This is a genomic window from Caenispirillum bisanense (assembly GCF_039523075.1).
Classification (GTDB): domain Bacteria; phylum Pseudomonadota; class Alphaproteobacteria; order Rhodospirillales; family Rhodospirillaceae; genus Caenispirillum; species Caenispirillum bisanense.
The window spans coordinates 1-53,857 of the sequence record NZ_BAAAEP010000030.1 but is presented as its reverse complement, the minus strand read 5'-3'; the positions used below and the strand labels follow the sequence as shown (position 1 = coordinate 53,857).

The 53,857-nt window shown below is 70.7% G+C and carries 51 protein-coding genes and 1 riboswitch; of the genes, 25 read left to right on the top strand and 26 right to left on the bottom strand.

The window, feature by feature from the left end; translation table 11 throughout:
* Positions 1-967: divergent polysaccharide deacetylase family protein (locus ABD056_RS14185; RefSeq protein ID WP_343867604.1), on the top strand; the 967-nt coding region annotated here is incomplete at its 5' end.
* A 26-nt stretch (positions 968-993) separates the two neighbouring features.
* A complete protein-coding gene (locus ABD056_RS14180) occupies positions 994-1,485 on the top strand; it encodes an RNA pyrophosphohydrolase (RefSeq protein ID WP_343867603.1) in 492 nt (163 codons plus the stop codon).
* On the opposite strand, the gene ABD056_RS14175 is transcribed toward ABD056_RS14180, so the two are convergent.
* The 10 genes from ABD056_RS14175 to ABD056_RS14130 form a co-directional block, all read right to left on the bottom strand.
* The gene (locus ABD056_RS14175; protein ID WP_343867602.1) at positions 1,458-1,964 is read right to left on the bottom strand and encodes a GNAT family N-acetyltransferase; all 507 of its coding nucleotides are present in this window, start codon (positions 1,962-1,964) and stop codon (positions 1,458-1,460) included. The two genes, ABD056_RS14180 and ABD056_RS14175, sit on opposite strands and share 28 nt — an antisense overlap.
* On the bottom strand, positions 1,961-2,956 hold the full coding sequence (locus ABD056_RS14170; RefSeq protein ID WP_343867601.1) for a BMP family ABC transporter substrate-binding protein: 996 nt from the start codon (positions 2,954-2,956) through the stop codon (positions 1,961-1,963). The genes ABD056_RS14175 and ABD056_RS14170 overlap by 4 nt, the downstream gene beginning before the upstream one ends.
* Positions 2,953-5,421, bottom strand: a complete 2,469-nt coding sequence (locus tag ABD056_RS14165; protein ID WP_343867599.1) for a putative bifunctional diguanylate cyclase/phosphodiesterase — start codon at positions 5,419-5,421, stop codon at positions 2,953-2,955. Before ABD056_RS14165 ends, ABD056_RS14170 begins: the two co-directional genes overlap by 4 nt.
* 194 nt (positions 5,422-5,615) lie before the next feature.
* Positions 5,616-6,428: a ferritin-like domain-containing protein gene (locus tag ABD056_RS14160; protein WP_343867597.1), complete on the bottom strand. Its 813-nt coding sequence runs from the start codon at positions 6,426-6,428 to the stop codon at positions 5,616-5,618.
* A gap of 324 nt (positions 6,429-6,752) precedes the next feature.
* Positions 6,753-7,154 (bottom strand): F0F1 ATP synthase subunit epsilon, encoded by a 402-nt coding sequence (locus tag ABD056_RS14155; protein WP_343867595.1) that lies wholly within the window; start codon positions 7,152-7,154, stop codon positions 6,753-6,755.
* A gap of 113 nt (positions 7,155-7,267) precedes the next feature.
* Positions 7,268-8,692 carry a F0F1 ATP synthase subunit beta gene (atpD, locus tag ABD056_RS14150; RefSeq protein ID WP_343867593.1) on the bottom strand — a complete coding sequence of 475 codons (1,425 nt, stop codon included), beginning with the start codon at positions 8,690-8,692 and terminating at the stop codon, positions 7,268-7,270.
* A gap of 79 nt (positions 8,693-8,771) precedes the next feature.
* Positions 8,772-9,662: a F0F1 ATP synthase subunit gamma gene (locus ABD056_RS14145; RefSeq protein ID WP_343867592.1), complete on the bottom strand. Its 891-nt coding sequence runs from the start codon at positions 9,660-9,662 to the stop codon at positions 8,772-8,774.
* 41 nt (positions 9,663-9,703) lie between these two features.
* Positions 9,704-11,239 carry a F0F1 ATP synthase subunit alpha gene (atpA, locus tag ABD056_RS14140; protein WP_343867590.1) on the bottom strand — a complete coding sequence of 512 codons (1,536 nt, stop codon included), beginning with the start codon at positions 11,237-11,239 and terminating at the stop codon, positions 9,704-9,706.
* Positions 11,239-11,796, bottom strand: a complete 558-nt coding sequence (locus ABD056_RS14135; protein WP_343867588.1) for a F0F1 ATP synthase subunit delta — start codon at positions 11,794-11,796, stop codon at positions 11,239-11,241. The genes atpA and ABD056_RS14135 overlap by 1 nt, the downstream gene beginning before the upstream one ends.
* Before the next feature lie 223 nt (positions 11,797-12,019).
* On the bottom strand, positions 12,020-14,296 hold the full coding sequence (locus ABD056_RS14130) for a primosomal protein N' (protein WP_343867586.1): 2,277 nt from the start codon (positions 14,294-14,296) through the stop codon (positions 12,020-12,022).
* Between the two features lie 108 nt (positions 14,297-14,404).
* Here ABD056_RS14130 and fsa point away from each other — a divergent pair, with 108 nt between their 5' ends.
* From fsa to ABD056_RS14105, 5 genes are all read left to right on the top strand, one after another.
* The gene (gene fsa, locus ABD056_RS14125) at positions 14,405-15,067 is read left to right on the top strand and encodes a fructose-6-phosphate aldolase (RefSeq protein WP_343867584.1); all 663 of its coding nucleotides are present in this window, start codon (positions 14,405-14,407) and stop codon (positions 15,065-15,067) included.
* A gap of 2 nt (positions 15,068-15,069) precedes the next feature.
* The gene (locus ABD056_RS14120; protein ID WP_343867582.1) at positions 15,070-15,777 is read left to right on the top strand and encodes a DUF484 family protein; all 708 of its coding nucleotides are present in this window, start codon (positions 15,070-15,072) and stop codon (positions 15,775-15,777) included.
* Complete coding sequence (locus ABD056_RS14115) at positions 15,756-16,766, top strand: tyrosine recombinase XerC (protein ID WP_343867580.1); 1,011 nt, start codon at positions 15,756-15,758, stop codon at positions 16,764-16,766. The genes ABD056_RS14120 and ABD056_RS14115 overlap by 22 nt, the downstream gene beginning before the upstream one ends.
* A 117-nt stretch (positions 16,767-16,883) precedes the next feature.
* Positions 16,884-17,063, top strand: coding sequence for an entericidin A/B family lipoprotein (locus tag ABD056_RS14110; RefSeq protein ID WP_343867579.1), 180 nt, complete (start codon positions 16,884-16,886; stop codon positions 17,061-17,063).
* Between the two features lie 57 nt (positions 17,064-17,120).
* On the top strand, positions 17,121-17,435 hold the full coding sequence (locus ABD056_RS14105; protein WP_343867577.1) for a sll1863 family stress response protein: 315 nt from the start codon (positions 17,121-17,123) through the stop codon (positions 17,433-17,435).
* A 41-nt stretch (positions 17,436-17,476) separates the two neighbouring features.
* On the opposite strand, the gene ABD056_RS14100 is transcribed toward ABD056_RS14105, so the two are convergent.
* From ABD056_RS14100 to mdh, 8 genes are all read right to left on the bottom strand, one after another.
* Positions 17,477-17,821, bottom strand: a complete 345-nt coding sequence (locus ABD056_RS14100) for a hypothetical protein (RefSeq protein ID WP_343867576.1) — start codon at positions 17,819-17,821, stop codon at positions 17,477-17,479.
* Between the two features lie 58 nt (positions 17,822-17,879).
* Positions 17,880-19,109 carry an MFS transporter gene (locus ABD056_RS14095; RefSeq protein ID WP_343867574.1) on the bottom strand — a complete coding sequence of 410 codons (1,230 nt, stop codon included), beginning with the start codon at positions 19,107-19,109 and terminating at the stop codon, positions 17,880-17,882.
* A 178-nt stretch (positions 19,110-19,287) separates the two neighbouring features.
* Positions 19,288-20,691 (bottom strand): dihydrolipoyl dehydrogenase, encoded by a 1,404-nt coding sequence (gene lpdA, locus ABD056_RS14090; RefSeq protein WP_343867572.1) that lies wholly within the window; start codon positions 20,689-20,691, stop codon positions 19,288-19,290.
* Positions 20,692-20,816: 125 nt separating this feature from the next.
* On the bottom strand, positions 20,817-22,094 hold the full coding sequence (odhB, locus tag ABD056_RS14085; RefSeq protein ID WP_343867571.1) for a 2-oxoglutarate dehydrogenase complex dihydrolipoyllysine-residue succinyltransferase: 1,278 nt from the start codon (positions 22,092-22,094) through the stop codon (positions 20,817-20,819).
* Between the two features lie 40 nt (positions 22,095-22,134).
* Positions 22,135-25,077 (bottom strand): 2-oxoglutarate dehydrogenase E1 component, encoded by a 2,943-nt coding sequence (locus ABD056_RS14080; protein WP_343867569.1) that lies wholly within the window; start codon positions 25,075-25,077, stop codon positions 22,135-22,137.
* A gap of 157 nt (positions 25,078-25,234) precedes the next feature.
* Positions 25,235-26,110: a succinate--CoA ligase subunit alpha gene (gene sucD / locus ABD056_RS14075; protein ID WP_343867567.1), complete on the bottom strand. Its 876-nt coding sequence runs from the start codon at positions 26,108-26,110 to the stop codon at positions 25,235-25,237.
* A gap of 2 nt (positions 26,111-26,112) precedes the next feature.
* Complete coding sequence (gene sucC, locus ABD056_RS14070; RefSeq protein ID WP_343867566.1) at positions 26,113-27,312, bottom strand: ADP-forming succinate--CoA ligase subunit beta; 1,200 nt, start codon at positions 27,310-27,312, stop codon at positions 26,113-26,115.
* Between the two features lie 23 nt (positions 27,313-27,335).
* Positions 27,336-28,295 carry a malate dehydrogenase gene (mdh, locus tag ABD056_RS14065; RefSeq protein ID WP_343867564.1) on the bottom strand — a complete coding sequence of 320 codons (960 nt, stop codon included), beginning with the start codon at positions 28,293-28,295 and terminating at the stop codon, positions 27,336-27,338.
* A gap of 329 nt (positions 28,296-28,624) precedes the next feature.
* Between mdh and chrA the strand changes: the two genes are divergently transcribed.
* From chrA to ABD056_RS13995, 14 genes are all read left to right on the top strand, one after another.
* Entirely contained in the window at positions 28,625-29,857 is a 1,233-nt protein-coding gene (chrA, locus tag ABD056_RS14060; protein ID WP_343867562.1) for a chromate efflux transporter, read from the top strand.
* Between the two features lie 74 nt (positions 29,858-29,931).
* On the top strand, positions 29,932-30,348 hold the full coding sequence (locus ABD056_RS14055; protein ID WP_343867560.1) for a c-type cytochrome: 417 nt from the start codon (positions 29,932-29,934) through the stop codon (positions 30,346-30,348).
* A gap of 91 nt (positions 30,349-30,439) precedes the next feature.
* Positions 30,440-30,817 carry a winged helix-turn-helix domain-containing protein gene (locus tag ABD056_RS14050; RefSeq protein ID WP_343867558.1) on the top strand — a complete coding sequence of 126 codons (378 nt, stop codon included), beginning with the start codon at positions 30,440-30,442 and terminating at the stop codon, positions 30,815-30,817.
* A 283-nt stretch (positions 30,818-31,100) separates the two neighbouring features.
* Positions 31,101-31,892, top strand: a complete 792-nt coding sequence (gene modA, locus ABD056_RS14045; RefSeq protein ID WP_343867556.1) for a molybdate ABC transporter substrate-binding protein — start codon at positions 31,101-31,103, stop codon at positions 31,890-31,892.
* Positions 31,893-31,904: 12 nt separating this feature from the next.
* Positions 31,905-32,603 carry a molybdate ABC transporter permease subunit gene (gene modB, locus ABD056_RS14040; protein ID WP_343867554.1) on the top strand — a complete coding sequence of 233 codons (699 nt, stop codon included), beginning with the start codon at positions 31,905-31,907 and terminating at the stop codon, positions 32,601-32,603.
* A gap of 6 nt (positions 32,604-32,609) precedes the next feature.
* Complete coding sequence (modC, locus tag ABD056_RS14035; protein ID WP_343867552.1) at positions 32,610-33,737, top strand: molybdenum ABC transporter ATP-binding protein; 1,128 nt, start codon at positions 32,610-32,612, stop codon at positions 33,735-33,737.
* Positions 33,734-34,153 (top strand): NifB/NifX family molybdenum-iron cluster-binding protein, encoded by a 420-nt coding sequence (locus tag ABD056_RS14030; protein ID WP_343867550.1) that lies wholly within the window; start codon positions 33,734-33,736, stop codon positions 34,151-34,153. The genes modC and ABD056_RS14030 overlap by 4 nt, the downstream gene beginning before the upstream one ends.
* A complete protein-coding gene (modD, locus tag ABD056_RS14025; RefSeq protein WP_343867548.1) occupies positions 34,150-35,007 on the top strand; it encodes a ModD protein in 858 nt (285 codons plus the stop codon). The genes ABD056_RS14030 and modD overlap by 4 nt, the downstream gene beginning before the upstream one ends.
* Before the next feature lie 118 nt (positions 35,008-35,125).
* Positions 35,126-35,893: a sulfite exporter TauE/SafE family protein gene (locus tag ABD056_RS14020; RefSeq protein ID WP_343867546.1), complete on the top strand. Its 768-nt coding sequence runs from the start codon at positions 35,126-35,128 to the stop codon at positions 35,891-35,893.
* 42 nt (positions 35,894-35,935) lie between these two features.
* Positions 35,936-36,571, top strand: coding sequence for an SCO family protein (locus ABD056_RS14015; RefSeq protein ID WP_343867544.1), 636 nt, complete (start codon positions 35,936-35,938; stop codon positions 36,569-36,571).
* Between the two features lie 49 nt (positions 36,572-36,620).
* Positions 36,621-37,982, top strand: a complete 1,362-nt coding sequence (locus ABD056_RS14010) for a cobyrinic acid a,c-diamide synthase CobB (protein WP_343867542.1) — start codon at positions 36,621-36,623, stop codon at positions 37,980-37,982.
* A 305-nt stretch (positions 37,983-38,287) separates the two neighbouring features.
* Complete coding sequence (locus ABD056_RS14005; protein WP_343867540.1) at positions 38,288-39,535, top strand: polyhydroxyalkanoate depolymerase; 1,248 nt, start codon at positions 38,288-38,290, stop codon at positions 39,533-39,535.
* 4 nt (positions 39,536-39,539) lie between these two features.
* Positions 39,540-39,950, top strand: a complete 411-nt coding sequence (locus tag ABD056_RS14000) for a YcgN family cysteine cluster protein (protein ID WP_425545040.1) — start codon at positions 39,540-39,542, stop codon at positions 39,948-39,950.
* 17 nt (positions 39,951-39,967) lie between these two features.
* Complete coding sequence (locus tag ABD056_RS13995) at positions 39,968-40,648, top strand: M48 family metallopeptidase (RefSeq protein ID WP_343867537.1); 681 nt, start codon at positions 39,968-39,970, stop codon at positions 40,646-40,648.
* Positions 40,649-40,680: 32 nt separating this feature from the next.
* Here the strand turns inward: ABD056_RS13995 and ABD056_RS13990 are convergent, their stop codons facing one another.
* The 5 genes from ABD056_RS13990 to hisH form a co-directional block, all read right to left on the bottom strand.
* The gene (locus tag ABD056_RS13990) at positions 40,681-41,043 is read right to left on the bottom strand and encodes a histidine triad nucleotide-binding protein (protein ID WP_343867535.1); all 363 of its coding nucleotides are present in this window, start codon (positions 41,041-41,043) and stop codon (positions 40,681-40,683) included.
* A gap of 54 nt (positions 41,044-41,097) precedes the next feature.
* On the bottom strand, positions 41,098-41,433 hold the full coding sequence (locus ABD056_RS13985; RefSeq protein WP_343867533.1) for a phosphoribosyl-ATP diphosphatase: 336 nt from the start codon (positions 41,431-41,433) through the stop codon (positions 41,098-41,100).
* Between the two features lie 37 nt (positions 41,434-41,470).
* Positions 41,471-42,229 carry an imidazole glycerol phosphate synthase subunit HisF gene (hisF, locus tag ABD056_RS13980; protein WP_343867531.1) on the bottom strand — a complete coding sequence of 253 codons (759 nt, stop codon included), beginning with the start codon at positions 42,227-42,229 and terminating at the stop codon, positions 41,471-41,473.
* Positions 42,230-42,400: 171 nt separating this feature from the next.
* Positions 42,401-43,132 carry a 1-(5-phosphoribosyl)-5-[(5-phosphoribosylamino)methylideneamino]imidazole-4-carboxamide isomerase gene (gene hisA, locus ABD056_RS13975; RefSeq protein ID WP_343867529.1) on the bottom strand — a complete coding sequence of 244 codons (732 nt, stop codon included), beginning with the start codon at positions 43,130-43,132 and terminating at the stop codon, positions 42,401-42,403.
* Positions 43,129-43,773, bottom strand: a complete 645-nt coding sequence (hisH, locus tag ABD056_RS13970; RefSeq protein ID WP_343867527.1) for an imidazole glycerol phosphate synthase subunit HisH — start codon at positions 43,771-43,773, stop codon at positions 43,129-43,131. Before hisH ends, hisA begins: the two co-directional genes overlap by 4 nt.
* Before the next feature lie 185 nt (positions 43,774-43,958).
* Here hisH and ABD056_RS13965 point away from each other — a divergent pair, with 185 nt between their 5' ends.
* Positions 43,959-45,359, top strand: coding sequence for a S1C family serine protease (locus ABD056_RS13965; RefSeq protein WP_343867525.1), 1,401 nt, complete (start codon positions 43,959-43,961; stop codon positions 45,357-45,359).
* On the opposite strand, the gene ABD056_RS13960 is transcribed toward ABD056_RS13965, so the two are convergent.
* From ABD056_RS13960 to cbiM, 3 genes are read right to left on the bottom strand one after another with little or no spacing between them, the layout of a single operon-like run.
* Positions 45,349-46,005: an energy-coupling factor ABC transporter ATP-binding protein gene (locus ABD056_RS13960; protein ID WP_343867523.1), complete on the bottom strand. Its 657-nt coding sequence runs from the start codon at positions 46,003-46,005 to the stop codon at positions 45,349-45,351. The genes ABD056_RS13965 and ABD056_RS13960 overlap by 11 nt on opposite strands.
* Positions 46,002-46,781: a cobalt ECF transporter T component CbiQ gene (gene cbiQ, locus ABD056_RS13955; RefSeq protein ID WP_343867521.1), complete on the bottom strand. Its 780-nt coding sequence runs from the start codon at positions 46,779-46,781 to the stop codon at positions 46,002-46,004. The genes ABD056_RS13960 and cbiQ overlap by 4 nt, the downstream gene beginning before the upstream one ends.
* A gap of 24 nt (positions 46,782-46,805) precedes the next feature.
* A complete protein-coding gene (gene cbiM, locus ABD056_RS13950; RefSeq protein WP_343867519.1) occupies positions 46,806-47,426 on the bottom strand; it encodes a cobalt transporter CbiM in 621 nt (206 codons plus the stop codon).
* Between the two features lie 235 nt (positions 47,427-47,661).
* A riboswitch (cobalamin riboswitch) is annotated at positions 47,662-47,891 on the bottom strand.
* Between the two features lie 171 nt (positions 47,892-48,062).
* Between cbiM and ABD056_RS13945 the strand changes: the two genes are divergently transcribed.
* The 3 genes from ABD056_RS13945 to ABD056_RS13935 form a co-directional block, all read left to right on the top strand.
* Positions 48,063-50,084 (top strand): ATP-binding protein, encoded by a 2,022-nt coding sequence (locus ABD056_RS13945; RefSeq protein ID WP_343867517.1) that lies wholly within the window; start codon positions 48,063-48,065, stop codon positions 50,082-50,084.
* A 46-nt stretch (positions 50,085-50,130) separates the two neighbouring features.
* Positions 50,131-51,912: an SLC13 family permease gene (locus ABD056_RS13940; protein ID WP_343867515.1), complete on the top strand. Its 1,782-nt coding sequence runs from the start codon at positions 50,131-50,133 to the stop codon at positions 51,910-51,912.
* A gap of 117 nt (positions 51,913-52,029) precedes the next feature.
* A partial coding sequence (locus ABD056_RS13935; protein ID WP_343867513.1) for a potassium/proton antiporter occupies positions 52,030-53,857 on the top strand: 1,828 nt, incomplete at its 3' end.

Genomic DNA, 53,857 nt, shown 5'->3' with positions numbered 1-53,857 from the left:
CCCTGCGCCCGCCCCCGCCGCCGCGCCGGCGGAGGCGCAGACGGCCGCCGTCCCTCCGCCGCCGCCGGCTGCCGCACCGCCCGCCGCGACGGTGGAGGAGCCGGACAAGCCGGATGTCCGCACCGCCGGCAATCCGGCCCCCAGCTTCGACCGCCTGTCCGCCCCGCCGGGCAAGCCGGAACCGCTGAAGGCGGCGCCGGTGTCCGATCTGGTGCGCAACACGCCGGCCGGGCCGCTGCCCATCGCCGCGCCCGACGGCCGCAAGGCCTGGAACACCTACGCCAAGCCCTTCAACGCCCCTGCCGGCACGCCGCGGGTGGCGGTGGTGGTGGCCGACCTCGGCCTGATGCCGGCGGCCACCGACGCCGCTATCACCAAGCTGCCGGCCGGCGTGACGCTCGCCTTCAGCCCCTACGGCTTCGACATTCCGCAGGCCATGCAGCGGGCGCGCGAGGCCGGGCACGAGGTGATGATGGCGCTGCCCATGGAAGACCGCGGCTTCCCGGCCCACGATCCCGGTCCGCTCGGCCTCAACTCGTTGCTGCCGGCCAACGACAACCTGATCCGCCTCAACACCATCCTCACCAAGGGGGTCGGTTATGTCGGCCTGCTCGGCCGTGGCGGCGCCACCTTCACCGCCAAGCCGGAACTGATGAAGCCGGTGCTCGACACCATCGCCCGCTCCGGCCTGCTGTACCTGCAGCCGAGCAGCGGCGTGCAGCTGGCGTCCTACGGCCAGATCGCCACGCCGACGGCGGTGGTCGACCTGACGCTGGACGAACGCCCCTTCCGCGCCGCCATCGACGCCCGCCTGCGGGCGCTGGAGGCGCTGGCCAAGGAACGCGGCAGCGCCGTCGCCGTCATCTCGCCGACGCCGCTCGCCTTCGATGCCGTCTCCAGCTGGCTGGCCGAGGCCCAGGCGCGCGGCATCGCGCTGGCGCCGGTGTCGGCCGTCGTGCGTCCCTGATCCCCTGCCGGAGTGACCGCCCCGCCATGACCGCCGTCGATCCCGCCGCCCTCCCCTACCGCAAGTGCGCCGGCCTGATGCTGGTGAATGCCGACGGGCTGGTGTTCGTCGCCCGCCGCAAGGACACGCCGGACGCCTGGCAGATGCCCCAGGGCGGCATCGACAAGGGCGAGACGCCCCGCGACGCCGCCCTGCGCGAGCTGGAGGAGGAAATCGGCACCAGCAAGGCGGAGATCATCGCCGAAAGCGCCGACTGGCTGCGCTACGACCTGCCGGCGGAGCTGGTGGGCAAGGTGTGGAAGGGCAAGTACCGCGGCCAGGAGCAGAAGTGGTTCCTGCTGCGCTTCACCGGCCGCGACGAGGACATCGACATCAACACCCGCCACCCCGAGTTCGACGCCTGGAAGTGGGCGCCGGTGGACGACCTGCCGGCCATGATCGTCCCCTTCAAGCGCCCCATCTACGACGCCCTGGTGGCCGAGTTCGGGCCTCAGGTGAAGGCGCTGGCGGCCGGCTGAACCGGCCCCCGGCGCATGTGCAGCAGCGGGTAGGGGCGGCCCGTGGGGTCGAGCGGCGAGCGCCCCGTCACCACGAAGCCGAGACGGTGATAGAACGCGACGCCGCCGGCGTTCTGCTCGTTCACGTCCACCGTCAGGGCGGCGCCGCCGGCCTGCACCGCCGCATCCAGGATCAGCCGCCGGCCGATGCCGCGGTCATGGCTGTCCGGCGCCACGAACAGCGCGTCCACATGGCTGCCGGTCAGGCCGAGGAAGCCGGCCGGGCGGCCGTCCGCCTCCGCCACCGTCAGGGCCGCCGCCGGCAGGTACTCCCGCCGCACCAGCCCGGCATAGAACGACAGGTCGGCCGGGGCGAGGAAGGCATGGGTCGCCTGCACCGCCGTCAGCCAGATGTCGAACAGGGCGTCGAGGTCGGCCGCCGTCGCCGGCCGCAGCAGCACCGGCAGCAGCGCCGCGGGCCCCCCTCCGCCGCCGCTCATTCGCTTGCCACCGTCAGGTCGCCGACGGTGATGCGGTGGCGCAGCTGCTCGATCTCGGCCCGCATGGCGGCGGTGAGGGCGGCGTTGTGCTCGTCGAAGGCGACGCCGACGCCGTCGTCGCGCAGGCCCAGCACCGTCTGGCCGGGCTTCCAGGCATCGCGGCCGAGCATGGCGGCGGCCACCATCACCGCCCGGTCCACCCGCTTCACGGCGCTGGTCAGCATGGTGCCGGGGTGCAGGTAGTTCTGGTTGGCGTCCACCCCGATGGCGAGGCAGCCGGCATCGCGCGCCGCCTGATAGACGCCGAGGCCGCTCGCCCCGGCGGCGGCGAACAGCACGTCGGCGCCGGCCTCGATCTGCTGGCGGGCCAGCAGCAGGCCGCTGAACGGATCGTCCCAGGCCGCCGACTCGGTGCCCAGCACCGCCGCCAGCACCCGCCCCTGCGGCCGGGTGAACTGGAACCCCTGGCGGAAGCCGGCGCGGAAGCGGCGGATGGGCGGCACCTCCACCCCGCCGATGAAGCCGGCGATGCCGCTGCGGCTGGCGAGCCCGGCCATGGCGCCGGCGAGGAAGGCCGCCTCGTGGTCGGCGAAGCTGATGGCGGCGACGTTGGGCAGGTCGGCCTCGCCGTCGATGACGACGAAGCGGCGGTTGGGCTGCTCGCGCGCCACCTGCTCCACCACCGGCACGATGCCGGCGCCGACGGTGATGACGAAGGTGTGCTGCGCCGCCGCCGCCAGCACCACCTCCAGCCGCGCCGCCGGTTCCGGCACCTCGTATTCCACCAGCGCCGCCGCCTCCCGGCGGCGGACCTCCTGCACCCCCTGATAGGCCAGTTGCAGGAAGCCCTTGTCCATCTTGCCGCCGACGTCATAGACGATGGCGGCGGTGGGCGGCGCGGCGGTTGCCGCCGTCGTCAGCACCACCGCCAGCACGGCCGTCAGCGCCGGGGCCAGCAGGACGAGCAGCAGCCGCGCGACGGCGCCCCTCATGCGCAGGCCGCCTGCCGGCTGTCGGCGATGAAGCGCTGGAAGTCGCCCGACTCCATGGGCTTGCCCCAGTAGTAGCCCTGCCCCAGGTGACAGCCTTCGGAGCGGAAGAAGGCCACGTGGTCGGCGGTCTCGATGCCCTCCGCCACCACCTCCAGCCCGAAGTCGCGGGCGATGTTCATGATGGCGCGGGTGATGCGGACGTCGTCCTCGTTGCGCAGCATCTCGCGCACGAAGGACTGGTCGATCTTCAGGCAGGTGACGCGCAGCCGCTTCAGGTAGGACAGCGACGAGTAGCCGGTGCCGAAATCGTCGATGGCGAGGCTCACCCCCAGGCTGCGCAGCCCGTCGAGCATGCGCAGCACCTTGGCGCCGTCGGTCATGATGACGCTTTCGGTGATCTCCACCTCCAGGCTCTCGGGGCCGAGGCCGGCGCCGTGCAGCGCCCGTTCCACCATCTCCACCACGTCCTGGCAGAGGAACTGCACCGCCGAGACGTTCACCGCCACCTTCAGCGGCGGCAGGCCGGCCTCGCGCCAGGCGCGGTTCTGGCGGCAGGCCTCGTGCATCACCCACTCGCCCAAGGGCACGATGAGGCCGGAGCGTTCCGCCACCGGGATGAACTGGGCCGGGTTGATGCGGCCGCGCTGCGGGTGCTCCCACCGCACCAGCGCCTCCATGCCGACGCAGGCGCCGGAGGAGATGTCGATCTTCGGCTGGTAGAGCAGGCGGAACTGGCCGTCGTCGATGGCCCGCCGCAGCTCGCCGCGGATGGCCTTGCGCTCCTGCTGCTGCTCGCCGAGGCGCGGGGTGTAGACCCGCACCCGCCCCACCGGCTCGGCCTTGGCGCTGTTCATGGCCAGTTCGGCGCGGCTCAGCAGGTCGGCGGGGCGGCGGCCGTCGCGCGGGAAGTAGCTGATGCCGAAGGCGCCGCGCACCTCGATGCTCAGGCCCTCCACGTCCACCGGCTGGGCCAGCACCTGGGCGAACTGGTCGACATAGGCGGCGAGGTTGCCGTCGCTGTCGTTCAGGGCCGCCGCCACCACGGCGAAGTCGTCGCCGCCCAGCCGCGCCACCACGTCGCCCGGCCGCACCCGGCGGCGCAGCCGTTCCGCCACCGCCACCAGCACGCGGTCGCCGGTGGAATGGCCGAAGGTGTCGTTGATGTCCTTGAAGCCGTCCAGGTTGAGGAAGATGACGGCGCCGCTTTCCTCGACCGCCAGCCGCTCGGTCACCGCCGCCTCGAAGGCCATGCGATTGCCGAGGCCGGTGAGCGGATCATGCCGCGCCAGATGCGCCGCCCGCCCCATGGCATCGCGGAAGGTGGCCAGCGCCTGCCCCATGGCCGTCACCTCGTCGCTGCCGTCCACCGGCACCGGGTGATCGAGGTCGCCGGCGGCGATGGCGCGCATGCTGTGGTCCAGCCGCGACAGCCGCCGCACCACGCTGCGCCCGACATATAGCCAGGCGATGAGCAGCGCTCCGGCCAGGGCGGCGGCCGACACCACCGCCAGCACCACCTTGCTGCGGGTCAGCATGGTGGAGGCGGCGGCGCGTTCCAGCCCGGCGGCCTGCTGCGCTTCCGACGTCAGGGCGGTGATGAGGGTGGCCAGTTCGCCGGCCTGGCGCTGCAGGTCGGCAAAGCGGGCGGCGGCCACTTCGGTCGCCGCCAGTTCGCGGCCGCGCAGGGCGGGCAGACCGTCGCTGCCCGCCGCCAGCCCGCGCAGGCGCTGCAGGAAGGAGGCCATGGCCGAGGCCATCTGCGGCGTCATGGCCGGCAGGTGTTCGTCCTTCAGGGTCTCCACCGACCGCAGCACCGTATCGATGGTCCGCAACTGGCGGCTGACGTCGGCGGCGGTCTCGGCATCGCGCACGCCGGCCAGCAGCACCAGCAGGCGGTTGATCTCGGTCAGGAAGGCCCAGCGCAGGCCGCCCGATTCGCCGGGACCGGCCACCAGCAGGCGGTATTCCTGATGCAGCACGTCCAGCTGCTCCAGCAGCGCCGCCTGCTGCGCCGCCAGATCCCGGCGGTGGCGCATGGCGGAGCGCAGCAGCTGCAGGTTGGCGCTGGCGCGCGCCGCCGCCTCGCCCACCCGCCGCAGCTCGACGGTTTCACCCAGGGCCTGGGCGACCTGGCGATGGGCGGCCAGGAAGGCTTCCTCCGCCTGCGCCACCTTGGCCGATTCCGCCGCCAGCTGCAGGTCCGTTTCGGCGAAGATGATGGAGGGCGCGCCCCCCACCAGGGCATTGGCCCGCTGCGCCAGTTGCGACAGCGCCACCACGCCGGGAATGCGCTCGGCCGTGAAGCCGTCCAGCACCGTGGCGGTGCGGGCGAAGGTGGCCCACGCCAGTCCGGTCACCAGCACCGACATGCCGGCAATGGCGACGAAGGCGAGCCACAGCTTGGCCCGAATTCCGAATCGCGCCGGCGGAGGGGTCGGGGTCGGCGGCGTGGCGGCTCCGGCCATGGGGTCTTCCCGGAGTCAGGGTGGAGACGGAGGTATAATACCCGCGGATTATGTCGATCGACCGGAGAGCGGCCAGTTACAGTTTTTGAACATCGCTGCCGGCAAGGGTCCGACACCTACAGGTACCAGCAATGCGCGCGGCAGGGAAGCGCGGCCATGGGCGCAGTGGGGGCTTTGCCGGCGGCGGACCGGCCTCAGGCGGCGGCCTTCAGTTCCTCGCTCATGCGGCGGGAGCGGCTGGCGATGTAGCGCCACATCATGGCGCCGAAGAAGCGGCCGAATCGACCCTGCGGGCTGATGCCGGCCGCCTTCAGCACCATGTTGGAGGCCCGTTCCACATGCGGCGGCCGGTACAGGCTGAAGGCGCGCGCCGCATAGGCCAGGTTGGCGGTCTTGCGGTCGTAGGGGGTGCCTTCGGGGAAGTTGCCGCAGTGGTAGGCGTAGGAGAGTTCGTCGTCCTCCGACTCCTTGATGCGCGACAGGGCGACCAGGATGCGCTTCCAGGTCGGCACGTTCTCGCGCTCCAGGTACTTCTGCATGTGGGTGTAGAACATCTTGAAGTGCCGGAACTCGTCGCCGGCGATGCGGTGGCAGATGTCCTTCAGCACCGGCTCGTCGGTGGCGTCGCGCAGGGCGGAGTAGAACGAGCTGGTGCCGGTCTCGACGATGCAGCGGGCGATCAGCTCGCCGGTGCGCGAACCGCGGATCGACTCGGTGGCGTCCAGCTGGATCTGGTAGCCCTCGCGGAACCGGCGGAAGGCATCGCGATAGTCGAACGACGGATCGGCCATCTCCGCCCAGCGGCCGAGGGCGTCGCCGTGCTGCACCTCCTCGTCCTCCCAGTGGGCGGCCATGTCGCTGAAATAGGCGTCGTCGGTGAAGACGTTGCGGAGGTAGGCGGTATAGTCGGCGGCGTTGCGCTCCACCATGGCGGCGGCCTTGATCACCCGCAGGATGTCCGGGTCGACCCGCGACCGGTCGAAGCGGTCCCAGGGAATGTCGTCCATCGTCCAATGTTTCATGGTGACTTGCCCGTCGGTTGCCGTTACGCCCGTTTCCCCACCCCCAGGTTGGTGGCAAAGGAAGCGGATTCAAGCCGGTAGGATGCGAGTGCGTCGCACAAGGGGCCTTGTTTACACCCTGCGGCGCGGCTTGCAAAGGCCGGCGCCGTGCGCCATCGCCGATCAGGGGAGACAGGGACACGCCGACCGGACGCCCCCTGCCCGTCCGCCGGGCGCCTCCCTGCCCCCAAGCGCAAGGGGCCGGCCACCCGACGGTGACCGGCCCCTTGCGGTATCGCTGCGGCAGCCGGGTGCGGCTGCCCGCATGCCTCAGGCGAGCGCCGCCCGCATGGCCTCGGCGACCGCCAGCTGGCGCTGCGCCTGGGCCTTCTCGGCGGGGGTATCGGCTTCCTGCGCGGCGTCGCGGGCGGCCTGCAGCCGCTTCTCGACCGTCTCGCGGGACAGATCCTCAAGGCGCACGGCCTCTTCCGCCAGCACCGTGCAGCGCTCTTCGGTCACTTCGGCGAAGCCGCCGGCGACGAAGATGCGGTTGGCGACGGCGCCGTTCTTGTAGATGTCGAGCACGCCGGGGCGCACGGTCGACAGCAGGGGGGAGTGGCGCGGCAGGGCACCGAAGTTGCCCTCGGCGCCCGGCACCACCACCATCTCGACCGGCTCGGAGACCAGCAGCTTCTCCGGCGAGACCAGTTCGAATTCAAGCGTTTCCGCCATGGTACCTCCGACGGCCCGTATGTGCCGCAACGGCGCGTGGGCCCAACCTTACGCGAAGACGGGGAGCGACCGAACCGTGGCCGGCCGCTCCCGACCTCTGTGATACCGACCGCTTACGCGGCTTCGGCAGCCATCTTCTTGGCCTTCTCGACGGCTTCCTCGATGGTGCCGACCATGTAGAAGGCCTGCTCCGGCAGGTGGTCGTAGGAGCCTTCGACGATGCCCTTGAAGCCGCGGATGGTGTCGTCCAGCTGGACGAACACGCCCGGGGTGCCGGTGAACACTTCGGCGACGTGGAAGGGCTGCGACAGGTAGCGCTGGATCTTGCGGGCGCGGGCGACGGTCAGCTTGTCTTCTTCCGACAGTTCGTCCATGCCCAGGATCGCGATGATGTCCTGCAGCGACTTGTAGGCCTGCAGCACGCGCTGCACTTCACGGGCGGTCTTGTAGTGCTCCTCGCCGACCACCTTCGGGTCCAGCGCACGCGAGGTCGAGTCCAGCGGGTCGACGGCCGGGTAGATGCCCAGCTCGGCGATCTGGCGCGACAGCACGGTGGTGGCGTCCAGGTGGGCGAAGGAGGTGGCGGGCGCCGGGTCGGTCAGGTCGTCGGCGGGCACGTAAATGGCCTGCACCGAGGTGATCGAACCCTTGTTGGTCGACGTGATGCGCTCCTGCAGGGCACCCATGTCGGTCGACAGGGTCGGCTGGTAACCCACCGCGGACGGAATGCGGCCGAGCAGCGCCGACACTTCCGAGCCCGCCTGGGTGAAGCGGAAGATGTTGTCGACGAAGAACAGCACGTCCTGGCCTTCCTCGTCGCGGAAGTATTCCGCCTGGGTCAGACCGGACAGGGCGACGCGGGCGCGGGCACCCGGCGGCTCGTTCATCTGGCCGTAGACCAGAGCGGCCTTGGAGTTGCCGCCTTCGAGGTCGATAACGCCCGACTCGATCATTTCGTGGTAGAGGTCGTTGCCCTCACGGGTACGCTCACCGACGCCGGCGAACACGGAGTAACCGCCGTGGCCCTTCGCGACGTTGTTGATGAGTTCCATGATGAGCACGGTCTTGCCCACGCCGGCGCCGCCGAACAGGCCGACCTTGCCGCCCTTGGTGTACGGGGCGAGCAGGTCGATGACCTTGATGCCGGTGACGAGAATTTCGGTCTCGGTCGACTGCTCGGCGAAGGTCGGGGCGGAACGGTGGATCGGCCACTTGGCCTTGCTGACCACCGGGCCGCGCTCGTCCACCGGCTCGCCGATGACGTTCATGATGCGGCCGAGGGTCTCGGGGCCGACCGGCACCAGGATCGGGGCGCCGGTGGCGGTCGCCTTGGCGCCGCGGGTCAGGCCGTCGGTCGAGTCCATGGCGATGGTACGGACCGTCGACTCACCGAGATGCTGCGCGACTTCGAGAACCAGCCGGTTGCCGTTGTTGTCGACCTCAAGGGCCGACAGGATGTTCGGCAGCTCGCCTTCGAACTTGACGTCCACGACGGCGCCCAGGATCTGGGTGATCGTACCGACGTTGTTCTGCGCCATGGAATGAACTCCTATCGTACCACTGACGTGGAATTTGAATTGCGTGTCGGCTGAACGGAGACGGGAAACCGGGGCGCCCTTAAAGGGCCTCGGCACCGGAGATGATTTCGATCAGTTCCTTCGTAATCATCGCCTGGCGCGTGCGGTTGTAGGTCAGCGTCAGCTTGTTGATCATCTCGCCGGCATTGCGGGTGGCGTTGTCCATCGCGGCCATCCGCGCCCCCTGCTCGGAAGCGGCGTTCTCGAGCAGAGCCGAGAAGATCTGCATGGCGACGTTGCGCGGCAGCAGCTCGGCCAGGATGCCTTCTTCCGAAGGCTCGTACTCGTACATCGCCTTCGGACCGGCCGGCGCCTCGTTGGCGTTGGCGGCCTGCGGCAGGGCGAACGGGATCAGCTGCTGGCGGGTGACCACCTGGCTGATCGCCGACTTGAACTTGTTGTAAATGATCGTGCAGACGTCGAACTCGCCGGCCTCGAACATGGTCAGCACGCGGCTGGCGATGGCGTCGGCTTCGGCGAAGGCGAGGCCGCGACGGCCCACGCCTTCATAACCGTCGATGATGAGCCTGGCATAGTCGCGCTTCAGTGCGTCGCGGCCCTTGCGGCCGACGCACAGAACCTTGACCTGCTTGCCCTCGGCCAGCAGCTCGGCAATCGTGTTGCGGGCGGCACGCACGATGGAGCCGTTGAAGCCGCCGCACAGGCCGCGATCCGCCGTCATGACGACCACCAGGTGGACGTCGGACTTGCCGGTGCCGGACAGCAGCTTCGGCGCGCCGGGGAGGCCGGCCATGGAGCCGGCCAGATTCCCCAGCATACGACCCATCCGCTCGGCGTAGGGACGGCCAGCTTCGGCGGCTTCCTGGGCGCGACGCAGCTTGGACGCCGCCACCATCTTCATGGCGGAGGTGATCTTCTGCGTCGACTTCACCGAGGCGATACGCCCGCGAAGGTCCTTCAAGCTAGGCATGGAGTAGAGACCCTTCCTTCAGCCGTTGCGGATGCCGTCGATTACGCCGCGAAGGACTTCGCGAAGCCGTCCAGGAAGGACTTCAGCTTGTCCTGGGTGTCGTCCGACAGTTTCTGCTCGGAACGGATGGCCTGCAGGATGCCCGGCGCCTTGGCCTTCATCTCGTGCAGCATTTCGCGCTCGAAGCGGTTGACGGCGTTGACCGGCAGCTTGTCGAGGTAGCCCTTGGTGCCGGCGAAGATCGACACCACCTGCTCTTCGACCGGCAGCGGCGAGAACTGCGCCTGCTTCAGCAGCTCGGTCAGACGCTCGCCGCGGGCCAGCAGGCGCTGGGTGGCCGGGTCGAGGTCGGAGGCGAACTGGGCGAAGGCCGCCATTTCGCGGTACTGCGCGAGTTCCAGCTTGATCGTGCCGGCAACCTGCTTCATCGCCTTGATCTGGGCGGCGGAGCCGACGCGCGACACCGACAGACCGACGTTCACGGCCGGGCGGATGCCCTTGAAGAACAGGCCCGTCTCCAGGAAGATCTGGCCGTCGGTGATGGAGATCACGTTGGTCGGAATGTACGCCGACACGTCACCGGCCTGGGTTTCGATGACCGGCAGGGCGGTCAGCGAGCCGGCGCCGTTCTCGTCGTTCAGCTTCGCGGCGCGTTCCAGCAGGCGGGAGTGCAGGTAGAACACGTCGCCCGGGTAGGCTTCGCGTCCCGGCGGACGACGCAGCAGCAGCGACATCTGACGGTAGGCGACGGCCTGCTTGGAGAGGTCGTCGTAGAAGATGACGGCGTGCATGCCGTTGTCGCGGAAGAACTCGCCCATGGCGCAGCCGGTGTACGGCGCCAGGAACTGCATCGGGGCGGGGTCGGAGGCGGTGGCGGCGACGACGATGGTGTAGTCGAGCGCACCGTTCTCGGCCAGGGTCTTCACGACCTGGGCGACGGTGGAACGCTTCTGACCGACGGCGACGTAGATGCAGAAGAGCTTTTCCTTGTCGCTCTTCGCGGCGTCGTTGATCGTCTTCTGGTTGATGATGGTGTCCAGAATGACGGCGGTCTTGCCGGTCTGACGGTCACCGATGATCAGCTCGCGCTGGCCGCGGCCGACCGGGATCAGGGCGTCGATGGCCTTGAGGCCGGTCTGCACCGGCTCGTGCACCGACTTGCGCGGGATGATGCCCGGGGCCTTCACTTCGGCGCGCTTGCGCTCGGCGCCGACGAGGTCGCCCTTGCCGTCGATGACCTGACCGAGACCGTCGACCACGCGACCCAGCAGCGACATGCCGACCGGCACGTCCACGATGGCGCCGGTACGCTTGACGACGTCGCCTTCCTTGATGCTGGTGTCGTCGCCGAAGATCACGACGCCGACGTTGTCGGTTTCGAGGTTCAGGGCCATGCCCTTGATGCCGCCCGGGAACTCGACCATTTCGCCGGCCTGGACGTTGTCGAGACCGTAGATGCGGGCAATACCGTCGCCGACCGACAGGACGCGACCGACCTCGGCGACATCAGCCTCGGTGCCGAACGTGGCGATCTGTTCCTTCAGGATAGCGGAGATTTCCGCGGCGCGGATTTCCATCACCCAACCCCTTTCATGGCGAGCTGAAGTCTTTGCAGCTTCGTGCGGAGAGAATTGTCGATCATGCGCGACCCGACGCGGACGACGAGGCCGCCGATCAGCGAAGGATCGACGGCCGTCGAGAGCGCAACGTCCTTGCCGGTCGCCTGCTTGAGAGAGGCGGCCAGGGCGTCGCGCTGCGCATCGGTCAGCGGCTTGGCGGAGACGACTTCGGCGGTGACCTCGCCGCGCTTGGCGGCAAGCTTCGCCAGGAAGGCGTCGATGATGCCGGGCAGCGCGAACAGCCGGCGATTGGTGGCCGCAAGGCCGAGGAAGTTACGGGTGAGGTCCTGCATGCCGGCCTTTTCGGCCAGCGCGGTCACGCCCTTGACCTGCTCCTCGCGCGACAGCACAGGGCTCTCGACGAAGCGACGGAAGTCGGCGCTCTCGGCGATCATGGCCTTGAGATCGCGCAGGTCGCCGGCCACCTGGTCCAGGACGCCCTTTTCCTCGGTCAGCTCGAAGAGCGCCGAGGCGTAGCGGTCGGCCAGGCCGGTAGTTGCTGTTTCGGATGCCACGTGCGACTAGCCCCAGTGTAGTGCGTTGAAGACGCTGGAAGAAACCGCTTAACGATTTGGATTTGCTCGCAAAAGCGAACGCGCGCCAAGCCAGTCCCCCGCAAGCGCGTGAGGTAGTTAGCATAACCGGCATGGCGTTGCAAGCGCTCGGGGCGACCCGTTCGGGCAGGTTTTGGCCCTTTTCCCGGCCTTCCGAAGCCCCTGCGGCGGCGCTTACGGAACGCTAGAGAAAGCTGTAGGGGTCGATGTCCACCTGCACCCGCACCGCGTGGGGAACCCGCACTTTGGTGAGCCACCCCCGCATGACCGGCTGAATCCTCATGCCGCGCGGCGTTTTTACCAGGAATCGACGGCGATGGCGACCACGCAACAGCGCCAGCGGCGCCGGCGCCGGGCCGAGCACCTCCACCGCCGGGTCGCGCGGCGCATGCTGGGCCAGCGCCCGGCACACCGCATCCACCGCCGCCTCGTCCTCGCCGGACACGATCACCGCCGCCAGCCGGCCGAAGGGCGGCATGCTGGCCGCCCGGCGGCCTTCCGTCTCCGCCGCCAGGAACGAGTCGGCGTCGCCGGTGGCCAGGGCCTGCAGCACCGGGTGCTCCGGCTGGTAGGTCTGCAGCATCACCCGCCCCGGCTTCTCGCCGCGGCCGGCGCGGCCGGCCACCTGGGTCAGCAGCTGCCAGGTGCGTTCCGCCGCCCGCAGGTCGCCGCCCGACAGGCCGAGATCCGAATCGACCACGCCCACCAGGGTCAGCTGCGGGAAATGGTGCCCCTTGGCCAGCACCTGGGTGCCGATCAGCAGGTCCACTTCATGATCGGCGATTCGCTGCATCATCGCCGCCACCGCACTCGGCCCGCCCAGGGTGTCGGAGGCCACCACCACCGACCGCGCCTGCGGCCAGCGGCCTTCCACCTCCTCGGCCAGCCGCTCGACCCCCGGACCGCAGGCGGCCAGACTGTCCTCGGCGCCGCAGCCGGGGCATTCGGCGGGCAGCGGGGCGCTGTGGCCGCAGTGATGGCAGACGAGTCGCTTCGCCAGTCGGTGCTCCACCAGCCAGGCGGTGCAGTTGGGGCACTGGATGCGATAGCCGCAGGTGCGGCAGAGGGTGAGCGGGGCATAGCCGCGGCGGTTGAGGAACAGCAGCACCTGCTCGCCCTTGGCCAGGGTCTCGGTCACCGCCTCCACCACCGGCGGCGCCAGCCACGATCGGCCCCAGTCGCCCTTCTCGGGCGGGTAGCGGCGCATGTCCACCACCGTCACCGCCGGCATCTCGGCGCCGGCGTGGCGGTCGGGCAGGTGCAGGCGGTCGTAGCGGCCGGCCTCGGCGTTGATGGCGGTTTCCAGCGACGGCGTGGCGGAGGCCAGCACCACCGGAATGGCCCCCAGCTGCGCCCGCACCACCGCCATGTCGCGGGCGTGGTAGGGCACGCCCTCCTCCTGCTTGAAGGCCTGCTCGTGCTCTTCGTCGACGACGATCAGGCCGAGGTCGGGATAGGGCAGGAACAGCGCCGAGCGCGCCCCCACCACCACCGCCGCCCGGCCATCGGCCACCGCCCGCCAGGTGTCACGGCGGCGGGCGGCCGTCAGTTCCGAGTGCCACTCCAGCGGGCTCGCCCCGAAGCGGCGGCGGAAGCGGGCCAGCCACTGGCCGGTGAGGCTGATTTCCGGCACCAGCACCAGCACCTGCCGGCCGGCGCGCAGGGCCTCGGCCACCGCCTCGAAATAGACCTCGGTCTTGCCGGAGCCGGTCACCCCCTCCAGCAGCGCCACCGAGAAGGCCGGCTGCCGCACCCGCCGGCAGAGGTCGTCGGCGATCTCCCGCTGGCCGGGGGAAAGCTGCGGGCCGGGGTGGTCGGGGTCGGGCCGGTCGGGCGCCAGCAGCGGCTGCACCTGCGACGGCACCAGCACGCCCGCCTCCGCCAACCCGCGCACCACGCCGTCGGAGACGCCGGCCTCGCGCGCCAGTTCGGCGGCCGGCAGCGGCGGCAACTCCGCCCCCGCCTGCAGCACCGCCAGCCGGGCGCGGGTGGCCTTGATGCCCATGGCCTCCAGGTCGGGCGGACGGGCGGGATCGCGCAGGCCGTAGACGGTCAGCGGCCGCGCCTCCTCCAGCGCCTGCGGCACGCTCACCGCCATGCGCAGCACCGCGCCGGGGGCGCTGAGGGTATAGGCCGCCACCCAGTCGACGAACCGCCGCGTCACCGCCGGCAGCGGCGGCGCCGGGAAGGCCCGCAGCACGTCCTTCACCTTGGCGTCGGGCACCTCGCCGGTGCCGGGGCCCCACACCACGCCGATCTCCCGCCGCTTGCCCAGCGGCACCTCCACCGCCTGCCCCTCGACGACCGGCCCGTCGGTGCCCACCAGCGGCACGCGGTAGTCATAGACGCCCCCCAGCGGCAGCGGCAGCAGCACGCCGACGCGGCTGCCGGCGGCAAAGCGGGCGGGGGCGCCGTCTTCCGCCGGGGCGGCGGGCGCAGGAGTGGCGGGCGGCCGTGTCATGGGCTACACTCTATCCGACGCGGCTTAAAGGCGCCACGGCAAGTCCTTGAGCCGTAATCAAATTCCCCCACCGACGCTGTCCTCAACCGCAAACGGCATGACCCACTCATGAAGTTCTTCATCGACACGGCCAACCTGGACGACATCCGCGATCTGGCCGAAACCGGCCTCGTCGACGGCGTCACCACCAACCCATCGCTGGCGGCCAAGGCCGGCATGAAGTTCACCGATCTGGTGAAGGAAATCTGCGCCGTCGTCCCCGGCCCGGTCAGCGCCGAGGTCACTGCCCCCGACCACGCCACCATGATGCGCGAGGCGGACGTGCTGCGGAAGATCGCCGACAACGTCTGCATCAAGGTGCCGCTGACCCCCGACGGCCTGAAGACCTGCCGCAAGCTGTCCGACGACGGCACGCTGGTCAACGTCACCCTGTGCTTCAGCGCCGCCCAGGCCATCCTGGCGGCCAAGGCCGGCGCCGCCTTCGTGTCGCCCTTCGTCGGCCGCCTGGACGACATCGGCCACGACGGCATGGCGCTGATTGCCGAGATCGTCGAGATCTACTCCAACTACCTCGACATCGGCACCGAGGTGCTGGTCGCCTCCGTCCGCAACCCGACCCATGTGGTGGATGCCGCCCGCATCGGCGCCCATGTGGCCACCCTGCCGCCGTCGGTGCTGCGCCAGCTCTACGCCCATCCGCTGACCGACAAGGGCCTTGCCGCCTTCGACGCCGACTGGAAGAAGTCCGGCCTCAAGATCCTGGAGGACTGACCTTGGCCGATCAGGACACCGCCGCCGCCGAGGCGCCGCGCATCACCGCCCGGCAGGTGAAGGAGTACCTGCGGGCCCATCCGCAGTTCCTGGCCGACAACATGCCGCTGGTGGCGGAGCTGCTGCCCGGCCTGTCGGCGCGCGACGACGGCAACGTGGTCGACCTGCGCGATTACGTGGTGGAGCGGCTGCGCCGCGAGGTGGAGGAGCTGAAGGCCTCCGCCAAGGCGCTCATCACCACCACCCGCAGCAACATGTCGACGCAGGAACGCACCCTGCAGGCGGCGCTGGCGGTGCTGGCGGCCGGCGGCATGGACGCGCTGGCCCGCGTCATCACCGACGAGCTGCCGGTGGTGCTGCAGGTGGACGTGGTCACCTTCGCCTTCGAAGCCGGCCTGCCCAAGCCTGCCGCCCTGTTCGTGCAGGAACTGCCGGCCGGCAGCATCGACGCCCTGATGGGCGACCGCGTCACCGCCCGCCTGCGCGAAAGCGTCGGCGGCGAGCAGCCGCTCTACGGCGCCGCCGCCGCCCTGGTGGCCTCCGACGCCCTGGTGCGGCTGGAGCCCGGCGCCGGCCTGCCGCAGGGCGTGCTGGCGCTCGGCACCCGCACCGAAGGCTCGTTCCACCCGCAGCAAGGCACCGAACTGCTCGGCTTCCTCGCCCGCGTGGTGGAACATGCGGTGGAGCGATGGGCGCAGCCGGCGGCGTGATCCCGGCCTCCGAACGGGCGGCCCTGGCGGCGGGGGCTGACGCCCTGCCGCCGGGCCTGCCGTCCGACCCGGCCCTGCGCGACGCCATCGCCCGCTGGCGGCGCTGGCTGGTGGCGGAGAAAGCGGCCAGCCCGCACACCCTGTCCAACTACCAGCGCGACCTCGCCACCTTCCTGCGCTTCCTCACCGGCTTCCTGGGGCAGGAGCCGACCCTGGCCGACCTGGCGCAGCTGACCGCCGGCGATTTCCGCAGCTTCCTCGCCCATCGCACCGGCGAGGGGCTGGCCCGCACCTCGCTGGGCCGCTGCATGAGCACCCTGCGCGGCTTCTACCGCCTGTGCGCGCGCCTGGGGCTGATGGAGAACCCGGCCATAGACCTGGTGCGCAACCCCAAGCCGCCGCGCAGCCTGCCCAAGCCGCTGGCCGAGGACGAGGCGCTGGAGGTGCTGCCGACCGCCGCCGAGCTGCACGACGAGCCGTGGATCGCCGCCCGCGACGTCGCCATCCTCACCCTGCTCTACGGCTGCGGCCTGCGCCTGGGCGAGGCGCTGGGCATGACCGTCGCCGACCGCCCGGCCGGCGAGGCCATGACCATCCTCGGCAAGGGCCGCAAGCAGCGGGTGGTGCCGGTGCTGCCGCTGGTGCGTCAGGCCATCGACCACTACCTGTCCCTCTGCCCCTATCCGCCGACGCCGGACCGCGCCCTGTTCGTCGGCGCCCGCGGCGGGCCACTGAACCCGCGTCTGGTGCAGCGGGCGATGGAGAAGACGCGGCAGCTGCTCGGCCTGCCCGACAGCGCCACGCCGCACGCCCTGCGCCACTCCTTCGCCACCCACCTGCTGGGCCGCGGCGGCGACCTGCGCACCATCCAGGAGCTGCTGGGCCACGCAAACCTGTCCACCACCCAGCGCTACACCGAAGTGGACGCCGCCCGCCTCACCGCCATCTACGAGTCGTCCCACCCCCGCGCCCGCCGGCGGCCTGGCTGAACGCCCCACCGCACGGTGGTACGCCGAGGGGTGGCGGCAACCGAGTGGTGCAGGTCCTCGTTCCTTCGACATCTCGCCGGGCCATTGTCCCGGCATCATCGAACGAGGACCGACACCATGAAGACCCAGGGGACCGAAACCACCCGCAAGCGCTCGCCGCTCAATGCCCTGCTGCTGTCGCTGGCGCTCAGCGTCGGCACCATCGGGCTTGCCGCCTGCAACACCGTCGAAGGCTTCGGCGAGGACATGCAGGCCGCCGGCGAAGGCATCGAGAACGAGGCCCAGGAAGCCCAGTAAGCCCGGCACCCACCCCGCAGCACCAACAACCGCAGCACCGGCGAGGCCCCCGCAGCCATGAGCGACCCCCGCGACACCTACTGCCGTCAGCTGGAGACCCGGCTGGCGACACTCGATGCGCAGATGGACGACCTGGCGCGGGCCGAGGAAGCGGAGCGGGTGGCCACGCCCGGCCATCCGCCCTCGCCGGAGCTGGCGGAGCTGCGGGCGCGGCGGGACGACGTCAGCCGTCACCTCGCCCGCTGCCAGTTCGTCGAGCAGGACGACTGGCACAGCGCCCATGCCGCCGCCGAGGAGTCGTGGACGGCCGTCGCCGATGCCTTCGAAAGGGCGCTGGTGCGGTTCCGCGGCCGTGGCAGCGGCGGCAGCTGACCACCTCCTGCCCGCCGCCTCCCGTCTGCCGCCTGCCGCCGTCAGTCCGGCGGCGCGCCGGCGGCTTCGATGGCCGGGTCGGTGGCCTCGATCATTCCCCGCACCCCGGCCGGCACCCCCCGCTTGATGCCGTTCAGCGCCCGCGACAGCGACGGCAGACGCCGCCGGCTGCGGCGGATGGCCTCGCGCATGGTCGCACTGTCGCGCGCCAGCAGGTAGATCCCCACCGCCATCAGCGGCAGTCCCAGCGGCAGCGGCGTCGGCGTCAGGGCGAGGCCGGCGACCACCAGCACCACCCCGAGCCCGAGCATCCCCGCCCGTCGCACCCGGCGGCGGGCGGCGGCGGCTATGGGTTGCGGCGAGGCAGGATGGGGCGGCAGGGTCATGGTCCGGCGGTGTGACTGGGGGCGCCTACCGTTGCACGGCGGCGGGGCGGCAGACAAGCTAAGGCTTCGCGACAGGCGATCCGGCGCGGCGGCTCCAGGCCAGGGCCAGCGGGCCGAGCAGGCCGACGGCGCCCACCGAGGCAAAGGCCCAGCCCCAGGCGGCGAGGTCGCCGCCGCCGGCATCCAGCACCACCCCCACCGCCAGCGGCGCCACGAAGGCCGACAGGAAGCCGAGCAGGGAATGCACCGCCAGGGTGGCACCCCGCCGGTCCTCCGCCGCGTGCTCGACGGCGCCGGTGGTGAGGGCGGCGGAATCCAGCTGGATCAGGCCGATGTAGACCAGCATGGCCACCGCCACCAGGGGATAGGAAACACCCGCCGCCGGCCCCATGGCGAAGGCGGCGGCGCCCGACAGCAGCATGTAGACCATCACCACCGGTGCCCGGCCGAGGCGGGTGGCGACCTCTGCTCCGGCGATGGAGCAGAAGAAGGCGATCACCGCCCCCAGCGCCGCCACGGAAGTGGGCGCCAGCAGGCCACCGGTGCTCCAGCCGCCGTCGTCGGCCCCCGGCAGGGCAGCGGCGAAGGCCAGGAAGCCGACCACCCAGGCGCGGTAGGCGAACAGCTCCCACATATGCGCCACGTAGCCGAGGATGTAGCCCATGGCCGGGCGGTTGCGCAGCACCGGCCGGAAGTCGAGCAGCCGCCCGGCCGCCGCCGCTGCCGGCGGACGATGGGGCGGCAGGACCAGGATGAGCGCCAGGGCGATCACCGCGGCCCCGCCGGCCACCACGAAGGCCGCCCGCCAGCCCAGCACCTCCGCCGCACCGGCGGAAACGGCGTAGGACGCGGCGGTGCCGAGACTGAAGCAGGCGGTATAGAGCGGCACCACCCGTGGCCGCAGGGCCGCCGGCACCCGGTCCACCAGCACCCGCAGGCCCGGCATGTAGGTGCCGGCCAGGGCCGCGCCACCCACCGCACGGAACACCAGCGCCGGCCAGAAGCCATCGGCCAGCAGGGCGAAGCCGGCGCAGGACACCGCCGCCAGCAGCGCCCCCACGATGTAGACCCGGCGGGCATCCAGGCGGTCGGTGAGGCTGACGAGCACCGGCGCCGCCAGGGCATAGGCGGCGAAGGAGACGCCCGAGATCCAGCCGGCCTCGGTGTTGCTCAGCCGCCATTCGGCCATGAAGCCGGGCAGCAGGGCCGGGAAGGTGAACACCCCGACCATGGTGCAGATCTCCGCCAGGCAGACGGCGGCGATCAGAAGGGTGATGCGGCGGTTCATGCAGCGGTCATACGACGGCGGCGAGGACGCGGAAAGGGATATTGCCGCCGCCCCGACAGGGCCGCCTGCCGCCCCTGCGCCCTTGCGCCCCCGCCCCTCCGGCCAACGAAAAACGCGGCAGGCACCGGGCCCGCCGCGTTTCTTCGTCTTCACTCGCCGCGTCGGACGCAGCGCGCCATCACATGTGGATGGTGCGCTTGTCGACCGCCAGGGCCGCTTCCTTCACCGCCTCGCCGAGAGCCGGGTGACTGTGGCAGGTGCGGGCGATGTCTTCGGCGGAGGCGCCGAACTCCATGCCGACCACCACTTCCTGCAGCAGGTCGCCGCCTTCCGGGCCGATGATGTGGCAGCCGAGGATGCGGTCGGTCTTGGCGTCGGCCAGCATCTTCACGAAGCCGTCGGTCTCGCCGTTGCAGCGGGCGCGGCCGTTGGCGGTGAAGGGGAACTTGCCGACGCGGTACTCGATGCCGGCGTCCTTCAGCTGCTCCTCGGTCTTGCCCACCGAGGCCACTTCCGGCCAGGTGTAGACCACCGACGGGATGGCGTCGTAGTTCACATGACCGGACTCGCCGGCCAGCATCTCGGCGACGGCGACGCCCTCTTCCTCGGCCTTGTGCGCCAGCATGGCGCCGCCGATGACGTCACCGATGGCGAAGATGCCCTGAACGTTGGTCTGGAAGTGCTCGTCCACCGGGATGAAGCCGCGATCGGTCATGGTGACGCCGACGTCCTTCAGGCCGAGGGTGTCGGTGTAGGGGCGGCGGCCGATGGCGACCAGCACCACTTCGGCCTCGACGGTCTTGGCGTCGCCGCCCTTGACCGCTTCCACCTTCAGCGACACGGCCTTCTTGCCCTTCTCGGCGCCGGTCACCTTGTGGCCGAGCATGAACTTCATGCCCTGCTTTTCCAGGATGCGCTGCATCTGCTTGCGCACCTCGCCGTCCATGGGCGGCAGGATGACGTCGAGGAATTCGATCACCGTCACGTCGGCGCCCAGGCGGCGGTAGACCGAGCCCAGTTCCAGGCCGATGACGCCGGCACCGATGACGACCATGCTCTTCGGCACCGACTTCAGTTCCAGCGCGCCGGTGGACGAGACGATCTGCTTCTCGTCGATGTCCACGCCCGGCAGCGGGGCGACGTCGGAGCCGGTGGCGATGACGATGTTCTTCGCCTTCACCGTCTGCTCGCCGTCCTTGCCGGTCACCTTCACGGTGTCGGCGGCGACCAGGGTGCCGTGGCCGACCAGATGGTCGATCTTGTTCTTCTTGAACAGGAAGGCGATGCCGCCGGTGTTGTCGGCGACCACCTTGTCCTTGCGCTTCATCATGGTGCCGAGGTCGAACTCCGGCTTCACCTTGATGCCGTGCTGGTCGAACTCGTGCGCCGCCATTTCATACAGGTGCGACGACTGCAGCAGCGCCTTCGAGGGGATGCAGCCGACGTTCAGGCAGGTGCCGCCGAGGCTCTCGCGCTTCTCCACGACGCCCACCTTCATGCCGAGCTGGGCGGCGCGGATGGCGCAGACGTAGCCGCCGGGGCCGGCGCCGATGACGAGCAGGTCGTAGGTCTTGTCAGCCATGTCTGTCTGTCCGTTTCCTGGTTCTTTCGCCCGTCATGCACTGTGCATGGAGACAGCGGAGGCGGGACAACGTGGGGCCGTGACGCGAAGGCCGGAGCCCGGGGCTCCGGCCTCGCCGGTCGGTATCAGACGTCGAACAGCAGGCGCGCCGGATCCTCGATGCACTCCTTCACGCGCACGAGGAAGGTCACGGCTTCCTTGCCGTCGATGATGCGGTGGTCGTAGGACAGCGCCAGGTACATCATCGGGCGGGCCTGGATGGAGCCGTCCGGCATCACCATCGGGCGCATCTGGGTCTTGTGCATGCCCAGGATGCCCGACTGCGGGGTGTTGAGGATCGGCGTCGACAGCAGCGAGCCGTACACGCCGCCGTTGGAGATGGTGAAGGTGCCGCCCGACATCTCCTCCATGGTCAGCTTGCCGTCGCGGGCGCGCTTGCCGAACTCGCCGATCTTCTTCTCGATCTCGGCGAAGTTCATGGTGTCGCAGTCGCGCACCACCGGCACCACCAGACCCTGCGGCGTGCCGACGGCGACACCGATGTCGTAGTGGTTCTTGTAGATGATGCTGTCGCCGGAAATCTCGCCGTTGACGGCCGGGATTTCCTGCAGGGCCTGGACGCAGGCCTTGGCGAAGAAGGACATGAAGCCGAGCTTCACGCCGTGCTTCTTCTCAAACACGTCCTTGTACTGGTTGCGCAGGGCCATGATGTTGGTCATGTCCACCTCGTTGAAGGTGGTCAGCATGGCGGCGGTGTTCTGCGCTTCCTTCAGACGCTCGGCGATGCGGCGGCGCAGGCGGGTCATCTTGACCTTTTCCTCGCGCTCGCCGGCGTCGCGGCCCTCGGTCCACACCACGCCGGCCGGCGCCGCGGCGGCAGCGGCCGGAGCGGCCTTCTTGCCGCCAGACAGGAAGTTCAGCACGTCTTCCTTGGTCAGACGGCCGTCCTTGCCGGTGGCCGGAATGGCGGCGGCATCAAGGTTGTTCTCTTCCACCAGCTTGCGCACGGCCGGCGCCAGCGGGTAGTCGAGGTTGGCCTTGCCGCCGGCGGCGGCGGCCGGGGCAGCGGCGGGGGCCGGAGCCGGCGCGGCGGCCTTGGCGGGCTCGGCCTTCGGGGCCTCGGCCTTCGGCGCTTCCTTCTTGGCGGCCGGGGCGGCGGCGACGGCACCCTCGGCGATCACGCCCAGCAGGGCGCCGACGCTGACCTCGGCGCCTTCGGCGGCGACGATTTCCTGGATGGTGCCGGAGGCGGGCGCCGGCACTTCCACGGTGACCTTGTCGGTTTCCAGCTCGACCAGCGGCTCGTCGGCGTTGATCGCCTCGCCGACCTTCTTGAACCACTTCGCGACCGTCGCCTCGGAGACGGACTCGCCCAGGGCGGGCACTTTGATTTCGGTGGCCATGGGTTTCCTCGAATGAAATCTCGTCGTTAAAGCGGCGGCCTTACTGGCCGATCTTGCTCAGCTGGGTGACGCGGGAGAACGGCACCGGCACGGTCGACAGATCGCCGACCATGGCGTTCTCGACCACCCAGGCCTGCTCTTCCACGTGCTTCTTGAACAGGCCGGTGGCCGGCGACGCCGACGCCTTGCGGCCGACGTAGACCGCCTCGCGCGCCTTGTGACCGTCGATGTCGGCCAGGGCGAACTCGATGCGGCGGTCGACGAACTGCCAGTAGCCCATGTTGGCGGGCTCTTCCTGGCACCACACCACCTCGGCGTTCTTGTAGCGCGACAGCTGGGCGACCAGGGTTTCCTTCGGCCACGGGTACAGCTGCTCGATGCGGATCAGCGCGACGTCGTCGATGGCGTTGTCCATGCGGTACTGCAGCAGGTCGTAATAGACCTTGCCCGAGCACAGCACGACACGCTTGATCTTGTCGTCGGCGACCAGACCCTCGTCGAACTCCGGCATCACGCGGCGGAAGCGCGAACCGGGGCCGAAGTCCTCCAGCTTGGAGACCGCCAGCTTGTGGCGCAGCAGCGACTTCGGCGTGAAGATGATCAGCGGCTTGCGGAAGTTGCGGCGGATCTGCCGGCGCAGGGCATGGAAGTAGTTGGCCGGCGTGGTGATGTTGCACACCTGCATGTTGTCTTCGGCGCACAGCTGCAGGAAGCGCTCCGGGCGGGCCGAGCTGTGCTCGGGGCCCTGGCCTTCGAAGCCGTGCGGCAGCAGCACCACCAGGCCGGACATGCGCAGCCACTTGGACTCGCCCGAGCTGATGAACTGGTCGAAGATCACCTGGGCGCCGTTGGCGAAGTCGCCGAACTGGGCTTCCCACAGGGTGAGGCCGTTGGGCTCCTGCAGCGAGTAGCCGTAGTCGAAGCCAAGCACCGACACCTCCGACAGCGGACTGTCGATGACGTCGTAGCGGGCCTGGCCCTCGCGGATGTGGTTCAGCGGCACGTAGGTCTTTTCCGTGCCCTGGTCGACCAGCACCGAATGACGCTGCGAGAAGGTGCCGCGGCCGGCATCCTGGCCGGACAGGCGGATGGGCGCGCCTTCCACCGCCAGGGTGCCGAAGGCGAGCGCCTCACCGGTGGCCCAGTCGATGCCTTCGCCGGTCTCGAACATCTCCGCCTTCTGCTTCATCTGGCGCAGGATCTTGCGGTTGACGTCAAAGCCCTCCGGCGGGGTCGACAGCGCCTTGCCGACTTCCTTCAGGATGTCGACTTCAACGTCGGTCGCCTCGGTGCGGTATTCCTCTTCACCGGTGGCCTGCATCAGGCCCTTCCACTTGCCCTCCAGCCAGTCGGCCTTGTTGGGCTTGTAGGCGTTGGCGGCCTGGAAGTCGCCCTCCAGGCGGGCGGTGAAGTCGTCGTTGATGCGGGCCGATTCCTCGGCGGTCACCACGCCCTCGGCCACCAGCTTGTCGGCGTAGACTTCGCGGGTGGTCTTGCGGGCGCCGATGTTCTTGTACATCAGCGGCTGGGTGAATGCCGGCTCGTCGGATTCGTTGTGGCCGTGACGGCGGTAGCAGATCATGTCCACCACCACGTCGGCGCCGAATTCCTGGCGGTATTCCATGGCGACGCGGGCGGCGAACACCACCGCTTCCGGATCGTCGCCGTTCACGTGCAGGATCGGGGCCTGCACCATCTTGGCGATGTCGGAGCTGTAGGTGCCCGACCGGCTGTACTGCGGCGCCGTGGTGAAGCCGATCTGGTTATTGATGATGAAGTGGATGGTGCCGCCGGTGCGGTAGCCCTTCAGCTGCGAGAAGCCGAAGCATTCCGCCACGATGCCCTGGCCGGCGAAGGCCGCGTCACCGTGCAGCAGCACGCCGAGCACGCGCTTGCGCTCGGTATCGCCGATCTGGTCCTGCTTGGCGCGAACCTTGCCGAGCACCACCGGGTTGACGACTTCCAGGTGCGACGGGTTGGCCTGCAGCGACAGGTGGACCTTCTTGCCGTCGAACTCACGGTCGGCGGAGGTACCCAGGTGGTACTTCACGTCGCCGGAGCCCTGCACGTCCTCGGGGTTGGCCGGGTTGCCCTGGAACTCCGAGAACAGCGCCTGGTACGGCTTCATCATGATGTTGGTCAGCACGTTCAGGCGGCCGCGGTGGGCCATGCCGAACACCACTTCCTCGACGCCCAGCTGGCTGCCGCGCTTCAGCACCTGCTCGATGGCGGGGATGACGCTCTCGCCGCCTTCCAGGCCGAAGCGCTTGGTGCCGGTGTACTTGACCTGCAGGAACTTCTCGAAGCCCTCGGCCGCCGTCAGGCGCTCCAGGATGGTCTTCTTGCCCAGGTCGGAGAAGTCGGCATGGCTGCGCGAGCTTTCCATGCGCTTCTGGATCCAGGCCTTCTGGTCGGGGTCCTGGATGTGCATGAACTCGACGCCGACCGAGCCGCAATAGGTCTGCTGCACCACCTCAAGGATGGTGCGCAGCTTGGCGGTCTCCAGGCCGAGCACGTTGTCGATGAAGATCTCGCGGTTGAGATCGGCATCGGTGAAACCGTAGGTCTTGTAGTCGAGTTCCGGGTGCGGCTCCGGCTGCACCAGGCCGAGCGGGTCCAGCGTGGCCATCAGGTGGCCGCGGACGCGATAGGCGCGGATGAGCATGAGGGCGCGGATCGAATCGAGGGTGCGGGCGCGCACTTCCTCGGCCGACACGCCGCCGGCGCCCTTGCCGGCTTCCTTCTTCTTCTTGGCGGCGGCGGCAGCGGCCTCTTCGGGATCGACGGCGCCGATCACCTTGGCCCGGCCTTCCGGCGCCCAGCTTCCGCCGTGCCGGTCACCGCGGATCAGGGCCGGATCGTCGTGAAGCTCGGCGAAGAACGCCTGCCAGCTCTGATCGACGGAGGTGGCATCGTCGAGCCAACGCTCGTACAGCTCGGCGATGAAGATGGCGTTGGCGCCAGTCAGGAAAGAAGCTTCCAAAGCTCCGGCTCTCTTGGCTTGGAGCGCCGGCGCGACCCTGTCCACCCGGTGGTGGGGGCCGCGCCGGGTCTCCGTGGTTTCCTACCTACTTGCGTGGCGTCACGCGCGGGAGGGCTCCCGCGCGTGCGACCTTACATCAGGCGGATGGGGCCTGTTGTCAGCCCTTCATCGCCTTCAGCATGGTCGAGCCGAGGGCCGCCGGGCTGTCCGCGACCAGGATGCCCGCCGACTTCATGGCGTCCATCTTGTCGCCGGCGGTACCCTTGCCGCCGGAGATGATGGCGCCGGCGTGGCCCATGCGCTTGCCCGGGGGGGCGGTGACACCGGCGATGAAGCCGACCATGGGCTTCTTCACCTTCGACTGCTTGATGAACTCGGCGGCTTCCTCTTCGGCCGAACCACCGATTTCACCGATCATGATGATGCCCTCGGTCTCGGGATCCTTGAGGAACATCTCCAGGCAGTCGATGAAGTTGGTGCCGTTGACCGGGTCACCACCGATGCCGATGCAGGTCGACTGGCCGAGGCCGGCGGCGGTGGTCTGCGCCACGGCTTCGTAGGTCAGCGTGCCGGAGCGGGAGACGACGCCGATCTTGCCGCGCTGGTGAATGTGGCCGGGCATGATGCCGATCTTGCACTCGCCCGGCGTGATGACGCCCGGGCAGTTCGGACCGACGAGGCGGGTCTTGGAGTTCGCCAGGGCGCGCTTCACCTTCACCATGTCGAGCACGGGAATGCCCTCGGTGATGCAGACGGCCAGCTCGATCTCGGCGTCGATCGCCTCAAGGATGGCGTCGGCGGCGAACGGCGGCGGCACGTAGATGACGGTCGCGTTGGCGCCGGTGGCTTCCTTGGCCTCGCCGACGGTGTCGAACACCGGCAGGTCGAGGTGCTTGGTGCCGCCCTTGCCGGGGGTCACGCCGCCGACCATCTTGGTGCCGTAGGCAATCGCCTGTTCGGAGTGGAAGGTGCCCTGCGAGCCGGTGAAGCCCTGGCAGATGACCTTCGTGTCCTTGTTGATCAGAACAGCCATGATTACGCGGCCTCCTTCACGGCCTTGACGACCTTTTCAGCGGCATCCGCCAGGTTGTCGGCGGCGATGATGGGCAGGCCGGATTCGGCCATGATCTTCTTGCCCAGCTCGACGTTGGTGCCTTCCAGGCGCACCACCAGCGGCACGTTCAGGCTGACTTCGCGGGCCGCGGCGACGACGCCCTCGGCGATCACGTCGCAGCGCATGATGCCGCCGAAGATGTTGACCAGGATGCCTTCGACGTTCGGGTCGGACAGGATGATCTTGAAGGCCGCGGTCACGCGCTCCTTCGTCGCGCCACCGCCGACGTCCAGGAAGTTGGCCGGCGAACCGCCGTACAGCTTGATGATGTCCATGGTCGCCATGGCGAGGCCGGCGCCGTTCACCATGCAGCCAATGGAGCCGTCAAGCTTGATGTAGTTGAGGCTGTGCTTGGACGCTTCGATTTCCGACGGGTCTTCTTCGGACTCGTCGCGCATCTCTTCGATGTCCTTGTGCCGGTAGAGGGCGTTCGGATCGAAGTTCATCTTGCAGTCCAGCGGGATCACCGCGCCTTCGCCGGTCACGACGAGGGGGTTGATCTCCAGCATGGAGGCATCGGTGTCGGTGAAGCAGGTGTAGAGCGCCGTCAGCAGCTTCGTGAAGGCGCCGACCTGCTTGCCTTCCAGCTTCAGCTTGAAGGCGATGTTGCGGCAGTGGAAGCCCGAGATGCCCGAGGCCGGATCGATGGTCTGGACGACGATCTTTTCCGGGCTGTGGGCGGCCACTTCCTCGATGTCCATGCCGCCTTCGGTCGACGCCATGATCGAGATGCGCGAGGTGGCGCGGTCCACCAGCATGGCGAGGTACAGCTCGCGCTTGATGTCGCAGCCGGCTTCGATGTAGACGCGCTTCACTTCCTTGCCGGCCGGGCCGGTCTGGTGGGTGACGAGCGTCTTGCCGATCATCTGCTTGGCGTTCTCGGCCACTTCGGCCGGCGACTTGACGACGCGCACGCCGCCCTTGTCGCCCGCTTCGGCTTCCTTGAACTTGCCCTTGCCGCGGCCGCCGGCGTGGATCTGGCTCTTCACCACATAGACCGGGCCGGGCAGCTGCTTGGCGACCGTCGCGGCCTCGTCGGCCGTGTAGGCAACGCCGCCTTCCAGGATCGGCACGCCGTACTTCGCGAGGATCTGCTTCGCCTGATACTCATGAATGTTCATGTTCGGGCTTCCCCTTCCTGCGCTCAGGCCTGCGGCATGAGCTTCTTGGTCGCCTCGACGAGGCCCTTCACGGCGTTCACCGAGTGATCGAACATGGCCTTCTCGTCGTCGCTCAGGTCGATTTCCACGACCTTCTCGACGCCGCCGGCACCGATGATCACCGGCACGCCGACGTAGAAGCCGTCGAGGCCGTAGACGCCGTCGCACCACGCGGCGCAGGGCAGCAGGCGCTTCTTGTCCTTCAGGTAGCTCTCGGCCATCTGCACGGCGGCGGCGGCCGGGGCGTAGAAGGCGGAGCCGGTCTTCAGCAGGCCGACGATCTCGGCGCCGCCGTCACGGGTGCGCTGCACGATCTGGTCCAGCTTCTCCTGGGTCGTCCAGCCCTTGCGGACGAGGTCCGGCAGCGGAATGCCGGCAACGGTGGAGTAGCGCACCAGCGGCACCATGGTGTCGCCGTGGCCGCCCAGCACGAAGGCGGTGATGTCTTCGACGGAGACCTTGAATTCCTCGTGCAGGAACCAGCGGAAGCGGGCCGAATCCAGCACGCCGGCCATGCCGACGACCATGTTGTGCGGCAGGCCGGAGGCCTCGCGCAGGGCCCACACCATCGCGTCGAGCGGGTTGGTGATGCAGATCACGAAGGCGTTCGGGCAGTTGTCCTTGATGCCCTTGCCGACGGAGGCCATCACCTTGGCGTTGGTCTCGATCAGGTCATCGCGGCTCATGCCCGGCTTGCGCGGCACGCCGGCGGTGACGATGACGACGTCGGCGCCCGCAATCGCGCTGTAGTCGTTGGCGCCGGTGTATTCGGCGTCGACGCCCTCGATCGGGGTCGATTCGGCGATGTCCAGGCCCTTGCCCTGCGGAGTACCTTCGGCAATATCGAACAGGACGACGTCGCCCAGTTCCTTAAGACCGATCAGATGCGCCAGAGTGCCGCCGATGTTGCCGGCGCCGACCAGAGCGATCTTGTTGCGTGCCATGGATGTCCCCTCGTGCTGAGAAGCGGTTGCGATGCAGGGTACCGCAACGACGTTGCGGCAACACCAACGGGGGGCCTTAACTACCGCGTTTCCGGGCAGAGGACAAGGGCATACCGGTCAGCCGGGGGAATATTAGCAGCCCCTTATTTTCTGCGGTTCCCGCCATGTTCACCGGGAGCAAGGCCTGACAGGGGGTCGGGGTGCCGGAAGGAGGTGTTACGCTTCCATGAAATCCGGGTGAGTAGCAGGAAAACGCCCCCTTCGGGTAGGTCGGGAGAGGGGCTCCGCCGCCTATACTGCCCGCCCGAGTCCCCGGCCGGAGCCTCCCCATGCCGCCCAGCGATCCCGCTGCGCCCGACGTCCCCCCCGCCAGCGCTCCCGAAGCCGCCGCGGCACCCGCTGGCGGCGGCCATGCCGGCGAGGTGTTCGGCGCCTTCCTGCGCCTTGGCCTGACCGCCTTCGGCGGCCCCGTCGCCCACATCGGCTACTTCCGCGAGGAATTCGTCGCCCGCCGTCGCTGGCTGGACGAGGCAGCCTATGCCGATCTGGTGGCGCTGTGCCAGTTCCTTCCCGGTCCGGCGTCGAGCCAGGTGGGCATCGCCCTCGGCCTCATGCGCGGCGGCCTAGGCGGGGCGGCGGCGGCGTGGGTCGCCTTCACCCTGCCGTCGGCGCTGCTGATGGCGCTAGCGGCGCTCGGCATCGGCTGGCTGTCGGGCGCCGGCGGGCTGACGGCGGAGGCGCTGTCGGGCCTGAAGGCGGCGGCGGTGGCGGAGGTCGCCGTCGCCCTGTGGAGCATGGCGCGCAGCCTGACGCCGGATGCGCCGCGCGCCACCATCGCGGTGGCCGCCGCCGCCCTGGTCACCCTGTGGGGGGCGGCGGCGGCGCAGATGGTCGCCATCGGGCTCGGGGCCGTGGCCGGGCTGGCGCTGGTGCGGCCGGATGTGCGGCCGGCGGCCGCCCGCATCCCGCTGCCCATCGGGCGGCGCACGGCGGCGGCGGCGCTGGGGCTGTTCCTCGCCCTGCTGGGCGGCCTGCCGCTGCTGGGCGGGCCACATCTGCTCGACCTGTTCGGCGCCTTCTATCGCGCCGGCGCCCTGGTGTTCGGCGGCGGCCATGTGGTGCTGCCGCTGCTGCAGGCGGAAGTGGTGGCGCCGGGATGGGTGACGCCCGAGTCGTTCCTGGCCGGCTACGGCCTCGCGCAGGCGGTGCCGGGGCCGCTGTTCACCTTTGCCGCCTACCTCGGCATGGCGTCGGACGGCTGGACCGGGGCGGCGGTGGCACTGCTCGCCATCTTCCTGCCGGCGTGGCTGCTGGTGTTCGCGGCGCTGCCGTTCTGGTCGACCCTGCGCGCCCATGCCCGCGCCCAGGCGGCGCTGGCGGGGGTGAATGCGGCCGTGGTCGGGCTGCTGGCCGCCGCCTTCTACCACCCGGTGGTGACGGCCGGCGTGCGCGGGCCGCTGGACTTCGTGCTGGTGCTGGCCGCCCTGCTGCTGCTGGTCGCCTGGAAGCTGCCGCCGTGGCTGGTGGTGGCGGTGGTGGGGATGGCCGGCATCTGGCTGTAGAAAAACCGTCCGCCGTCGTCGTGCGTAGTCCTGTCGTCCCGGAAAGCCAGAACGACAACAACCAGGAGAGCACGATGAAGATCAGCCTGACCCTTGCCGCCGCCGCGGCCACCATCGCCTTGTCGGCGGGGGCGGCGCTGGCCCAGGATGCCGGCGACGCCACCCGTGGCGAAGTGGTCGCCAAGCGTTGCGTCGCCTGCCACACCTTCGACAAGGGCGGCGCCAACAAGGTCGGACCCAATCTCTACGGCGTCACCCAGCGCGGGGTGGCGGCGCTGGAGGGCTTCAACTTCTCCGACGGCCTGAAGCAGGCGGCCGAGAGCCAGCCGGAATGGACCGAGGCGCAGCTTCTCAACTACCTCGCCGATCCCACCGCCTGGATGCGCGCCACCCTCGACGATCCCAAGGTGCGCAGCAAGATGACCTTCAAGCTGGCCGACGAGCAGCAGCGCCGCGACGTCATCGCCTACATGGAAACCCTCAACGACTGATCCCGCGGGCCACCCGCCCGCCGCAAGACGGCTCGACCTGCGGCGGCGCGGGTGGCATTCTGCCGCCACCCTCCCGTCCAGTCCGCGAGCCATGCCAGACCCCGCCGCCGCCCCGTCGCCCGCCCTGTCCATGCGCCTGCGCTTCAAGCGCGGCGGCGAGCTGGTGCTCGGCCCCGGCCGCATGGACCTGCTGGCCCGCATCGACAGCGAGGGCTCCATCTCCGCCGCCGCCCGCGCCATGGGCATGAGCTACCGCCGCGCCTGGCTGCTGGTGGACGAGACCAACCGCCACTTCGCCCGCCCGCTGGTCGAGTCGGTGGCCGGCGGCCAGCGCGGCGGCGGCGCCCGGCTGACCGAGGAGGGCCGCAGCGTGCTCGCCCTCTACCGCAGCATGACCGCCAAGGCCGAGGCCGCCATGGCCGAGGAAACGGCGGCGCTGCAGGCCCTGCTGGCACCGCCGGCCGGCTGAGCGCACATTTTCCATGCAGCTTTTTCCCTTGCCGCCGTTGCGGGCATCCTGTACTCAGGAAAGGCGCTATATCCGACCCGATACAAAATGAAGCCTGATCGAGGGAACGGAACCATGACCATCATCGGGATGACCGCCCCCGCTCGCTGACCGGCCGGACGCCCCTGCGGCGCCGGCCTTTCTTGTGGCTTTCGCTATGTATCACCGTATACAACGATAAAGGCATCACGAGGGAGAGTCGGCGTCCGTTCGGAAAAGACCGACCTGACAGGAGAGTGTGACCATGGGAGACCTGCGTTTCGCCCGCCGCCTCGCCGCCGCGGTGCTCGCCCTTGCCGGTGCCCTGACCGCCATCGCCGCCGCCCCGCCGGCCGCCGCGGCAGACGGGCGGACCACCATCTACGCCGCCGCCTCCACCACCAACGCCGTCACCGACATCATCACCGCCTTCACGGCCGAGACCGGCATCGCCGTCACCCCGTCCTTCGCCTCCGCCTCCACCCTGGCGAAGCAGATCGAGCAGGGCGCCCCGGCCGAGGTCTTCCTGTCGGCCAACAGCCAGTGGGCCGATTACCTGGCGGACCGCAATCTGGTGGTGGAGGGCAGCCGGCGGGATCTGGTGGGCAACCGGGTGGTGCTGATCGCCCCTGCCGACTCCCCCCTGACCGCCGTCGACATCGCCCCCGGGCTCGACCTGCCGGCGCTGCTGACCGGCAGCCGCCTCGCCGTCGGCGACCCGGAGCACGTTCCGGTCGGCCAGTATGCCAAGGCGGCGCTGGAGCACCTGGGCCTGTGGCAGGCGGCGGAACCGGCGCTCGCCCGCCAGAACGACGTCCGCTCCGCCCTGGCGCTGGTGGAACGCGGCGAGGCGGCGCTCGGCATCGTCTATGCCACCGATGCGGCGGTATCGACGGGGGTGAAGGTGGTCGGCACCTTCCCGGCCGACAGCCACCCGCCGGTCAGCTATCCGGTGGTGCTGGTGAAGGACACGCCGGCCGCCCGCGAGCTGCTGGCATTCCTGCAGGGGCCGGCGGCGCGGGAGATCTTCGTCCGCTACGGCTTCACCGTGAACTGATCGGGCACCGGCATGGACGCCCTCGCCCTCACCGCCGTGGAACGGGAAGCCCTGTGGCTCAGCCTCAAGGTGTCGTTCTGGGCCGTCACCGGCAGCCTGCCGCTGGGCATCGCCTGCGCCTGGCTGCTGGCCCGGCGGGAGTTTCCCGGCAAGGTGCTGGTCGACGGCCTCATCCACATGCCGCTGGTGCTGCCGCCGGTGGTGACCGGCTATGTCCTGCTGGTCACCTTCGGGCGGCGCGGGCCGGTCGGTCAGGCGCTGTGGGAGTGGTTCGGCATCCAGATCGTGTTCACCTGGAAGGCGGCCGCCATCGCCGCCGCCGTCATGGCCTTTCCGCTCATGGTGCGGGCCATCCGCCTCAGCATGGAAGGCGTCGACCGCGGGCTGGAGCAGGCCGCCCGCACCCTCGGCGCCTCGCCGCAGCGGGTGTTCCTCACCGTCACCCTGCCGCTGGTGGCGCCGGGGGTGCTGGCCGGGGTGATCCTGGCCTTCGCGCGGTCGCTGTCGGAATTCGGCGCCACCATCACCTTCGCCAGCAACATCCCCGGCGAAACCCGCACCCTGCCGCTGGCCCTCTACACCGCGACGCAGGTGCCGGGGGGCGATGCCGCCGCCTTCCGCCTGTGCGTCATCTCCGCCGTGCTGGCGCTGGCGGCCCTGGTGGCGTCGGAACTGCTGGCGCGGCGCATGCAGAAACGGCTGCGGGGGTAGCGCGCCATGCTCGACATCGCCGTCCGCCGCCTCCAGGGCGCCTTCACCGTCGATGCCGCCTTCGCCACGCCGGCGGCGGGGGTGACGGCGCTGTTCGGCCGCTCCGGCTCGGGCAAGACCTCGGTCATCAACATGATCGCCGGGCTGGCGAGGCCGGATGCCGGCCGCATTGCCGTCAACGGCGACACCCTGTTCGACAGCGCCGCCGGCATCGACGTCGCCATGGAGCGCCGCCGCATCGGCTACGTCTTCCAGGACGGCCGCCTGTTCCCGCACATGACCGTCGGCGCCAACCTCACCTACGGCATGCAGCTGGTGCCGGCGGCGCAGCGGGTGATCGGCCTTGATGCGGTGGTCGGGCTGCTGGGCATCGAGCACCTGCTCGAACGTCGCCCGGCCAAGCTGTCGGGCGGCGAGAAGCAGCGCGTCGCCATCGGCCGCGCCCTGCTCACCAGTCCGCGCCTGCTGCTGATGGACGAGCCGCTGGCCGCCCTGGACGAGACCCGCAAGGGCGAGGTGCTGCCGTTCATCGCCACCCTGCCGAAGCAGTTCGCCATCCCCATCGTCTACGTCAGCCACTCCCTGGACGAGATCCTGCGGCTGGCCGACACGCTGGTGCTGATGGAGGCCGGCCGCGCCGTCGCCGCCGGCCCGCTGGAGGACGTGCTGGGCGACCTGCCGGCCGCCGGCCCCCTGGACGCCGGCGAGGCCGGCAGCGTGCTCGCCACCACGGTGGAGGATCACGACGCCGCCCACCACCTGACCCTGCTGCGCTTCGCCGGCGGCCGGCTGGCGGTGCAGCGCATGGACCTGCCGGCGGGGGCGCGGGTGCGGGTGCGGCTACGCGCCAGCGACATCGGCATCGCCCTGGAACCGCCGCGCCACAGCAGCTTCCAGAACGTCTTCCCGGCCCGCATCGTCAGCCTGGAGCCGCCGGTGCTGGGGCAGGTGGACATCCGCCTGGATGCCGGCGGCGCTCCCTTGCGCGCCCGCATCACCAGCCGCGCCGCCGAGGCCATGCGGCTGGAGCCGGGACTGATCGTCCACGCCCTGGTCAAGTCGGTGGCGCTGACCCGTGGCGACATGGGCCGCCACAGCCCGCCGCCCCTGCCGCCGGAGGAGGACCGCCCATGAAGGTCGCCGTCTGCACCCAGGATTGCCTGCACGTCGATGCCCATTTCGGCTGGGCCGCCCACCTGATGCTGTTCGACGTCAGCCCCGAGGGCAGCCGCTTCCTGCGGCTGGTGCGCTGTCGCGGACCGCTCGCCGCCGCCGGCGATGCCGCCAAGCTGGAACCCAGGCTGCGCGCCCTGCGCGGCTGCCGGCTGGTGCTGGCGTCCGCCATCGCCGTCGAGGCCCGCGCCCGCCTGCGGCGGCTGGATGCGGCGGCGGTGGCCTCCCTCGCCGGCCAGCCGGTGGCCGGCGCCATCGCCGCCGGCCAGGATGCCCTGCGCCGCCGCCCGCCGCGCTGGCTGCGGCTGGCCCTGCAGCACGACCGCCGGCCGCCCACCCCGTCCGCCGCCGCCGCCGGCCGGAGGTGCGCGCCATGAGCCGTCTTCCCGATCCGCTGCTGCGCGACCTGCTGCCCGACGACGCCCCCTTCGGCGACCTGACGACGGAGGCGCTCGGCATCGGCGAGCGGCCGGCGCGCATCACCTTCGCCGCCCGCCGCGCCATGACGCTGGCCGGCGGCGCCGAGGCGGCACGGATGCTGGAACTGGCGGGGGCGCAGCGGGTCGCGCTGCACGCCGGCACCGGCGCGGCGCTGGCGGCCGGCGGCGTGTTCCTGACCGCCGAGGGGTCGGCGGCGGTGCTCCACCGGGCCTGGAAGTCGGCCCAGACCCTGGCCGAGACCATGAGCGGCATCGCCACCCGCGCCGCCGCCATGGTCGCCGCCGCCCGCCGCGGCGACCCGGCGACGGTGGTGGCCTGCACCCGCAAGACCTTCCCCGGCGGCAAGGCGGTCTGCGTCGCCGCCGTCAAGGCCGGCGGGGCGCAGATGCACCGGCTGTCGCTGTCGGAAACCGTGCTGCTGTTCCCCGAGCATCTGGCCTTCTGCGCCGATCCCGCCGCCGCCATCGCCGCCGTGCGCGCCCGCCTGCCGGAGAAGAAGGTGGTGGTGGAGGTGGGCTCGCCGGCCGCCGCCCTGGCCGCCGCCGAGGCCGGCGCCGACGTCGTCCAGCTGGAGAAACTGTCGCCGGAGGTCGCCGCCGCCATCGCCGCCGACCTGCGCCGCCTGCCGCATCCGCCGGTGCTGGCCGCCGCCGGCGGCGTCACCGCCGACAATGCCGAGGCCTATGCCCGCGCCGGCTGTCGGGTGCTGGTGACCACCTGGCCCTACCTCGGCGCCCCGGCCGACGTGGCGGTGACACTGGCGCCGGCTCTCCCTGCCGACGGCGGTTGACCTATATCAACGACAGCCGGGCCGGGGTTCGGCATGCTGCCCGCCGACCGTCATTGAACCGGCGGCGGCAGAGCCTTAGACTGCCGCCACCGACCTTCGCCCCATAGGACATCCGACCGTGGATCAGGACGCCGCCCTCATGGCCATGCTCGCCGCCGGCCTCAGCCATTGCGAGACGGTGTTCGTGGAGCGCGGCAGCCTGCTGGTCAGCCTGCTGCTGACCGGCCTGATCGGCGGCCTCACCCATTGCGCCGGCATGTGCGGGCCGTTCGTGCTCAGCCAAGTGACCGCCCGGCTGGAAAGCGTGCCGGCCAGCCGCATGCGCGAATGGCACCGGCTGACCGGCGCCGCCGTGCTGCCCTACCAGGTCGGCCGCATGACCACCTACATGCTGCTCGGCGCCGTGCTGGCGCTGGCGGCCGGCAGCCTGGGCGACCTCGCCGGCCTGCGCTGGCTGTCGGCGGCGCTGCTGATCCTGGCGGCGCTGCTGTTCATCGGCTACGCCATTCCCAAGCTGAAGCTCGCCCTGCCCGGCGGGCGCAAGGCCGAAGGCTGGTGGTCGGCGCGGGTCAGCCGCCTCGCCCGGCCGCTGTTCGCCACCCCCACCGGCTGGCGCGGCTACGGCCTCGGCCTCATGCTCGGCTTCATTCCCTGCGGCCTGCTCTATGGCGCGCTGGCCGCCGCCGCCTCCAGCGGCGATCCGGTGGCCGGGGCCTTCGGCATGGCCGCCTTCGCCCTCGGCACCATGCCGGCCCTGTTCGCCGTCGGCCTCGCCGGCCACATGGCCGGGCGGCGGTGGGGCAGCGTGGTCGCCAAGGTGGCGCCGGCGCTGCTGGTGCTCAACGCCGGGGTGCTCACCTACATGGCCGTGACGCTGGTTGCCTGAACGACCGCCCACCCATTCTGCCGTCGAACGGAAGGAACCGCCGTGAACAAGACCCTCGCCATCGTCGCCGCCCTGGCGGTCGTCGTCGTCGTCGGCCTCGGCCCCCGCCTCGCCCACTGGGTCGGCTTCCCCACCGGCGGCGCCAGCGCCGACGGCACCACCACCGGCTCCACCTCCGCCGTCGCCATCGGCGGCCCCTTCACCCTGGTCGACGGCGACGGCCGCACGGTCACCGAGCAGGACTTCCGCGGCAAGTGGATGGTGATCTACTTCGGCTATACCTACTGCCCCGACGTCTGCCCCACCGGCCTGTCGTCCATCGGCCAGGCGGTGGACATGCTGCCGGAGGCGCAGCAGGACAAGGTGGTGCCCCTGTTCATCTCCGTCGACCCGGAGCGCGACACGCCCGAGGTGGTCGGCGACTACGTCGGCCACTTCCACCCCCGCATGGTCGGCCTGACCGGCAGCGAGGAACAGGTCGCCGCCGTCGCCAAGGAATACAAGGTCTACTACAAGAAGGTGCAGGACGGCGACGGCCCCTACCTGATGGACCACAGCGCCATCGCCTATGTGATGGGGCCGGACGGCCAGTTCGTCCGCCACTTCAGCCACGGCGTGCCGCCCGAGGACATGGCCAAGGCCCTGGGCGAGCTGCTGGCCAAGGGCGGTGCCTCCTGATCCTCGCCGCCGCCACCGCCACCCGCACCGTCCGCGCACGCCCACGCCCATGATCCCCGGCCTCATCATCGCCGCGCCCGCCAGCGGCGGCGGCAAGACCACCCTGACCCTCGGCCTGCTGCGGGCCTTGCGGCGGCGCGGGCTGCGGCCGGTGTCGGGCAAGGTGGGGCCGGACTACATCGACCCCGCCTTCCACGCCGCCGCCTCCGGCGCCCCCTGCCTGACCCTCGATACCTGGGCCATGGACCACGGCCGCATCGCCGACCTGCTGGCGCGGCAGGCGGAGCGCGGCGCCACGCTGGTGGTCGAAGGCGTCATGGGCCTGTTCGACGGCGCCCCCGCCGCCGGCGTCGGCGGCGACGGCTCCACCGCCTCGCTCGCCGCCCTGACCGGCCTGCCGGTGGTGCTGGTGGGCGACGACACCGCCCAGGCGGCCCGCGCCGCCGCCGTGGTGCGCGGCTTCGCCACCCACCGGCCGGAGGTGACGGTGGCCGCCGTGGTCTTCACCAAGGTCGGCCCCGGCCGCCACGCCGACATCCTGCGCGAGGCAATGGCGGAGAGCCTGCCGCTGATCCCGGTCGTCGGCTGCCTGCCGCGGCTGCCCGGCCTCGGGCTGCCGAGCCGCCATCTCGGCCTGGTACAGGCGCTGGAGCACCCGGACCTCGACACCTTCCTCGACACCGCCGCCGATGCGGTGGAGGCGCACCTCGACCTCGACGCCCTCGCCACCCTCGCCCGCCCGGCCCGGCTGGCGGCGGCTGCTGCGGCGGCGGCTCCGGCGGCGGCGGCGGTGCCGCCGCTCGGCCAGCGCATCGCCGTCGCCCGCGATGCCGCCTTCGCCTTTGCCTATCCGGCGGTGCTGGAGGACTGGCGGCGGGCGGGGGCGGAGGTGCTGCCGTTCTCCCCGCTGGCCGACGAGGCTCCCGCCGCGACGGCCGATGCCGTCTACCTGCCCGGCGGCTACCCGGAACTGCACGCCGGCCGGCTGGCGGCGGCGGCCGGCTTCCTTGGCGGGTTGCGGGCGGCGGCGGCGCGCGGGGCGGTGATCTTCGGCGAGTGCGGCGGCTACATGACCCTCGGCGACAGCCTCACCGACGCCGACGGCACTGCCCATGCCATGGCCGGGCTGCTGCCGCTGACCACCAGCTTCGCCCGCCGTCGCCTGCACCTCGGATACCGCACTGCCGCGACTCGCGCCGCCGGTCCGCTCGGCCCCGCCGGGGCGGTTTACCGCGGCCACGAGTTCCACTACGCGACGATTACCGGCGAGGACTATGCGCGCGCAGATGAACTGTTTGAAACCAGAGACGCAGCAGGATCGTTGGTTATTTCAAACGGGTTACGGTGCGGCAGCGTCCTCGGGTCGTTCATTCACCTGATCGCCCGCCAGCCGGCAGCCCCTGCCCCATGAGTCGCGGCATGCGGCCGGACGCAGGGTGGGCCAGGGCTTCGGTGAGGATGCTGCGGCGCAATATCAGCAGTCTCTGCCGAAAGGCATAGGCGGGAGAATTAATTCAACAGAGGTAAGAGGTTGCTGTTCCGGCGCCGGCCTGCGGGCGGGCGCCATGGGTGCCGGCTGGCCCGCACGCAACATTCTTCTTGTTGCGAAACCGTGACTGTCTGTGCATTCATCTTTCTCGTCGAGGGAATTGGCCTAAACAAAAAACCGGCCAGTGGCGCAACGCGACTAACGGGGATCGGAGAGGTCAACGAAGAATGCTGTACCACTTCCATGAATTCCAGCATGCGGCGATGGCGCCCATGCGGGCCGTGGCGCGGGCCATGCACGAGGTCTATACCCACCCGTGGCTGCCCACCACCTACACCACCTTCGCCAAGACGCTGGCGGCCGGCGCCGACATGTTCGAGCGCGTGACCCGCAAGTATCCGAAGCCGCCCTTCGACCTGCCGACCACGGTGGTGCGGGGCGAGACGGTGCCGGTGGTGGAGGAAGTGACCTTCAGCCTGCCGTTCTGCAACCTGCTGCACTTCAAGCGCCCCGGCGCCCGCGGCGATGATCCGCGCCTGCTGATCGTGGCGCCCCTGTCGGGCCATTACGCGACGCTGCTGCGCGGCACGGTGGAAGCCCTGCTGCCCGACCACGACATCTACATCACCGACTGGGTGAACGCCCGCGACGTGCCGCTGTCGGCGGGGCAGTTCTGCCTCGACACCTATGTCGACTACGTGCGCCGGTTCCTGCACCACCTCGGCCCCAACACCCACGTCATGGCGGTGTGCCAGCCGGCGGTGCCGGTGACGGCGGCGGCGGCGCTGATGGCGGAGGATGCGGACCCCATGCGGCCGTCGTCCATCACCCTCATGGGCGGCCCCATCGACACCCGCGCCAACCCGACGGCGGTGAACCAGTTCGCCACCGAGAAGGAGATGGACTGGTTCGTCCATCACGTCATCCACACCGTGCCGCTGCAGTATGAAGGCCGCCTGCGCAAGGTCTACCCCGGCTTCCTGCAGCTGTCGGGCTTCATGTCCATGAACATGGACCGCCACATGGACGCCCACCTGCGCTACTTCCGTCATCTGGTGCGCGGCGACGGCGACAGCGCCTCGCAGCACCGGGCGTTCTATGACGAGTACATGTCGGTGATGGACCTGCCGGCCGAGTTCTACCTGCAGACCATCCGCAAGGTGTTCAAGGAATGGCAGCTGCCGCGCGGCCTGCTGGAGATCGACGGCCGCCGGGTGGACCTGGGCCACGTGCGCGACATCGCCTTCATGTCCGTCGAGGGCGAGAAGGACGACATCACCGGCGTCGGCCAGACCAAGGCGGTGCATGACCTGCTGGTGAATCTGCCGCAGGAAAAGCAGCGCTACCACATGCAGCCGAAGGTGGGCCATTATGGCATCTTCAATGGCCGCCGGTGGCGCGAGGAAATTCTGCCCCATGTCCGCGACTTCATTCGCGCCAACGACAAAGCCCTTCTGGGAGACCAAGCCGCTTGAGGCGATGACGCCGGCGGAGTGGGAATCCCTCTGCGACGGCTGCGGCAAATGCTGCCTGCACAAGCTGCAGGAGGAAGAGGAGGACGGCTCGCTCGGCGCGGTGATGCACACCAACGTCGCCTGCCGCCTCCTCGACCTCGGCAGCTGCCGCTGCAAGAAGTACCCCACCCGCTTCCGCTATGTGCCCGACTGCGTGCAGCTCACGCCCGAAACGGTGCATGACGTGAACTGGCTGCCGGCCTCCTGCGCCTACCGGCTGGTGGCCGAGGGCAAGCCGCTGGCGTGGTGGCACCCGCTGGTGTCGGGCGACCCCGCCACCGTGCACGAGGCCGGCATTTCGGTGCGCGGCCGCTGCATCTCCGAAACCCGCGCCGGCCCCCTGGAACACCACATCGTCGAATGGCCCGATCTCTGAAGGCTTTTGACCCGCCCGTGGTGGTCATCGACGGGCGCCCGCTGCCGGTGACGGTGAAGGCCTCCGCCACCAGCCGGCGCATTTCCCTGCGCGTCGATGCCATGAACGACGGCCTGATCGTGGTCATGCCAAGCGGCCTGCCGGCGCGCGAGGCGCTGCGCTTCGTCCACGACAAGACCGACTGGATCCGCGCCCGCCTGTCGGCGCTGCCGCCGCGGGTGCCCTTCGCCGCCGGGGCGGAGGTGCCGCTGCTCGGCATCCCCCACCGCATCGAGCCGGCGCCCGAGGCCCGGCGCGGCGTGTGGGCGGAGGACGGCTGCCTGCACGTCAGCGGCCTGCCGGAACACCTGCCGCGGCGGGTCGGCGATTATCTGCGCCGCCGGGCGCGGGAGGAAATCGCCCCTCGCGCCCACGCCTACGCCGCCCGCCTCGACCGCCGCATCACCGCCCTGACGGTGCGCGACACCCGCTCCCGCTGGGGCAGTTGCTCGTCGGGTGGGGCGTTGTCGTTCAGCTGGCGGCTGGTGCTGGCGCCGGAGGCGGTGCTGGACTACGTGGTGGCGCACGAGGTGGCGCATATGGTCGAACTGAACCACAGCACCCGGTTCTGGAACCTGGTGACCGAGCTGATGCCCGACCACGCCCGCCCCCGCCACTGGCTGAAGCAGCACGGCACCCGCCTGCACCGCTACGGCTGAGGGGCGCCCCCTGCGGGCCGCCCCTTGCCGTCTTACAGCGCCTTCACCATCGGGCCGACCGGAGCGCCGCCGAGGATGTGCAGGTGCAGGTGCGGCACTTCCTGGCCGCCGTCGTCGCCGGTGTTGGAGATGACGCGGTAGCCGGTGGCGTCCAGCCCCTTCTCCCGCGCGATCTTCGCCACCGCCCGCCACAGGGCGGCGATCTCGGCGTCGCTGGCGTCCTCGCCGAGCGCGGTGGCATCGGCGTAGGGGCCCTTCGGGATCACCAGGATGTGGACCGGGCGCTTGGGGGCGATGTCCTCGAAGGCGAGCACGAGATCGTCCTCGTAGACCTTCTTCGCCGGGATCTCGCCGCGCAGGATGCGGGCGAAGATGTTGGACTGATCATAGGCCATGGGTCGGCATGCTCCCGTGGTTGCGGTGATCGGAGGAAGAACGGCGCGGCCGGATCAGCCGCCGCGCGACGCCTTTTCGGTCAGGCCGGAGGTGCCGACGCGGCGTTCCAGCTCGGCATAGACATCGGCCGGGGCGACGCCGGCGTCGGCCCACAGCACCAGCAGATGATAGAGCAGGTCGGCGCTTTCGCTCACCACCTCCGCCGGCCCCTGGGACACGGCGGCGATGGCGCATTCCACCCCTTCCTCGCCCACCTTCTGGGCGATCTTGCGGCGGCCCTTGGCGAACAGGCGGGCGGTGTAGCTGCTGTCGGCGTCGGCGCCCTTGCGGCCCTCGATGACGGCGTGCAGGCGGTCGAGCACCTCGGCGGTGGCGGCGGGGGTGGTCATGGGCCGTCGTCCTTTCGCGTCGTGGTCGCGGGCGCCGTCAGTCGCGCATGGGGATGCCGGCGGCGCGCATGTGGTCCTTCGCCTGCCGGATGGTGTATTCGCCGAAGTGGAAGATGGAGGCGGCGAGCACCGCCGTCGCGTGCCCCTCGCGGATGCCTTCCACCAGGTGATCCAGCGTGCCGACGCCGCCGGAGGCGATGACCGGGATCGACACCGCATCGGCCACCGCGCGGGTGAGCGGCAGGTTGAAGCCCTGCTTGGTGCCGTCGCGGTCCATGCTGGTCAGCAGGATCTCGCCGGCGCCGTACTCTTCCATGCGCCGCGCCCACTCCACCGCATCCAGGCCGGTGGCGTTGCGGCCGCCGTGGGTGAAGATCTCGAACTTGCCGGGGGCCACAGACTTGGCGTCGATGGCGACGACGATGCACTGGCTGCCGAACTTCTCCGCCGCCTCGCGCACGAACTCCGGCCGGTGGACGGCGGCGGTGTTGATGGAGACCTTGTCGGCCCCGGCCAGCAGCAGCTTGCGAATGTCCTCCACCGCCCGCACGCCGCCGCCGACGGTCAGCGGCATGAAGCACTGCTCGGCGGTGCGGGCGACGACGTCGTAGAGGGTGCCGCGGTTTTCGTGGCTGGCGGTGATGTCGAGGAAGCACAGTTCGTCGGCGCCGGCGGCGTCGTAGATCCGCGCCTGCTCCACCGGATCGCCGGCATCCCGCAGCCCGACGAAATTGACCCCCTTCACCACACGGCCGTCCTTGACGTCCAGGCAGGGGATGATGCGCATCTTGAGCATCTGCGTGTCCTTATACCTTCACTTCCGGCGGCGGGGTTTGAACCACCAAGGCACCAAGACACCAAGAGAACACTCCCCAGCCTGACGGTCGTGTCCGGGCCCGTCGGCGGAGGCCAAGGAAAGTCTCCTTGGTGTCTTTGTGTCTTGGTGGTTCACCTACTCCCGGGCCTGTTACCCCTTCAGCACCGCCAGCGCCTGCGCCAGATCGATGCGGCCGTCGTAGAGGGCGCGGCCGGAGATGACGCCGACGATGCCCGACGCCTGCCGTGCCTTCAGCGCCTTCAGGTCGTCCAGCGACGCCACCCCGCCCGAGGCGATGACCGGCGTCGTCAGGCGCTCCGCCAGGGCGGCGGTGGCCTCGACGTTGGGGCCCTGGAGGGCGCCGTCACGCTCGATGTCGGTGTAGATGATGGCGGCGACGCCAGCGTCCTCGAACTTCAGCGCCAGGTCGACGGCGGTGATCTCGCTGGTTTCGGCCCAGCCTTCCACCGCCACCATGCCGTCGCGGGCGTCGATGCCGACGGCGATGCGGCCGGGGTGCGCCTTGCAGGCTTCCTTCACCAGTTCAGGATGGCGCAGCGCCACGGTGCCGAGGATGACGCGCTCGATCCCCTTGCCCAGCCACAGGTCGATGGTGGCGCGGTCGCGGATGCCGCCGCCCAGCTGCACCGGCACGTCGTCGGCCATGATGGCGAGGATCTCGTCCACCGCCTCGGCATTGACCGGCTGGCCGGCGAAGGCGCCGTTGAGGTCGACCACATGCAGCCACTCGCAGCCGGCGTCCTTGAAGGCACGCGCCTGCTCGGCGGGGGAGGTGTTGAAGACGGTGGCCTTGTCCATTTCGCCCTTGATGAGGCGGACGCAGGCGCCGTCCTTCAGGTCGATGGCGGGAAACAGGATCATGGTGCCCAGCGCAGGAAGTTGGAGAGCAGCGTCAGGCCGGTGACCTGGCTTTTCTCGGGGTGGAACTGGGTGCCGACCAGGTTGTCGCGGGCGACCATGGCGGTCAGCGTTTCGCCGTAGTCGACGGTGGCGAGGCGGTGCGCCGGATCGGCCGGCACGAAGTGATAGCTGTGGACGAAATAGGCATGGTCGCCGGGCGAGATGCCGCTCAGCAGCGGGTGGGCGCCGGCGGTGAACTCCAGCTCGTTCCAGCCCATGTGCGGCACCTTCAGCGCCGGGTCGCGGGGCTGGATGCGCACCACGTCGCCGGCGATCCAGCCGAGGCCGTCGGTGGTGCCGTGCTCGCGCCCGTGGCTGGCGAGAAGCTGCATGCCGACGCAGATGCCGAGGAAGGGGCGGCCCTTTTCCATCACCACCGCGTGCAGCGCTTCCACCATGCCCGGCACGGCATCAAGGCCGCGGCGGCAGTCGGCGAAGGCGCCGACGCCCGGCAGCACCACGCGGTCGGCGGCGCGCACGGCGGCGGCATCGGCGGTGACGAGGACGGTCTCGGACGAACCCGATTCGGCCACGGCGCGCTCCAGCGCCTTGGCGGCCGAGCGCAGGTTGCCCGATCCGTAATCGATGATGGCGACGGTCATGAAACGTATCCCACAGGGGCGGCGGGTGCCGGCGTACCGGCTATATGGGTCGGTCGCAGGCTTTGTAACAGGAACCCGGGCCGCGTCAAAGCCCCTGCCGCCGCTGCGGGCGGAGGATTGCCGCCGCCGCCCGCTCCCGCTACACTCCGCTCGCGACAAGATTGCAACCGTCGGGGGAGGGTGGCATGCAAAGGGGGCGACACGGAGGCCGCCGGGCGGCGGTGCTGGTGGCGGCCGCGCTGCTGGCCGGCTGCTCCACCGGCATGCCGATCCCGGCGGTGGAGATGCGCGCGCCGCCCGAGATGGGGTTCGAGCGCACGCTCGCCACCCTGCGCTTCCACGGCGCCACCATCGCCATCCCGCCCGGCACCACCATCGGCGGCTACGGCGGCAGCCTGTGGAGCTGCGCCGGGCGCAGCGATCCGATCTCGTGGCAGATGTCGCGGACGGAAGTGTTCAGCCGCAGCTTCGCCGACATTTTCTACGACCGCCTCAACCTTGCCGGCTACGCCACCACCGGCGACCCCAGCAACCTGTTCGCCGACATCGAGCGCGGGCGGCCGCGCACCGATTATCTGGTCGGCGCCCGCATCGATGAAATCCGCCTCGACCTCTGCCACCAGCGCGACCTGCTGACCGGCGACGAGAAGTTCCTGAAGACCGGGCGCGGCTATGTGCGGGTGCAGTGGCAGGTGTTCAGCCAGGCGCTGCGCAAGGTGGTCTACCAGACCGCCAGCGAGGGCGTGGCGACCCTGGAAGACCCGTCGCCGCTGGCGGTGCAGCTGCTCATCAACGCCGCCTTCGGCACCGCCGCCAGCAACTTCGCCGGCGACCCGGCGCTGCTCGATCTGGTCAGCCGCGATCCGTCGCAGTTCGCCATCGCCGACCGCGCCGTCGGTCCGGCGCCGCTGCTGGTGCCGCGCCTGCCCCTGCACGAGACGCCGCTGCCCGATCATGCCGAGGCGGTGCGCGCCGCCGTAGTGACGGTGGATACCGGCGCCGGCCACGGCTCCGGCGTGCTCATCACCCCGTCGCTGGTGCTGACCAACCACCATGTGGTCGAAGGCCACGATCAGGTGATGGTGCGCGATGCCTCCGGCGGCTTCCGCCGCGCCACGGTGCTGCGCCGCGACGGCCGCCGCGACGTCGCCCTGCTGCAGATGGCGGAAGCAGCGGCGGCGGTGCTGCCGGTGCGGCTCGACCCGCCGCCGGTGGTGGGGGAGGACGTCTATGTCATCGGCACGCCGCAGCGCAAGGGGCTGGCCGGCACGGTGACGCGCGGCATCGTCAGCGGCTTCCCCAGGAACGACCGCGGCCTGACCGACATCCAGGCCGACGCGGCGGTGGCGCCGGGCAGCAGCGGCGGCGCCCTGGTGGACGGCCGCGGCAACCTGCTCGGCCTCACCTATGCCGGTTTCCAGGGCGAGGGCGGCGGCGGCCTCGGCCTCAACCTGTTCATCGGCATCGCCGACGCCCTGCGCACCCTCAACCTGGTGGTCGACGACCCGCTGCCGGCCAGCGCCGACCCGTGGGACGACTACCCGGAGCCGGAGCCGCCGCCGCCGTCGCCGCCGGTCAGGGGATGACCCGGCCGCCCTCCAGCCGCAGCGAGCGGGTGGCGAGGGCGGCGAGGAAATCGGCGTCGTGGCTGACGATCACCATGGCCTGCGGCAGCCCGCGCAGAATGTCGATCAGCCGCGCCCGGTGGCGGGCATCCAGCGCGTTGGTGGGCTCGTCCAGCAGCAGCACCTGCGGCCGCATGGCGAGCACGGCGGCCAGCGACACCAGCCGCTTTTCGCCGCCCGACAGGTGGTGGGTGACGCGCGGACCGAAGCCGCTCAGCCCCAGCATCTCCAGCGTCTCGGCGACGATGGCGCGGGCCTCCTCGCGGCCGGCCCCCAGGTTGAGGGGGCCGAAGGCGACGTCCTCGGCCACCGTCGGGCAGAACAGCTGGTCGTCGGGGTCCTGGAACACGAAGCCGGCCTGCGGCCGCACCTCGGCGAAATCGGCCTCGGTCACCCGCTGCCGCCCGAAGGCGACGATGCGCCCGGCCTGCGGCTTCAGCAGCCCGACCACCAGCGACAGCAGGGTGGACTTGCCGGCGCCGTTGTCGCCCACCAGCGCCAGCCGCTCCCCCGCCGAAAGCGCCAGCGAGACGCCCTGCAGCACCGGCCGCTGCGGGCCATAGGCGAAGTGCAGGTCTTCGACCGCGATCAGCGGCGCCGCCGTCATGCCAGCCGGTCCGCCGTCAGCAGCGCGAGGCAGGCCGCCGTCAGCGCCGCCAGGAACAGCCAGTCGGCGGGCCGGCTGCGCAGATCGTCGAGCAGCGGGAAGCGGCCGGTGTAGCCGCGGCACTTCATGGCCGCCATCACCCGTTCCGAGCGCTCCAGCGACCGCACCAGCAGCATGCCGATGAGATAACCAAGACTGGTCAGGGTGTGGCGGTCGGTGCGCGGGCGGAAGCCGCGCGCCTTCATGGCGGTGCGCAGGCGGCCGTATTCCTGATGCAGGACTTCGATGTAGCGGACGGTCATGAGGAACAGTTGCACCAGTTTCTCGGGCACCCGCAGGCGGGCGAGGGCATGGCCGAGGGTGGTTTCGGGCAGCGTCCCGACCAGCGCCAGCAGGGCCAGGATCACCGCATTGGCCTTCAGCGCGATGCGCAGGGCGTGCTCCAGCCCCTGGCGGGAGGCATCGAAGCCCCACAGGGTGACCAGCGTCTCGCCGGGGGTGGTGAAGGGCAGCATGATGAGGGTGAGCACGATGAAGCCGTCCACCGCCAGCACCCGCCGCGCCGTCTCCGCCGCCGGCAGCCGCGCCCAGGCGGCCAGCAGCGCCGCCGCCGCCAGCGCCACACCGAGGCTGCGGAACTCGTGCAGCGCCACGGTGGAGAAGGCGAACACCGCCGCCGCCACCAGCCGCATGCGCGGGTCGATGCGGCGCAGCCCGGTCAGCGGCCCGTCGGCGAAGGTGCGCAGCGCCGTCTGGCCGGCCCGGCTATCGGTCATGACCCGGCGCTCTGTCGCCCGCGGTCAGGCACGGGCGGGGGCGGCGACGAGGCCGAAGGCATCGGGCTTCACCTTGCGCACCAGGGCGACGGCGGCGCCGGTCACCAGCGCCTCGGCCATCATCACCGGCACATGAGCGATGAACACCAGCTTGGCGGCGGGAATGAAGGCCTCGCCGGACAGGGCCAGCGACAGCCCGACCATGATCGTGGTCAGCGCCACTGCGCCGCCGCCCGCCACCACGCCGGCCACCGCCGCCGGGGTCGCAGCGGCGCTGCGCACCAGCGGCCGGCACAGCAGGCCGAACAGCACCGCCGGGGCGGCGATGTTGACCAGGTTGACGCCCAGCACGGTCAGGCCGCCGAAGCCGAAGAACACCGCCTGCAGGGCTAGCGCCACCGCCAGCGCCGGAAAGGCCGCCCACCCCAGCATCAGGCCGGCAAGCCCGCCCAGCACCAGATGGACCGACGACGGGCCCACCGGCACCTGCACCAGCGAGGCGACGAAGAAGGCCGCCGACAGCAGGCCGGCGCGCGGCAGCGCTTCCGGCGTCAGCGCCCGCAGGCCCAGCGCGATGCCGCCGACGGCGGCGGCCGAGGCGGCGACGATGACCGGGGCGGCCAGGGCTCCGTCAACGATATGCATGGCGACGACCCTCCCGGACGGTGGCGGACCGGCGGACCTGGGGGTGAAGGCGTGTGTGCGTCATCCTGGCGCTCCCTGAGGACGCCGGCGCGTTGCCCGCGCGGATTGCGGATGATGCCTGACCGAAGACCGGACCCGGCGCCGCCGCACATCCCCGCGCCACCGCACCGGCGGAACGGAATGATGCACGTCACCACGGCGGATGCCCGCACCCCCGGATCGCCCCGCCCGGAGGATGAGTGACGCCGCGACGGCAGGTCTCCTGGCTCGCGGGTCATCGCCCGGATGCCGCCTTCCCGACCGCCGTGGTGGCCGTCAGTGGCGCAATGGCATCCGCGCTCGCCGCTCACAGTTGCGGGGGCAGCTCCGGCATCGGCTCCCCGACGGGGTCGGTCCGTTCCGGCATTCCCTTTTCATCCCCGGGCTTTTCACCCACCTGGGGCAACCGTCGCGTTCGTCGGGAGTATGCCGGGCGCGCAGGTCTGCGTCAAACACATCCCGGCGTAGACTACCCAGGCGGGTATTGATCGTCGCCGCAGATGACGCACCGGGGGCGCGGCTGTTATGCTACGGGAAACAAGGGGTTTGGGGTCTACCGACGTGACGCAGCAGACGGCATCACGAGGGTCGCCGACGGTGACCCTCCTGAACAGGCTTGTGCGGGCCGTGCTGCTGATCGTTGCGGTCTGGGCCGGCGCCATGGTCAGCCTGTGGCTGATCGCCGACCGCACCCGCACCACCACCGCCATCGACGCCTCCATCAACCTGCTCCAGACCGTACTGCGGGCGGAGGAGCGGCGCCTGGGCATGACCGCCCGCGACTACACCTGGTGGGACGATTCGATCCACAACGTCCTGGTCGAGTTCGACCCGGCGTGGGCCGACAACAACATCGGCGGCTATCTGCATCAGGCCTTCGACATCACCCTGTCGCTGGTGATCGCCGGCGACGGCCGCCTCATCTACGGCGCCCGCGACGGCGCCCGGCTGGAGCCGCCGGACGCCTCGCCGCTGTCCGCCGGCTTCGGCGTGCTGGTGGAGGAAGCCCGCGTCAACCGGGCCGACACGCAGCCGCGCTGGGCGGCCGGCATCGCCCTGCTGGACGGCGTGCCGGCGCTGGTGGCGGTGTCGCCCTTCACCCCCGAGCGGCCCGACAGCCCGCCGAGCCCCGATGCCGACGCCGTGCTGCTGGTGGCCCGCCACCTGGATGCCGGCTGGGTCAGCGAACTGGGTCGCGAGTACCAGTTGGACGGCCTCGCCCTGCGGCCGGTGGAAACGCCCCTGCCCGACGGCCACAGCGCCGACATCCGCCTGACCACCCGCGACGGCGTGGCGCTGGCGGCCCTGTCGTGGCGGCCGCGCATCCCCGGCGACCGGCTCGACACCTCCGTCCTGGTGACCATGAGCGTGCTGTCGCTGACCATGCTGGCGCTGCTGGTGGTCTTCCTCGGCCGCGCCCGCCGCCTCGCCCGCCGGCTGGCGGAGGACGACGCCGTGCGGGCCGAGCAGGCGCTCGCCCTGGCCGACAGCGAGGAACGCCTGCGGCTGGTGGTGAGCAATGCGCCGGTGCTGCTGGTGGTCACCGACCGCGACGGCGACGTCCAGCTGGTGGAAGGCGGCGCCGACGGCCTGCGCGACAGCCTGCCCGACGCGGTGGCCGGGGCGCCGCTCGCCCATACGGTGGACAAGATGCCGGCGCTGGCCGACATCGCCGGCCGGGCCGAACGCGGCCAGACCGCCAGCGGCGAGGTGACCGCCGCCGGCCGCACGCTGGAGGTGGTCTGCGCCCCGCTGCGCGACACCGCCGGCCGCCGCTGCGGCATCGTCGCGGTGATGGTCGACATCAGCGAACGCAAGGCCATCGAGAACACCCTGCGGCGGGCGCTGGACGAACTCACCCGCTCCAACGGCGAGCTGGAACGCTTCGCCTACGTCGCTTCCCACGACCTGCAGGAGCCGGTGCGCACCCTGGTCGGTTATGCCCAGCTGGTGCGGCGGCGCTATGACGACCGGCTGGACGACGACGGCCGCGCCTTCCTGTCCTACATCGAGGAAGGCGCCCTGCGCATGCGGGCACTGGTGCAGGGCCTGCTGACCTACTCCCGCCTCGGCGCCCAGGCGGCGCTGCCGGAGCCGGTGGACGCCGGCGCCTCGCTCGCCACCGCGCTGGACAACGTGGCGGCGACGGTGCGGGAAACCGGCGCCTCCATCGTCGCCGGCCGCCTGCCCATGGTCTATGCCGAGCCGCTGCAACTGATGCAGGTGTTCCAGAACCTGATCGGCAACGCCCTGAAGTTCCGCCACCCGAACCGCCGGCCGCAGGTGACCATCACCGCCGAGCGGGCCCGCGACGGCTGGCAGATCACCATCCGCGACAACGGCATCGGCATCCCGCCCGACAGCCTGGAAACCGTGTTCGGCCTGTTCAAGCGGCTGCACGGCCCCACCGTCTACCCCGGCACCGGCGTCGGCCTGGCCATCTGCCAGCGCATCATCGAACGCAGCGGCGGTCGCATCTGGGCCACCTCCGACGGCGAGACCGGCACCGCCTTCCACTTCACCCTGCCCGCCCCGCCCGGCGATTCCGGCGGCCGCAGCGACGGCCGCGGCGGCGATGGCGACGAGCGCGCTATGCCCGAACTTCTCCCGCAGGTATAGTCGTCGTCCACCCGCCTCCCCACCTGCCGGGAATGCCTGCCGCCCCATGACCTTGCCCGATCCCTCGGCGCTGTTCGTGCTGGCCCTGCTGGGGGCCGTGTTCATCGCCTTCGTCAGCGAGCGGTTTCCGCCCGACTCGGTGGTGCTCGGCGCCGTGGCGGCGCTGCTCGCCACCGGCATCCTGTCGGCCGGCGAGATGCTGGCGGTGTTCAGCAACTCGGCCCCCATCACCGTGGCGGCTATGTTCATCCTGTCCGGCGCGCTCATGCGCACCGGCGCCATCGAGGCCTTCGGCGAGGCGGTCTCCTCCATCGCCAAACGACAACCGAGCCTCGCGCTGGCGGCGGTGGTGGTGGTGGTGATCGTGGTGTCGGCCTTCGTGAACAACACGCCAGTGGTGATCGTGCTGATCCCGGTGGTGATCAAGCTGGCGGGGCGGCTCAAGCAGTCGCCCTCGCGCTACCTCATCCCGCTCAGCTATGCCGCCATCCTGGGCGGCACCTGCACCCTCATCGGCACCTCGACCAACCTGCTGGTGGACGGCGTCGCCCGCGAGCAGGGCCTCGCGCCCTTCGGCATGTTCGAGATCACCCTGCCCGGCCTGGTGATGGCGGTGGTGGGGCTGCTGTACCTGGTGCTGTTCGGCCGCCACGTGCTGCCCGACCGCACCACCGTCACCAGCATGCTGGCCGCCGACGACCGCCCGCGCTTCCTGACCGAGGTGGTGATCCCCGAGGGCTCGCCGCTGATCGGCACCCGGCCGCGCGATGCCGCCGTCTTCACCCGCCACGACCGCCGGCTGGTGGACGTGGTGCGCGGCGACGATTCGTTGCGCCGCGACCTAGACGACGTGACCCTGCAGGCCGGCGACCGGGTGCTGGTGAAGACACCGGTGCACGAGGTCATGAGCCTGCGCGAGGACAGCGCCGTCTCCTTCCACGACCCGCACGCCCTGGAACCGGTGGGCAGCCGCCAGACCATGGTGGTCGAAGGCCTGATCGCGCCGGAAAGCCCCATGCTGGGCAAGACCCTGCGCCACCTGCGCCTGCGCCGCCGCTATGGCGTCTATCCGCTGGCCATGCACCGCCGCGGCGAGAACATCGGCGCCAAGCTGGAGGCGGTGCCGCTGCGGGTGGGCGACACCCTGCTGATGGAAGGCTCCGCGGAAGACGTGCGCCGCCTGTCCGACGAACAGGGCATCGTCAACCTGACCGAGCCGCAGGAACGCCCCTACCGCCGCCGCAAGGCGCCGGTGGTGCTGGCCGCCGTGCTGGCGGTGATGGCGCTGGCGGCGGTGGAAGTGCTGCCCATCGTGTCGCTGGCGGTGATCGCCGTCGCCATCGTCATCCTCACCCGCTGCATCGACCCGGAAGAAGCCTACCGCTCCATCGACTGGCGCATCCTGGTGCTGATCTTCGGCATGCTGGCGGTCAGCCGGGCCATGGAAAGCACCGGTGCCATGGCGTGGATCGTCGACGGCGTCATGGCCGCCATCGGCGGGCTGCCGCCGTGGGTGATCCTGGCCTGCATCTATGCGCTGACCTCGCTGCTGACCGAACTGATCTCCAACAACGCCATCGCCGTGCTGATCACCCCCATCGTCATCGGCATCGCCGAGCAGATGGGTGTCGACCCGCGGCCCTTCGTGGTGGCGGTGATGTTCGCGGCCTCGGCCAGCTTCGCCACGCCCATCGGCTACCAGACCAACACCCTGGTCTACGGCGCCGGCGGCTATCGCTTCTCCGACTTCCTGAAGGTCGGGGTGCCCATGAACATCCTGGTCGGCATCACCGCCGTGCTCGTCATCCCCATATTCTGGCCCTTCTGACGCAGCGGCCGCATCTGCCGGTGGCAGCGCCGGGTTTTCGACATATCTTAATGAAAACCTGCCCGTCCGCCGCCACCGCAGCAGCCACCGCCCCCGCGAGGAAGGAGACACTCCCCCGTGCTCGACGCCGTCAACATAGCCATCCTGTTCGGCGCCGGGCTTGTGACCCTCAGCATCTTCACCAGCCTGCTGTCGATGCGCGTCGGCGCCCCGCTGCTGCTGGTGTTCCTGCTGGTGGGTCTGGCGGCGGGAGAGGACGGCTTCCTCGGCATCGACTTCGACAATGCCCCCGCCGCCTACTTCGTCGGCTCGCTGGCGCTGGCGGTGATCCTGTTCGATTCGGGCTTCGGCACGCCCATGAAGAGCTTTCGCATGGCGGCCGGGCCGGCGCTGTCGCTGGCAACCGTCGGCGTGCTGCTGACCGCCGGGCTGCTGGGCGTGGCGGCCCACCTGCTGATGGACCTGACGCTGATCGAGGGGCTGCTGCTGGGTGCCATCGTCTCCTCCACCGACGCGGCGGCGGTGTTCTTCCTGCTGCGGGTCGGCGGCATGAAGCTGCGCGACCGGGTGCGCTCGACGCTGGAGATCGAATCGGGCTCCAACGACCCGATGGCGGTGTTCCTGACCATCCTGCTGGCCGACATGGCGGCGCGCGGCCTCACCTTCAGCGACATCGGCCCGGAGGTGGCGCTGACCGTCGTGCAGCAGCTGGGCCTCGGGCTGGTGGCCGGCTTCGCCGGCGGCAAGGCCATCGTCATGGTCATGCGGCGGGTGCGGCTGGATGCCATGCTGTCGCCGCTGACGGTGCTGTGCCTCGCCCTCACCCTGTTCGGACTGGTGAGCGTGGTCGGCGGCTCCGGCTTCCTGGCGGTCTATGTGGCCGGCGTCACCGCCGGCAACGATGCCATGCCGCAGGCGGCGACGCTGAAGCGGTTCCAGGCCGGCATGACGTGGCTGGCGCAGATCGTCATGTTCCTCACCTTGGGCCTGCTTGCCACCCCCTCCAGCTTCGCCGCGGTGGCGGTGCCGGCGGTGCTGCTGGCGGTGTTCCTCATCCTGGTCGCCCGTCCGGTGGCGGTGTGGCTGGTGCTGCTGCCGTTCCGCTTCTCCCCCCGCGACACCCTGTTCGCCAGCTGGGTCGGATTGCGCGGCGCCGTCTCCATCCTTCTCGCCATCGTGCCCATGGTGGCGGGGCTGGAGGTCGGCCAGACCCTGTTCAACACCGCCTTCATCATCGTGCTGGTCAGCCTGGTGGTGCAGGGCTGGTCGGTGCGCTGGATGGCCCACCGCCTGGGCATGCTGGTGCCGTCGCGCTCCGGCCTGGTGGAGCGCTTCGAGCTGGAGCTGCCCGACCGCGCCGGCCATGAACTGGTGGTCTACCGCATCACCGAAAACGCCGCCGTCACCGAGGGCGAGCGGGTGCCGCGCTGGGCCCGGCCGGCGCTGGTGGTGCGCGAGGGGCGCTCGCTGGCCTGGCGGCAGGCGGGCGGCCTGCGCAAGGGCGATTACGTCTATGTCTTCATCAACCCGCAGTACGTGCCACTGCTCGACCGCCTGTTCGCGCGGCCGGAGGGGCCGGACCTGTCGGATACCGCCTTCTTCGGCGACTTCCCGCTCAGCCCCGACACCACCCTCGACAGCGTCGCCGCCCTCTACGGCCTGCCGACGCCGCCCGGCCTCGACCCCACCCGCACCCTGATCGAGACCTTCCGCCACGTCTTCGACGGCCGCGCCGCCCCCGGCGATCGCATCGCCCTCGGCACCGCCGAGGTGATCGTGCGGGAACTGGACGAACACGGCGAGATCGCCTCGCTCGGCCTCGGCATCGCGCCGGCGCCGCAGGTGGCGGGCCGGCTGCCGCCGCGGCTGGCGCGGCTGGTGGCGCCGTTCAGCCGCCCGCGCACCGTGCCGCCGCCCGGCGGGCGCGCAGGCCGCGCTCGCCGGG

What these genes read in the sequence shown, in the direction of transcription:
- ABD056_RS14180 (WP_343867603.1), top strand. Translation starts at nt 994, where the DNA reads ATGACCGCCGTCGATCCCGCCGCCCTCCCCTACCGCAAGTGCGCCGGC.
- ABD056_RS14175 (WP_343867602.1), bottom strand. Translation starts at nt 1,964, where the DNA reads ATGAGCGGCGGCGGAGGGGGGCCCGCGGCGCTGCTGCCGGTGCTGCTG.
- ABD056_RS14170 (WP_343867601.1), bottom strand. Translation starts at nt 2,956, where the DNA reads ATGAGGGGCGCCGTCGCGCGGCTGCTGCTCGTCCTGCTGGCCCCGGCG.
- ABD056_RS14165 (WP_343867599.1), bottom strand. Translation starts at nt 5,421, where the DNA reads ATGGCCGGAGCCGCCACGCCGCCGACCCCGACCCCTCCGCCGGCGCGA.
- ABD056_RS14160 (WP_343867597.1), bottom strand. Translation starts at nt 6,428, where the DNA reads ATGGACGACATTCCCTGGGACCGCTTCGACCGGTCGCGGGTCGACCCG.
- ABD056_RS14155 (WP_343867595.1), bottom strand. Translation starts at nt 7,154, where the DNA reads ATGGCGGAAACGCTTGAATTCGAACTGGTCTCGCCGGAGAAGCTGCTG.
- atpD (WP_343867593.1), bottom strand. Translation starts at nt 8,692, where the DNA reads ATGGCGCAGAACAACGTCGGTACGATCACCCAGATCCTGGGCGCCGTC.
- ABD056_RS14145 (WP_343867592.1), bottom strand. Translation starts at nt 9,662, where the DNA reads ATGCCTAGCTTGAAGGACCTTCGCGGGCGTATCGCCTCGGTGAAGTCG.
- atpA (WP_343867590.1), bottom strand. Translation starts at nt 11,239, where the DNA reads ATGGAAATCCGCGCCGCGGAAATCTCCGCTATCCTGAAGGAACAGATC.
- ABD056_RS14130 (WP_343867586.1), bottom strand. Translation starts at nt 14,296, where the DNA reads ATGACACGGCCGCCCGCCACTCCTGCGCCCGCCGCCCCGGCGGAAGAC.
- fsa (WP_343867584.1), top strand. Translation starts at nt 14,405, where the DNA reads ATGAAGTTCTTCATCGACACGGCCAACCTGGACGACATCCGCGATCTG.
- ABD056_RS14115 (WP_343867580.1), top strand. Translation starts at nt 15,756, where the DNA reads ATGGGCGCAGCCGGCGGCGTGATCCCGGCCTCCGAACGGGCGGCCCTG.
- ABD056_RS14110 (WP_343867579.1), top strand. Translation starts at nt 16,884, where the DNA reads ATGAAGACCCAGGGGACCGAAACCACCCGCAAGCGCTCGCCGCTCAAT.
- ABD056_RS14105 (WP_343867577.1), top strand. Translation starts at nt 17,121, where the DNA reads ATGAGCGACCCCCGCGACACCTACTGCCGTCAGCTGGAGACCCGGCTG.
- ABD056_RS14100 (WP_343867576.1), bottom strand. Translation starts at nt 17,821, where the DNA reads ATGACCCTGCCGCCCCATCCTGCCTCGCCGCAACCCATAGCCGCCGCC.
- ABD056_RS14095 (WP_343867574.1), bottom strand. Translation starts at nt 19,109, where the DNA reads ATGAACCGCCGCATCACCCTTCTGATCGCCGCCGTCTGCCTGGCGGAG.
- lpdA (WP_343867572.1), bottom strand. Translation starts at nt 20,691, where the DNA reads ATGGCTGACAAGACCTACGACCTGCTCGTCATCGGCGCCGGCCCCGGC.
- odhB (WP_343867571.1), bottom strand. Translation starts at nt 22,094, where the DNA reads ATGGCCACCGAAATCAAAGTGCCCGCCCTGGGCGAGTCCGTCTCCGAG.
- sucD (WP_343867567.1), bottom strand. Translation starts at nt 26,110, where the DNA reads ATGGCTGTTCTGATCAACAAGGACACGAAGGTCATCTGCCAGGGCTTC.
- sucC (WP_343867566.1), bottom strand. Translation starts at nt 27,312, where the DNA reads ATGAACATTCATGAGTATCAGGCGAAGCAGATCCTCGCGAAGTACGGC.
- mdh (WP_343867564.1), bottom strand. Translation starts at nt 28,295, where the DNA reads ATGGCACGCAACAAGATCGCTCTGGTCGGCGCCGGCAACATCGGCGGC.
- chrA (WP_343867562.1), top strand. Translation starts at nt 28,625, where the DNA reads ATGCCGCCCAGCGATCCCGCTGCGCCCGACGTCCCCCCCGCCAGCGCT.
- ABD056_RS14055 (WP_343867560.1), top strand. Translation starts at nt 29,932, where the DNA reads ATGAAGATCAGCCTGACCCTTGCCGCCGCCGCGGCCACCATCGCCTTG.
- ABD056_RS14050 (WP_343867558.1), top strand. Translation starts at nt 30,440, where the DNA reads ATGCCAGACCCCGCCGCCGCCCCGTCGCCCGCCCTGTCCATGCGCCTG.
- modA (WP_343867556.1), top strand. Translation starts at nt 31,101, where the DNA reads ATGGGAGACCTGCGTTTCGCCCGCCGCCTCGCCGCCGCGGTGCTCGCC.
- modB (WP_343867554.1), top strand. Translation starts at nt 31,905, where the DNA reads ATGGACGCCCTCGCCCTCACCGCCGTGGAACGGGAAGCCCTGTGGCTC.
- modC (WP_343867552.1), top strand. Translation starts at nt 32,610, where the DNA reads ATGCTCGACATCGCCGTCCGCCGCCTCCAGGGCGCCTTCACCGTCGAT.
- ABD056_RS14030 (WP_343867550.1), top strand. Translation starts at nt 33,734, where the DNA reads ATGAAGGTCGCCGTCTGCACCCAGGATTGCCTGCACGTCGATGCCCAT.
- modD (WP_343867548.1), top strand. Translation starts at nt 34,150, where the DNA reads ATGAGCCGTCTTCCCGATCCGCTGCTGCGCGACCTGCTGCCCGACGAC.
- ABD056_RS14010 (WP_343867542.1), top strand. Translation starts at nt 36,621, where the DNA reads ATGATCCCCGGCCTCATCATCGCCGCGCCCGCCAGCGGCGGCGGCAAG.
- ABD056_RS14005 (WP_343867540.1), top strand. Translation starts at nt 38,288, where the DNA reads ATGCTGTACCACTTCCATGAATTCCAGCATGCGGCGATGGCGCCCATG.
- ABD056_RS14000 (WP_425545040.1), top strand. Translation starts at nt 39,540, where the DNA reads ATGACGCCGGCGGAGTGGGAATCCCTCTGCGACGGCTGCGGCAAATGC.
- ABD056_RS13990 (WP_343867535.1), bottom strand. Translation starts at nt 41,043, where the DNA reads ATGGCCTATGATCAGTCCAACATCTTCGCCCGCATCCTGCGCGGCGAG.
- ABD056_RS13985 (WP_343867533.1), bottom strand. Translation starts at nt 41,433, where the DNA reads ATGACCACCCCCGCCGCCACCGCCGAGGTGCTCGACCGCCTGCACGCC.
- hisF (WP_343867531.1), bottom strand. Translation starts at nt 42,229, where the DNA reads ATGCTCAAGATGCGCATCATCCCCTGCCTGGACGTCAAGGACGGCCGT.
- hisA (WP_343867529.1), bottom strand. Translation starts at nt 43,132, where the DNA reads ATGATCCTGTTTCCCGCCATCGACCTGAAGGACGGCGCCTGCGTCCGC.
- hisH (WP_343867527.1), bottom strand. Translation starts at nt 43,773, where the DNA reads ATGACCGTCGCCATCATCGATTACGGATCGGGCAACCTGCGCTCGGCC.
- ABD056_RS13965 (WP_343867525.1), top strand. Translation starts at nt 43,959, where the DNA reads ATGCAAAGGGGGCGACACGGAGGCCGCCGGGCGGCGGTGCTGGTGGCG.
- ABD056_RS13960 (WP_343867523.1), bottom strand. Translation starts at nt 46,005, where the DNA reads ATGACGGCGGCGCCGCTGATCGCGGTCGAAGACCTGCACTTCGCCTAT.
- cbiQ (WP_343867521.1), bottom strand. Translation starts at nt 46,781, where the DNA reads ATGACCGATAGCCGGGCCGGCCAGACGGCGCTGCGCACCTTCGCCGAC.
- cbiM (WP_343867519.1), bottom strand. Translation starts at nt 47,426, where the DNA reads ATGCATATCGTTGACGGAGCCCTGGCCGCCCCGGTCATCGTCGCCGCC.
- ABD056_RS13940 (WP_343867515.1), top strand. Translation starts at nt 50,131, where the DNA reads ATGACCTTGCCCGATCCCTCGGCGCTGTTCGTGCTGGCCCTGCTGGGG.